Origin of the sequence: Subtercola sp. RTI3, assembly GCF_035018625.1 — a bacterium.
Taxonomy (GTDB): Bacteria; Actinomycetota; Actinomycetes; order Actinomycetales; family Microbacteriaceae; genus Subtercola; species Subtercola vilae.
On sequence record NZ_JASJXO010000009.1, the window covers coordinates 1 to 55,381 of the forward strand.

The 55,381-nt window shown below is 66.4% G+C and carries 57 protein-coding genes and 2 pseudogenes (1 of these 59 cut by a window edge); 33 read left to right on the forward strand and 26 right to left on the reverse strand.

The window, feature by feature from the left end; all coding sequences use genetic code 11:
- The 6 genes from QN358_RS05410 to QN358_RS05435 all read right to left on the reverse strand — a co-directional run.
- Nucleotides 1–1,122, reverse strand: a 1,122-nt coding sequence (locus QN358_RS05410) for a diacylglycerol/lipid kinase family protein (protein ID WP_323511811.1), incomplete at its 3' end; no start/stop codon positions are given.
- Between the two features lie 84 nt (nucleotides 1,123–1,206).
- Entirely contained in the window at nucleotides 1,207–2,001 is a 795-nt protein-coding gene (locus QN358_RS05415; RefSeq protein WP_323511812.1) for a ferritin-like domain-containing protein, read from the reverse strand.
- A 164-nt stretch (nucleotides 2,002–2,165) separates the two neighbouring features.
- Nucleotides 2,166–2,900, reverse strand: coding sequence for a lysophospholipid acyltransferase family protein (locus QN358_RS05420; protein ID WP_136641275.1), 735 nt, complete (start codon nucleotides 2,898–2,900; stop codon nucleotides 2,166–2,168).
- The gene (locus tag QN358_RS05425) at nucleotides 2,900–4,438 is read right to left on the reverse strand and encodes a lactate racemase domain-containing protein (RefSeq protein ID WP_136641274.1); all 1,539 of its coding nucleotides are present in this window, start codon (nucleotides 4,436–4,438) and stop codon (nucleotides 2,900–2,902) included. Before QN358_RS05425 ends, QN358_RS05420 begins: the two co-directional genes overlap by 1 nt.
- Nucleotides 4,435–6,831 (reverse strand): HAD-IB family hydrolase, encoded by a 2,397-nt coding sequence (locus QN358_RS05430; protein ID WP_323511813.1) that lies wholly within the window; start codon nucleotides 6,829–6,831, stop codon nucleotides 4,435–4,437. The genes QN358_RS05425 and QN358_RS05430 overlap by 4 nt, the downstream gene beginning before the upstream one ends.
- On the reverse strand, nucleotides 6,828–7,715 hold the full coding sequence (locus QN358_RS05435; RefSeq protein WP_323511814.1) for a hypothetical protein: 888 nt from the start codon (nucleotides 7,713–7,715) through the stop codon (nucleotides 6,828–6,830). Before QN358_RS05435 ends, QN358_RS05430 begins: the two co-directional genes overlap by 4 nt.
- 84 nt (nucleotides 7,716–7,799) lie before the next feature.
- On the opposite strand from QN358_RS05435, the gene QN358_RS05440 reads away from it, so the two are divergent.
- The 4 genes from QN358_RS05440 to QN358_RS05455 all read left to right on the forward strand — a co-directional run bounded on the left by QN358_RS05440 (nucleotide 7,800) and on the right by QN358_RS05455 (nucleotide 11,679).
- Nucleotides 7,800–8,570 (forward strand): SDR family NAD(P)-dependent oxidoreductase, encoded by a 771-nt coding sequence (locus QN358_RS05440; protein WP_136641272.1) that lies wholly within the window; start codon nucleotides 7,800–7,802, stop codon nucleotides 8,568–8,570.
- A 128-nt stretch (nucleotides 8,571–8,698) separates the two neighbouring features.
- Complete coding sequence (locus QN358_RS05445) at nucleotides 8,699–9,403, forward strand: lysophospholipid acyltransferase family protein (protein ID WP_237280278.1); 705 nt, start codon at nucleotides 8,699–8,701, stop codon at nucleotides 9,401–9,403.
- Nucleotides 9,400–11,070 carry an FAD-binding oxidoreductase gene (locus QN358_RS05450; RefSeq protein WP_136641271.1) on the forward strand — a complete coding sequence of 557 codons (1,671 nt, stop codon included), beginning with the start codon at nucleotides 9,400–9,402 and terminating at the stop codon, nucleotides 11,068–11,070. Before QN358_RS05445 ends, QN358_RS05450 begins: the two co-directional genes overlap by 4 nt.
- A 66-nt stretch (nucleotides 11,071–11,136) precedes the next feature.
- Nucleotides 11,137–11,679 (forward strand): TetR/AcrR family transcriptional regulator, encoded by a 543-nt coding sequence (locus QN358_RS05455; protein ID WP_161580364.1) that lies wholly within the window; start codon nucleotides 11,137–11,139, stop codon nucleotides 11,677–11,679.
- Between the two features lie 85 nt (nucleotides 11,680–11,764).
- Here the strand turns inward: QN358_RS05455 and QN358_RS05460 are convergent, their stop codons facing one another.
- The gene (locus QN358_RS05460; protein ID WP_323511815.1) at nucleotides 11,765–12,505 is read right to left on the reverse strand and encodes an endonuclease/exonuclease/phosphatase family protein; all 741 of its coding nucleotides are present in this window, start codon (nucleotides 12,503–12,505) and stop codon (nucleotides 11,765–11,767) included.
- A gap of 171 nt (nucleotides 12,506–12,676) precedes the next feature.
- On the opposite strand from QN358_RS05460, the gene QN358_RS05465 reads away from it, so the two are divergent.
- The 3 genes from QN358_RS05465 (at nucleotide 12,677) to QN358_RS05475 (ending at nucleotide 15,170) form a co-directional block, all read left to right on the forward strand.
- Complete coding sequence (locus QN358_RS05465; protein ID WP_136641268.1) at nucleotides 12,677–13,204, forward strand: MOSC domain-containing protein; 528 nt, start codon at nucleotides 12,677–12,679, stop codon at nucleotides 13,202–13,204.
- 138 nt (nucleotides 13,205–13,342) lie between these two features.
- Nucleotides 13,343–14,317 carry a TIGR03557 family F420-dependent LLM class oxidoreductase gene (locus QN358_RS05470; protein ID WP_136641267.1) on the forward strand — a complete coding sequence of 325 codons (975 nt, stop codon included), beginning with the start codon at nucleotides 13,343–13,345 and terminating at the stop codon, nucleotides 14,315–14,317.
- A gap of 85 nt (nucleotides 14,318–14,402) precedes the next feature.
- Nucleotides 14,403–15,170: a dienelactone hydrolase family protein gene (locus QN358_RS05475; RefSeq protein WP_136641266.1), complete on the forward strand. Its 768-nt coding sequence runs from the start codon at nucleotides 14,403–14,405 to the stop codon at nucleotides 15,168–15,170.
- A gap of 9 nt (nucleotides 15,171–15,179) precedes the next feature.
- Here the strand turns inward: QN358_RS05475 and QN358_RS05480 are convergent, their stop codons facing one another.
- Nucleotides 15,180–16,013, reverse strand: coding sequence for an oxidoreductase (locus QN358_RS05480; protein ID WP_201799233.1), 834 nt, complete (start codon nucleotides 16,011–16,013; stop codon nucleotides 15,180–15,182).
- Nucleotides 16,014–16,024: 11 nt separating this feature from the next.
- Nucleotides 16,025–16,618, reverse strand: a complete 594-nt coding sequence (locus tag QN358_RS05485) for a molybdopterin-dependent oxidoreductase (RefSeq protein WP_136641265.1) — start codon at nucleotides 16,616–16,618, stop codon at nucleotides 16,025–16,027.
- Nucleotides 16,619–16,648: 30 nt separating this feature from the next.
- Here QN358_RS05485 and QN358_RS05490 point away from each other — a divergent pair, with 30 nt between their 5' ends.
- Complete coding sequence (locus tag QN358_RS05490; protein WP_136641264.1) at nucleotides 16,649–17,743, forward strand: hypothetical protein; 1,095 nt, start codon at nucleotides 16,649–16,651, stop codon at nucleotides 17,741–17,743.
- A gap of 54 nt (nucleotides 17,744–17,797) precedes the next feature.
- Here QN358_RS05490 and QN358_RS05495 read toward each other — a convergent pair whose 3' ends face one another.
- From QN358_RS05495 to QN358_RS05510, 4 genes are all read right to left on the reverse strand, one after another.
- Complete coding sequence (locus QN358_RS05495) at nucleotides 17,798–19,162, reverse strand: cryptochrome/photolyase family protein (protein ID WP_136641263.1); 1,365 nt, start codon at nucleotides 19,160–19,162, stop codon at nucleotides 17,798–17,800.
- Complete coding sequence (locus QN358_RS05500) at nucleotides 19,162–19,662, reverse strand: MarR family winged helix-turn-helix transcriptional regulator (protein WP_136641262.1); 501 nt, start codon at nucleotides 19,660–19,662, stop codon at nucleotides 19,162–19,164. Before QN358_RS05500 ends, QN358_RS05495 begins: the two co-directional genes overlap by 1 nt.
- Nucleotides 19,663–20,132: 470 nt before the next feature.
- On the reverse strand, nucleotides 20,133–20,783 hold the full coding sequence (locus tag QN358_RS05505) for an NAD(P)-binding oxidoreductase (RefSeq protein WP_323511816.1): 651 nt from the start codon (nucleotides 20,781–20,783) through the stop codon (nucleotides 20,133–20,135).
- Nucleotides 20,780–21,598 (reverse strand): inositol monophosphatase family protein, encoded by an 819-nt coding sequence (locus QN358_RS05510; protein ID WP_136641260.1) that lies wholly within the window; start codon nucleotides 21,596–21,598, stop codon nucleotides 20,780–20,782. The genes QN358_RS05505 and QN358_RS05510 overlap by 4 nt, the downstream gene beginning before the upstream one ends.
- 95 nt (nucleotides 21,599–21,693) lie before the next feature.
- On the opposite strand from QN358_RS05510, the gene QN358_RS05515 reads away from it, so the two are divergent.
- Nucleotides 21,694–22,581 carry a LysR family transcriptional regulator gene (locus tag QN358_RS05515; protein WP_136641259.1) on the forward strand — a complete coding sequence of 296 codons (888 nt, stop codon included), beginning with the start codon at nucleotides 21,694–21,696 and terminating at the stop codon, nucleotides 22,579–22,581.
- Between the two features lie 38 nt (nucleotides 22,582–22,619).
- Here the strand turns inward: QN358_RS05515 and arr are convergent.
- Nucleotides 22,620–22,955, reverse strand: a pseudogene (gene arr, locus QN358_RS18845) (NAD(+)--rifampin ADP-ribosyltransferase); the annotation flags it as partial.
- A 100-nt stretch (nucleotides 22,956–23,055) separates the two neighbouring features.
- Here arr and QN358_RS05525 point away from each other — a divergent pair.
- The gene (locus QN358_RS05525; RefSeq protein ID WP_201799240.1) at nucleotides 23,056–23,670 is read left to right on the forward strand and encodes a cation transporter; all 615 of its coding nucleotides are present in this window, start codon (nucleotides 23,056–23,058) and stop codon (nucleotides 23,668–23,670) included.
- Between the two features lie 11 nt (nucleotides 23,671–23,681).
- Here QN358_RS05525 and QN358_RS05530 read toward each other — a convergent pair whose 3' ends face one another.
- Nucleotides 23,682–24,443: a TetR/AcrR family transcriptional regulator gene (locus QN358_RS05530; protein ID WP_161580363.1), complete on the reverse strand. Its 762-nt coding sequence runs from the start codon at nucleotides 24,441–24,443 to the stop codon at nucleotides 23,682–23,684.
- Nucleotides 24,444–24,595: 152 nt separating this feature from the next.
- On the opposite strand from QN358_RS05530, the gene QN358_RS05535 reads away from it, so the two are divergent.
- Nucleotides 24,596–25,645 carry a medium chain dehydrogenase/reductase family protein gene (locus QN358_RS05535; protein ID WP_136641256.1) on the forward strand — a complete coding sequence of 350 codons (1,050 nt, stop codon included), beginning with the start codon at nucleotides 24,596–24,598 and terminating at the stop codon, nucleotides 25,643–25,645.
- A 14-nt stretch (nucleotides 25,646–25,659) separates the two neighbouring features.
- Here QN358_RS05535 and QN358_RS05540 read toward each other — a convergent pair whose 3' ends face one another.
- The 3 genes from QN358_RS05540 to upp form a co-directional block, all read right to left on the reverse strand.
- Entirely contained in the window at nucleotides 25,660–26,133 is a 474-nt protein-coding gene (locus QN358_RS05540) for a VOC family protein (RefSeq protein WP_323511817.1), read from the reverse strand.
- A 103-nt stretch (nucleotides 26,134–26,236) separates the two neighbouring features.
- The gene (locus QN358_RS05545; protein ID WP_136641254.1) at nucleotides 26,237–26,974 is read right to left on the reverse strand and encodes a winged helix-turn-helix domain-containing protein; all 738 of its coding nucleotides are present in this window, start codon (nucleotides 26,972–26,974) and stop codon (nucleotides 26,237–26,239) included.
- 386 nt (nucleotides 26,975–27,360) lie between these two features.
- On the reverse strand, nucleotides 27,361–27,993 hold the full coding sequence (gene upp, locus QN358_RS05550; RefSeq protein ID WP_136641253.1) for a uracil phosphoribosyltransferase: 633 nt from the start codon (nucleotides 27,991–27,993) through the stop codon (nucleotides 27,361–27,363).
- Nucleotides 27,994–28,027: 34 nt separating this feature from the next.
- Between upp and tadA the strand changes: the two genes are divergently transcribed.
- Entirely contained in the window at nucleotides 28,028–28,540 is a 513-nt protein-coding gene (tadA, locus tag QN358_RS05555; protein WP_272898608.1) for a tRNA adenosine(34) deaminase TadA, read from the forward strand.
- A 49-nt stretch (nucleotides 28,541–28,589) separates the two neighbouring features.
- Here tadA and QN358_RS05560 read toward each other — a convergent pair whose 3' ends face one another.
- A complete protein-coding gene (locus QN358_RS05560; protein ID WP_323511818.1) occupies nucleotides 28,590–29,552 on the reverse strand; it encodes a cation diffusion facilitator family transporter in 963 nt (320 codons plus the stop codon).
- Between the two features lie 62 nt (nucleotides 29,553–29,614).
- Here QN358_RS05560 and proC point away from each other — a divergent pair, with 62 nt between their 5' ends.
- Nucleotides 29,615–30,463, forward strand: coding sequence for a pyrroline-5-carboxylate reductase (proC, locus tag QN358_RS05565; RefSeq protein ID WP_136641251.1), 849 nt, complete (start codon nucleotides 29,615–29,617; stop codon nucleotides 30,461–30,463).
- 73 nt (nucleotides 30,464–30,536) lie between these two features.
- Here proC and QN358_RS05570 read toward each other — a convergent pair whose 3' ends face one another.
- Both QN358_RS05570 and QN358_RS05575 read right to left on the reverse strand, forming a co-directional pair.
- The gene (locus tag QN358_RS05570) at nucleotides 30,537–31,208 is read right to left on the reverse strand and encodes a TrkA family potassium uptake protein (RefSeq protein WP_323511819.1); all 672 of its coding nucleotides are present in this window, start codon (nucleotides 31,206–31,208) and stop codon (nucleotides 30,537–30,539) included.
- Nucleotides 31,204–32,649 (reverse strand): annotated as a pseudogene (locus QN358_RS05575) (TrkH family potassium uptake protein); the annotation flags it as partial. The gene QN358_RS05570 and the pseudogene QN358_RS05575, both read right to left, overlap by 5 nt.
- Nucleotides 32,650–32,730: 81 nt before the next feature.
- On the opposite strand from QN358_RS05575, the gene QN358_RS05580 reads away from it, so the two are divergent.
- From QN358_RS05580 to QN358_RS05595, 4 genes are all read left to right on the forward strand, one after another.
- Nucleotides 32,731–33,261 carry an ArsR/SmtB family transcription factor gene (locus QN358_RS05580; protein WP_136641248.1) on the forward strand — a complete coding sequence of 177 codons (531 nt, stop codon included), beginning with the start codon at nucleotides 32,731–32,733 and terminating at the stop codon, nucleotides 33,259–33,261.
- Between the two features lie 223 nt (nucleotides 33,262–33,484).
- A complete protein-coding gene (locus QN358_RS05585) occupies nucleotides 33,485–37,000 on the forward strand; it encodes a S8 family peptidase (protein WP_323511820.1) in 3,516 nt (1,171 codons plus the stop codon).
- A gap of 188 nt (nucleotides 37,001–37,188) precedes the next feature.
- Nucleotides 37,189–37,404, forward strand: a complete 216-nt coding sequence (locus QN358_RS05590; protein ID WP_136641247.1) for a helix-turn-helix domain-containing protein — start codon at nucleotides 37,189–37,191, stop codon at nucleotides 37,402–37,404.
- Nucleotides 37,405–37,531: 127 nt separating this feature from the next.
- On the forward strand, nucleotides 37,532–37,630 hold the full coding sequence (locus QN358_RS05595; RefSeq protein ID WP_003792170.1) for a 30S ribosomal protein bS22: 99 nt from the start codon (nucleotides 37,532–37,534) through the stop codon (nucleotides 37,628–37,630).
- Between the two features lie 85 nt (nucleotides 37,631–37,715).
- On the opposite strand, the gene QN358_RS05600 is transcribed toward QN358_RS05595, so the two are convergent.
- Nucleotides 37,716–38,468, reverse strand: a complete 753-nt coding sequence (locus QN358_RS05600) for an HAD family hydrolase (protein WP_136641246.1) — start codon at nucleotides 38,466–38,468, stop codon at nucleotides 37,716–37,718.
- Between the two features lie 51 nt (nucleotides 38,469–38,519).
- Here QN358_RS05600 and QN358_RS05605 point away from each other — a divergent pair, with 51 nt between their 5' ends.
- From QN358_RS05605 to QN358_RS05615, 3 genes are all read left to right on the forward strand, one after another.
- Nucleotides 38,520–38,789, forward strand: coding sequence for a glutaredoxin family protein (locus QN358_RS05605; protein WP_136641245.1), 270 nt, complete (start codon nucleotides 38,520–38,522; stop codon nucleotides 38,787–38,789).
- Complete coding sequence (locus QN358_RS05610) at nucleotides 38,786–39,085, forward strand: Dabb family protein (RefSeq protein ID WP_323511821.1); 300 nt, start codon at nucleotides 38,786–38,788, stop codon at nucleotides 39,083–39,085. The genes QN358_RS05605 and QN358_RS05610 overlap by 4 nt, the downstream gene beginning before the upstream one ends.
- A gap of 148 nt (nucleotides 39,086–39,233) precedes the next feature.
- On the forward strand, nucleotides 39,234–39,914 hold the full coding sequence (locus QN358_RS05615) for a UPF0758 domain-containing protein (RefSeq protein WP_323511822.1): 681 nt from the start codon (nucleotides 39,234–39,236) through the stop codon (nucleotides 39,912–39,914).
- 17 nt (nucleotides 39,915–39,931) lie between these two features.
- Here QN358_RS05615 and aspS read toward each other — a convergent pair whose 3' ends face one another.
- Nucleotides 39,932–41,260 (reverse strand): aspartate--tRNA(Asn) ligase, encoded by a 1,329-nt coding sequence (gene aspS, locus QN358_RS05620; RefSeq protein ID WP_136641242.1) that lies wholly within the window; start codon nucleotides 41,258–41,260, stop codon nucleotides 39,932–39,934.
- Between the two features lie 33 nt (nucleotides 41,261–41,293).
- On the reverse strand, nucleotides 41,294–41,422 hold the full coding sequence (locus tag QN358_RS05625) for a hypothetical protein (protein WP_272898607.1): 129 nt from the start codon (nucleotides 41,420–41,422) through the stop codon (nucleotides 41,294–41,296).
- 152 nt (nucleotides 41,423–41,574) lie between these two features.
- Between QN358_RS05625 and QN358_RS05630 the strand changes: the two genes are divergently transcribed.
- The 5 genes from QN358_RS05630 to ccsB all read left to right on the forward strand — a co-directional run bounded on the left by QN358_RS05630 (nucleotide 41,575) and on the right by ccsB (nucleotide 46,381).
- Nucleotides 41,575–42,219 (forward strand): histidine phosphatase family protein, encoded by a 645-nt coding sequence (locus tag QN358_RS05630; protein ID WP_161580362.1) that lies wholly within the window; start codon nucleotides 41,575–41,577, stop codon nucleotides 42,217–42,219.
- Nucleotides 42,220–42,223: 4 nt separating this feature from the next.
- Nucleotides 42,224–42,820 carry a TlpA family protein disulfide reductase gene (locus QN358_RS05635; RefSeq protein WP_237280276.1) on the forward strand — a complete coding sequence of 199 codons (597 nt, stop codon included), beginning with the start codon at nucleotides 42,224–42,226 and terminating at the stop codon, nucleotides 42,818–42,820.
- A 77-nt stretch (nucleotides 42,821–42,897) separates the two neighbouring features.
- Nucleotides 42,898–43,578, forward strand: a complete 681-nt coding sequence (locus tag QN358_RS05640) for a cytochrome c biogenesis CcdA family protein (protein ID WP_323511841.1) — start codon at nucleotides 42,898–42,900, stop codon at nucleotides 43,576–43,578.
- Complete coding sequence (gene resB / locus QN358_RS05645) at nucleotides 43,562–45,277, forward strand: cytochrome c biogenesis protein ResB (RefSeq protein ID WP_416351958.1); 1,716 nt, start codon at nucleotides 43,562–43,564, stop codon at nucleotides 45,275–45,277. Before QN358_RS05640 ends, resB begins: the two co-directional genes overlap by 17 nt.
- A gap of 51 nt (nucleotides 45,278–45,328) precedes the next feature.
- Nucleotides 45,329–46,381 carry a c-type cytochrome biogenesis protein CcsB gene (gene ccsB, locus QN358_RS05650; RefSeq protein ID WP_323511842.1) on the forward strand — a complete coding sequence of 351 codons (1,053 nt, stop codon included), beginning with the start codon at nucleotides 45,329–45,331 and terminating at the stop codon, nucleotides 46,379–46,381.
- Nucleotides 46,382–46,405: 24 nt separating this feature from the next.
- On the opposite strand, the gene QN358_RS05655 is transcribed toward ccsB, so the two are convergent.
- Nucleotides 46,406–47,179: a helix-turn-helix transcriptional regulator gene (locus QN358_RS05655; RefSeq protein WP_323511823.1), complete on the reverse strand. Its 774-nt coding sequence runs from the start codon at nucleotides 47,177–47,179 to the stop codon at nucleotides 46,406–46,408.
- Nucleotides 47,180–47,352: 173 nt separating this feature from the next.
- Here QN358_RS05655 and QN358_RS05660 point away from each other — a divergent pair, with 173 nt between their 5' ends.
- From QN358_RS05660 to QN358_RS05680, 5 genes are read left to right on the forward strand one after another with little or no spacing between them, the layout of a single operon-like run.
- Nucleotides 47,353–48,312, forward strand: coding sequence for an ABC transporter substrate-binding protein (locus tag QN358_RS05660; protein WP_323511824.1), 960 nt, complete (start codon nucleotides 47,353–47,355; stop codon nucleotides 48,310–48,312).
- Entirely contained in the window at nucleotides 48,312–49,241 is a 930-nt protein-coding gene (locus QN358_RS05665; RefSeq protein WP_136641237.1) for an amino acid ABC transporter permease, read from the forward strand. Before QN358_RS05660 ends, QN358_RS05665 begins: the two co-directional genes overlap by 1 nt.
- Nucleotides 49,238–50,020, forward strand: a complete 783-nt coding sequence (locus QN358_RS05670; protein WP_136641236.1) for an amino acid ABC transporter ATP-binding protein — start codon at nucleotides 49,238–49,240, stop codon at nucleotides 50,018–50,020. The genes QN358_RS05665 and QN358_RS05670 overlap by 4 nt, the downstream gene beginning before the upstream one ends.
- A complete protein-coding gene (locus QN358_RS05675) occupies nucleotides 50,017–51,135 on the forward strand; it encodes an aminotransferase class V-fold PLP-dependent enzyme (RefSeq protein WP_201799232.1) in 1,119 nt (372 codons plus the stop codon). The genes QN358_RS05670 and QN358_RS05675 overlap by 4 nt, the downstream gene beginning before the upstream one ends.
- Nucleotides 51,132–51,581 (forward strand): Rid family detoxifying hydrolase, encoded by a 450-nt coding sequence (locus QN358_RS05680; protein ID WP_136641235.1) that lies wholly within the window; start codon nucleotides 51,132–51,134, stop codon nucleotides 51,579–51,581. The genes QN358_RS05675 and QN358_RS05680 overlap by 4 nt, the downstream gene beginning before the upstream one ends.
- On the opposite strand, the gene QN358_RS05685 is transcribed toward QN358_RS05680, so the two are convergent.
- A complete protein-coding gene (locus QN358_RS05685; protein WP_323511825.1) occupies nucleotides 51,485–52,558 on the reverse strand; it encodes an o-succinylbenzoate synthase in 1,074 nt (357 codons plus the stop codon). The two genes, QN358_RS05680 and QN358_RS05685, sit on opposite strands and share 97 nt — an antisense overlap.
- Nucleotides 52,559–52,609: 51 nt before the next feature.
- Between QN358_RS05685 and QN358_RS05690 the strand changes: the two genes are divergently transcribed.
- The 3 genes from QN358_RS05690 to QN358_RS05700 form a co-directional block, all read left to right on the forward strand.
- Entirely contained in the window at nucleotides 52,610–53,527 is a 918-nt protein-coding gene (locus QN358_RS05690; protein WP_323511826.1) for a 1,4-dihydroxy-2-naphthoyl-CoA synthase, read from the forward strand.
- Nucleotides 53,528–53,597: 70 nt separating this feature from the next.
- Complete coding sequence (locus QN358_RS05695; protein WP_323511827.1) at nucleotides 53,598–54,803, forward strand: AMP-binding protein; 1,206 nt, start codon at nucleotides 53,598–53,600, stop codon at nucleotides 54,801–54,803.
- Nucleotides 54,804–54,812: 9 nt separating this feature from the next.
- Nucleotides 54,813–55,381, forward strand: partial view of a 1,4-dihydroxy-2-naphthoate polyprenyltransferase gene (locus QN358_RS05700; protein WP_323511828.1) — the 5' portion only. Its footprint extends 388 nt past the window's final position; only the first 569 of its 957 coding nucleotides appear in the window; the start codon lies at nucleotides 54,813–54,815; its stop codon lies beyond the right edge, outside the window.

A 55,381-nucleotide genomic window follows, 5' to 3' on the forward strand; every position in this document is an offset into this window, starting at 1 on the left:
AGATGTGTATAAGAGACAGCAGGCGGGGCCGTGCGGCGGAGGCACGAGCCGCCGCCAGGCGGTGACGAGCATCTCGGTGAGCAGCTGGCTGCGGCTTGCGATCTCGCCGTTGCGGCGAGCGACCGAGCGCAGGTCGGCCACGCTGCCGCGCACGGTGAGGGCCTCAGCTTCGATCCACGCCTCGAGTGACACAGCGCGCCCCACATATTCGCCGTCGATCTCGAAATCCTGCGGGGCGTCGACGCTCACCGAGACGCTTGCTGCGCGACTGTGCTGAACGAACTCGCCCATGACGGGTTCGGCGCCGGTGGCCGCGGCCCGGGCATCCGCGCGCCGAGGCAGCGCCGCTGTGTTGGTGCGTACGAACCAGCCGATGGCCGCGTGCCAGCCGCGTGCACCGCGGGGCCGCAGCAGCACCACGTCGAGCTCGCCGTCGTCGATGAGTGCGCCGGGGATCATCCGGATGCCCGCCGGCAGCACCCCCGCATTGCCGACCACGAGCGTGTGCGCCGTACCCACGGCCGCGCGGCCGCCGTCGAGCGTGTAACTCAAGCCGAACTGGCGGTTGCGCGTGAACGATTGCACGATCGCCGCGATGTACCCCACCCAGCCGAAAGCGCTTTTGCCGCGCGAGCTGGTGTTCGCCACCATCTGCGCGTCGACACCCATGCCCGTCATCACCAGGAACGCGGCGCTCACCGTCTCACCACCCTCGAGCAGGGCATCGACCCGCCCCACATCGACGGTTCGCAGCTCGTCGCTGAACGCGGCCAGCAGCGCGCGCCGAGGGTTGCCGAGCGGAAGGCCGAGGGCGCGCGCGAAGAGGTTCGTCGTTCCCACCGGCAGGATGCCGAGCGGCACCTGCTGGTGCCGCAGAGCCTGAGCGACCGCACTCACTGTGCCGTCACCGCCCGCGGCAATCACCACATCGGGCGACGCCTGCAGCAGCCGGAGCGCCTGGCCCCCACCGGCGTCGTCGACCGTGGTAGCGGCCCAGAAGCTCGGGCCCCACGACAGCTCTGCCTCCACCGATTCGACCAGCGACCGCAGCCGCCGAACATCGACCTTCGTGGGGTTGTAGACGATGGCGGCGCGCGGTCGGGGTAACGCGGGGGGAGTCATGAGTGGGGGCCGGTCAGCGACAGGTCAGCAGGAGGGGGAGCGGGATGCAGTCGGAAGAAAGGCGGTAGCAGGCGCGTCGCCGGGTCAGGCGGTGATGCCGCTGGAGTCGAGCGAGTTCGCCACGATGGTCAGGCCCTTCAGGCCCGGCATCTTGGCGATGTGTGCGTCGATGGCGTTGATGGCCTTACGGCCTTCGGGGCCGCCGAAGATGTGGCCCATCACGTGCTTGACCTCGGTCTGATCCATGATGGTCGACCCCACCGGGCCCCAGAACTTGCCGAGAGCGAAGCGAGCGAACTTCTGCGCGAGCACGCTCTTGCCGAGGCGTTCGCGGGCCTGCGTGGCGTAGAACGCCACGTGGCGTGCTTCCTGCATGGCGATGCGCTTCAGCAGTTCAGCCAGAACGGGGTGGCCTTCGATCTCGGCGAGACGCTTGTAGGCGGCGACGGCCGACCACTCGTTCGCGGCGCCCCAGATCATGTGCACGGCGATGAAGTCTTTGCCCACGAGGTTCGACAGAACCGACTGCTTCACCGGGTCGATGCGGTCTTTCCAGCCGAGCTTCAGTCTCTTCGACTTGAGTTCGTCGAACTCGAGGGTGATGTCGTGCATGCGCAGCACGTCTGCCAGGGCTTCGCCGTGCCAGAACTCTTCGCGGTTCCACATGGTCATGAAGCCGGTCACATCGGTGTCGCGGTGCGACGGGGTGACGAGCATGTCACGCATGTAGCAGACGGTGTGATATTCGACATCCGCCATATAGCGAATGACGCGCAGGGTGTCGTCGGGCAGGGGATTGGTTTTGAAGGTCTCGAAATCGAGGTCTTCCCACGCGACGTTCTTTGACGTTTTGGTGTAGTTGTCGATGTCGAAGGCCATGAGCGTTTGAGGGCGTCGCCAGCGGCGAAACGCGTCTCATCCTCCTGTTTCTCTACGGGCCAGAGTGTTCTGACGAACGGTCTATACGTATTCTGCTGTGATTTGCTGAAAATTTGCACAAGTCAAGACAACCTGCACCATCGTGCAGGTACTTCGACGAGCGACTACTTGTCGACCCAGACCCGCCGCCGGGTCTCGGGCCGGGGTGCTGTGGCCCCCCAGATGCGTCGCCAGTGCGCCGCCGCGGGGGAGTTCTGTTCGTCTGTCGGCAGAGAATTCTCCGCTTCTGAACGAAGTGCGCCGTACCAGCCACTGCTCTCTTCGGCGAGGCCGAGGGTAATGGCCTTGACGATCTTCGCTGTGACAGAAGTTGATTCGTCGCCGGCATCGATCTGGATTGGTCGCCCGAACGTCACCGTCACCACGGGGCGGCCCGCCTCGGGCGTGCGTCGCCACGGTGGCAGCGCGCGAAAGGTGCCCCCGAGCGTCACCGGCACGAGCGTGACCCCGGTCTGGATGCCCAGCTGTGCGGCCCCCCGATCGAACTGCGTCAGCGAGCCGTCGTCTGAGCGGGTCTTCTCGGCGAACAGCACCACGCTGACACCGCGCCCGAGCAGCTCGGTGAGGCGCGCACCCGAGCGCAGCCGCAGCAGCTTCTCGGCCACCCCGGCCGCCCCGATCGCGGGCTGAACGCCCACCACGACGGTGCGGATCGCGCTGTGGCGTTCGCGGCCGACACCGGCCCGGGGCGCGCCCGCCAGTGCCTGCTGGATGAGCGGGGCATCCAGCTCGCTCGGATGGTTCGCCACGAAGATGAACGGCCCCGGCAGCTCGGCGATGTACTCGAGCCCCCGGATGACCGGCTTCACCCCGAGGCGCAGGCTGAGTGCGCTCACCATCAGCTGACCTCGGAGAGGCTCACGGGAGCGCCGTGCACGTACGTGATCGACGGGTCGAGGCCCACCGAGTCTGAGGCCATCTCGAGCGCATCGGCCAGCGTCGAAGCGGCTTTGAACCCCATACGACGGGTGGAGGCGTGGTCGCCGCCCACGAAGATGACGTCGCCCAGGTGCTCGATGGCGGGCGCCGCCGAGTACCAGGCGTGAAACGGGTGCAGCGCGTGGTGCGCGTAGCTTGTCTGGTAGAGGTGCCGATACCACGTGTCTTCGGCGAACTTCTCTTCGTACTCGGCCGCGATGACGCCCGGGTCGGTGCTCTGGCTCAGCACTTCGGCGAAGAAGTCGCTGTAGGCGGGGTGGTAGAGCGGGTGGAACCACGGCGTCAGCGGGTGGTAGATGATCGCTGTTCCGCCGCGGCGCACCACGGGGTCGGCGGTGGGGCCGTGAAAGACCTGCCCGAGGGCGAGGGTCGCTGCGGTCACCGGGTTCAGTGCGGTGCCCACCTGGCCGGGGTTCGGAATACCGAAGATGGCCACGTCGGCCGCCTGGTCGACCTGGCCCAGCTGCTGCTGCGCGAGAAATGACTGGGTGATCGGATGCACAGAACTGGGCTTGCCCGCCACCACGCTGGTCACACCGAAGCCCACGCCCGCCACCTGGGCGAGCCCGAGCCTGGCGCGCGACGGCAGTACGCGCGTAGCGGCCTGCAGCCCGGCTGAGAGCGCACGCTCGGCGAGGGTCCACTCGCGTTCGCGCTTGCTGAGAAATGCGGTGACCGGGCCGGTCGGCTCGGGCGTCAGCGTCACATCGATGGTGAAGACCTGGGCGGTGCCGCCCACAGCGTTGACGAGGTTCTCGAACGGGTCGAGACCGGGGGCAGTGGCCTGGGCCGAAACCAGGGCGCGCGAGGTGCGGGCGCCGGCCAGCTTCGTGGCCACCGAGGCGGCGCCCTCGTTGCCCACGGCGGTGGCGAGGCGCACCGAGATGACCAGATCGCTCGAGACGACACGGCCGTTCACCTCGAGGGGGGTGCCGTCGGGCATGCGGCCCACCTCCACGAGGTTTGCGGCGTCTTCGGCGTCATGGCTCTGCAGGTGATCGGGGTAGAACGAGGCGAACACGCGCTCGCCCACGAGGCGTTGCAGGTCGTTCGCGGTGAGGCGGCGGCGAAGGCCGGTGGCGGCGATCAGTTCGAGGTCGTCGACCCCGGCGGCGGCGGCCCGCTCGAGTACGTGTTCGATGACGCGCTGCCGAACATCCGGGGCCGTACGGCTCGTGACCGGCTGCGAGAGGTCTTCGAACACCACGGTGACCCGCGAGCCGCGTTTCAGCAGGGCGGCGAGTGGTTCGCTGTCGACCGGCGAGTTCAGCGCCTTCTCGATTTCGGCGTCGAGCGACCGGATGCCCGCCAGAGGCTCAGGCGGGTACAGCACATTCGTGCCCGTTGGCATGCGCTCGAGCAGTACTTTCTCGCCCTGGAATACAACGAGAGGAGGTGTCTGGGCGTCGACACTCAGAACGAAGCCGGGTCTGCTCATGAATTGGTCTCTTTCGCGCTGGGCACTGCCGTGCTCGGGTTCTGTGCTGAGGGCTGTGCGGGCTGTGCGGGTACTGGCGGTGCAGACAGCCGTGCGGGCAGCCGGGGAGCCCGCAGCAGTTCGCTCACGGTGTCGATGCGGCTGTGGTTGTGGTCTGTCCACTGGTGAATGCGCCAGTGTTTGGTGCTCGCGTGCGAGAACAGCGCCGCGTCGGGGTTGACGGCCTGAGGGTTACCCACGAGTTCGAGCCAGGCGCGGTCGGCATGGCTGTCGCCGTACGCGTACGACTTCGAGAGGTCGATGCCTTCGCGTTCGGCGTAGAGGCGCAACCAGGCTGCGCGGGCCTCGTCGACGAGCGGGGGCTTCGAGAGATAGCCGGTCCAGATGCCGTTCTGCGAGTGCATCGTGCTGGCGACGACCTCGTCGAAAAGCGAGCTGAACGGTTCGGCGAGCACGTCGATCGCGCCGGTGACCAGAATCGTGCGGTGGCCGGCCTCTTTGTGCTTGCGAATCTGGCGGATGGCCTCGGGCCGCATGCGCTGCAGCAGAACGTCGCCCACGGTGTCGTGGATGAGCTCCCGAAGGGCCGCCTCATCGACGCCCTCGTAGCGGCGCACGAAGGTGCGGATGAACTCGCCACGGTCGCGGCGGTCGGCCGCCAGGTAACGGGGGAGCGAACTCACCAGGTTCGCGATCTCGCCCGGCCATTTCGACTTGTCGAGGCTCGCGAGCCGCACCCAGAGGTACTGCTCGATGACGTTCGACGCGAGCACGGTGCCCTCGAGGTCGAAGATGGCTGCGGCATTCTCGTTGTGCGGCAGCGGCTTCTCGCCGCGGGCCTTGGCCCGGGGGCGCGAGCTGAAGGTGCGCATCAGGGTCGTGACGGCCGGGAAGTGCACCTCCTGCAGATAGTGGTCCCAGTCGATCTCGGTGGCGTCGAAGCCGAATCGTTCGCGCTCACCGGCCGGCAGCGTGTTGTTCAGCGCCGCCGTCTTGCTGTCGTCGTAGATGATCTCGGCCTGCGTGTAGTTCTGGTACAGGTCGCTGTAGGCGCGCAGCAGATCGAGGTCACTCTGCCGGGCAGAGGCGGCCCGCTGCAGGTTGCGGGTGGTCGCGGTCGAGGGCAGGCGCAGCAGCGTGCGCTGCAGCAGCTTGTTCGTGCGCTCGCCGGTGCGCAACGTGCGATTGATGGCGCGGGGGCCAGGGAAGGCCCAGTAGGGCGCACGGATGTGGCCGCCCTGGTCATCCGGAATCGGGTTGGCCCGAAAGTACTTGAGCACGTTCTCGTAGATGTCGCGAAAGGTCAGCGGATTGCGGCCACCCGAGCTGAGGTGGTAGTACTGCGGGTCGCCGACGGCCGGCGGGTTCGCTGAGACGCCGAGCGTGGCGTTCACCACGATGTCGACAGGGATGATGTCGAGGATGCTGTCGGGCAGGCCCGGAAACTCGGGCACCAGGCCACGGCCGTAGGCGATGATCAGCGGGTCGGCGACCTTGAAGCCGTCGATCCAGCCGGGAAACGGATGCCGCAGGGCGCTCTCGATGATGGCTGGTCGAACCACAGACAACCGGTGCCCGTTGCCGGCCCACAGCTGCTCGGCGACGCGCTCGCTCATCGACTTCGTGAACGAGTACACGTCGGCCCAGCCGACACTCTGCGCACGGATTCGCCCGTAGTCGACGAGACGCTTCGTCACCCACTCGCTCCGGCCAACCTCGGCGGCGACGGCCACAGCGTGCGGGCCCACCTTGCCGTTGTCGAGGCGCGCCTGGGCGATCAGTTTGCGGAGCACCTCGGGCCGGCGGGAGGATGCCTCGACCTGGGCGCGGGCGGCCACGGCCGCCTCCATCTCGGTGCGCCAGTCGATGGTGTGGTTGAGACTGGCCTCGACGGCGGTGCCTTTGTTGATGCCGCCGACGTACGCCGTCGACACTTGCACCACGTGCGGGTCACTACCGGTGCGGAGCAGGGCTTCGTAGAGCCCGACGGCTCCGCCCACGTTGGTCTTGAAGGCTTCATCGATGGGCGGGTCGAACGACACGGTCGACGCGCTGTGGATGAGCACGTCGAGGTCGTCGGGCAGCGATGCCACCGACCCCATGCTCGATTCGACGACGGAGATGCGCTCGGTCATCGAGCGGTCGACCTCGTCTTGCCCCACGCGCTCGCGCCACTTCGAGAAGACGGGTTTACGCAGCAGGCTCTTCAGGCGCGCCTGGCCGGTGAGCGACCCCTTCGGCCTGATCAGCAGCGTCATGCGCGTGCTGGGGTAGTCGGCAAGCAGCTTCTCGAGAATGGCCTGGCCCACAAAGCCGGTCGCCCCGGTGAGCATGATGTGCTGCCCTTCGAGGGGTGAGAAGTCGCCGAGCGGCGAGCCCACGAGCTCGCTCACGCGGTGGCCTTCGTGTGGTCGGCCGTGACCAGCCGAACACCGAGGCGCCGCGCCTGGCGCTTCATCAGATCGAGGCCGGCGAGGCCGGGCAACGTGTCGACGACGCGGTCGACGCCCAGGGCGTCAGCGCGCCCGGAGGCATCGCCGAACAGGTAGGTCATCATGAATCGCGTCTCCTGGGTTGGTTGTTCGCTGGTACCCGTCGGCGCCCACGATTTTCGAAGCGACGACCGTGTGAGCTTTCGAGCCGACACCGATTCTTCCAGTCTGCGGAGCGTTTCGCCTTCGAAAAAGCGTAAATGACGCTCGCGCAGCACCTGAAACCGGCCGAGAATCTCGGTGAGGGCGACGTTCGGGTCTTTCTTGATGATCTGGCTGTAGGCCGCCCGGTTCACCAGCTCGTCGATGTACGAGCGCGTCACGGTACCCGCGATGACGTCTTCGCCGATGAGATTCGCCCGAATGGCGGTGATGATGGGCGAGATTCGGTCAGCGAACTCCCGCACGAATCGCACCACGGCCAGGCGCGCCCGGTTCTTCGCCGGAACGAAGTTCTCGTGCGCTTTCAGAATGCGGTCGTAGGCGTCGGCGATCCAGTACTTCTCGAACGCCCACGTTGCAAGAAACGCGGTGAGGCGCGCATCTTTGTGCGAGGGGGTGACGAGCACGTCGCGCATGTGGTGCATGGTGAACTGCTCGAGATCGCGCAGATACGCCAGTGCACGCAGGGTCGCGGGTTTCAACGGATGCTCGGCGAAGGCCCCGAGCGGCAGGGTCGCCTCGTGGCTTCCGGCCGCCGTTCGGGTGTATTCGCGAATGTCGAAGTCTCCTCCGCCGGTCGGCGTCGAGATGCGTGGGGTCACGGGGTGGGTCGAATCAGTCATGCAGCCCTCCAGGGCCGATCGGGGCGGCGGTAGTTCGGCGTGAACTTACACGGTTGTTCGTCGCCGTGTCGTATCGTGATTGCCATGGTTACGGCAATGGTCACAGGCGGCACTTCAGGCATCGGGGCGGCGTTCGCGCGCGCACTGGCGAAACGGGGTGACAGTCTCGTGCTCGTGGCCCGCGACCAGGCTCGGCTCGACGAGACGGCGTCGTCGCTCGCCACCGAGTTCGGCATCGCCGTCGAGACGGTCTCTGCCGACCTGTCGAACCGCGACGACGTGGTGCGCGTTGCCGCGCTGCTCGAGCGCGAGACCAACCCCATCGAGATTCTGGTGAACAACGCCGGCTTCGGCGTGCACACGGCTCTGCTGGCGATCGACACCACTCCGCACGAACGGGCGTTCGACGTGATGTGCCGCACGGTGCTCATGCTGGGCGCTTCGGCGGGCCGCACCATGCGTACCAGGGGCGCGGGCACCATCATCAACGTGTCGAGTACTTCGGGATACATCACCATGGGCAGCTACTCGGCGATCAAGGCCTGGGTGACCTCGTACACCGAGGGCCTGGCGGTGGAGCTTCGGGGCAGCGGGGTGCAGGTCACGGCGCTCTGCCCCGGCTGGGTGCACACCGAGTTCCATTCCCGTGCGGGCATACGAGAGTCGTCGATCCCGGGGTTTCTGTGGATCGACGTCGACAGGCTGGTCGATGACGCTCTCAGGGATGCGGAAAAGGGCAAGGTCATCTCCATTCCGTCTGCGCGGTTCAAATTTCTGATGTTCTTCGCACGTCATCTGCCGCGCACCACGATCCGTGCCATCTCGGGGCGCATCTCGTCGAGTCGCTCCCACTAGTGCCGACTTTTCGCTAGTCGATAGTATCGCTACGGTCTGCGTTTCGGTTCCGCCGGGAGTTTGAGTACGCTGGGCAGGTGGAGTTCGGCAATCGCTATACCTCACGGGCCCAAGCAGGAGCCCGTTTCGTGGCTCAGCGCCTGCTGCTGAAGCCCGTCATCTGGTCGATGGTGCGTGTGCACATCAGTAATCGCAAGCTGGTCAACGAGGTGCACGGGGCCTACATCGTGGTGGCGAACCATTCGAGCCACCTCGACGCCCCTCTCATTCTCGGGGCCATGCCCAGCCGGTTGTCGCGGTATCTCGCGGCTGCCGCAGCGGCCGACTACTTCTTCGACGTGTGGTGGCGAAAGGGCCTCACCGCCCTCTTCTTCAACGCCTTCCCGGTCGACCGCAGCGCCAACTCGCGCTCGAACGGCTTCACCGGCAAGCTGCTGAAGCGCGGTGTTCCGCTGCTGGTGTTCCCCGAGGGAACCCGGTCGAAAGACGGCACCATCGCGCCCTTCAAGGCGGGTGCGGCGGCGCTCTGCATCAAGGCGGGCATTCCGTGCATCCCGATCGCCCTGGTGGGTGCCACCGAGGCGATGCCGCGCGGGCGCAACTGGCCGGTACCCGGCCGCCCCGATGTCTACGTCGAATTCGGCCGCCCCTTGCGGGCCGCCGAGGGCGAGAGCGTCGACAGCTTCAACGATCGCATCGAAACGGTCATCCGTTCGATGCACGCCGAGCAGAAGGCCATCGCCGACGCTGCTCGAGCCGAACGAACCGGTACGAACGTGCACGATCACCCCACACTCGGCGAGGCCGACGAACACCGCGAAGGAGCCGCATGACCGACGTCAAGCACATGAAATGGTGGGGCTGGGGCGTTGAAGGTGTGGGTTTCCACCACGAAGACAAGCCCGGTTTCGCGCCCTTCGTCGTCAACGCCGTGGGTATCGACGTGTGGAAGGAGCCGGTGCCGCCCATCGACTTCGCCGAAGTGAATGTGCCCGAAAGCGTCGCGTCTGACGAGTTCTTCGCGGCACTGACCACCATCGTGGGGCCCGAGTACGCCACCACGGACGGCCTCGAGCGCGTCGTGCACACGTACGGCAAGAGCATCCGCGACCTCATCCGGCTGCGCGACAACGTTCTGCCCCGCGTTCCCGACGTGGTGGTCTACCCGGCCGACGAGAGCGCAGTGCAGCGCATCATGGCGCTCGCCGTGGCCGAAGACGCGGTCATCATTCCGTTCGGCGGCGGCAGTAACATCGTGGGCAGCCTCGAGCCCGTTCCCACCGAGACCCGCACGATCATCTCGCTCGACATGGGCCGCATGTCACGCGTGCTCGACATCGACGAGTACTCGAACCTCGCCACCATTCAGGCCGGCGTGCTCGGGCCCGACATGGAAGAGCAGCTGAACGCGCGCGGCTGGACACTCGGTCACTTCCCCGACAGCTTCACGCACTCCACCCTCGGCGGCTGGATCGCCACCCGCTCGTCGGGTATGCAGAGCGACAAGTACGGCGACATCGCCGACATGACCAAGGGCCTCCGCGTAGTTCAGCCGGGCAAGCTGCTGGTCGTTCGCCCCATCCCCGCTTCGGCCACCGGCCCCAGCGTGCGTGAGGCGATTCTCGGCAGCGAAGGTCGCCTGGGCATCATCACCGAAGCGACCGTTCAGGTGCACCGGCTGCCCGCCAAGCGCGAAGTGCTCGGCTATCTCTTCAAGAACTGGGATTCGGCGCTCGCTGCCATGCACGACATCGCCACGAGCGATGCTGCTCCCTCGATCACCCGGGTATCGGATGCCCGCGAGACCGCTTTCTCGTTCTCGACCTCGAAGGCGAGCCACGGCATCAGCGGCCAAGTGCAGAAGGCGCTCTTCGCCTTTCTGCAGAAGCGCGGCTGGAACCTCGACGAGGTGTGCCTGTCGTTCATCGGGTACGAGGGCACCGCGTCGAACGTGTCGCACCAGAAGTCGGTCGTGGGCGACGTGCTGAAGAAGCACGGCGCCATCACGCTCGGCAAGGGCCCCGGCGCGCTCTACGACCAGAAGAAGTTCGACACCCCGTACCTCCGCGACTTCCTGCTCGATCGCGGTGCCGCGGCCGACGTGTCAGAGACCGCAGCGCCGTGGGCGAAGCTCAAGCCGCTCTACGACAACGTGTTCGCCGCCGCCAACAAGGCGTATGCCGAAATCGGCATGAAGGGGTGGATCATGTGCCACCTCTCGCACTCGATGCACTCGGGAGCCTGCCTCTACTTCACCTTCGCGTTCACGCACGACGGCGTCGACCCGATCGCGCAGTACGACGTAGTGAAGTCGGCCATCCAGCAGGCCTTCATCGACAACGGCGGAACCCTCTCGCACCACCACAGCGTGGGTGTTGAGCACGCTCGCTGGATCGAAGACGACATCTCGACCGCAGGCGCCGACCTCGTGCAGGGAATGTTCACCACGGTCGACCCCGGCAAGAACCTGAACCCGGGCAAGATTCTGACGCGGGAGTGATTTGGGCACGAGCGTGATGCCGGGGCCGTGCGCGGCCCCGGGTTCGAAGCGGCCGGCGGTTTCGGAGTGAATGACACCGAAACCAGCATCCTGTCGGCGACTCTCGACATTCTGCGCACCAAAGGGCCGGCCGCGGTCAACGTCGAAGCTGTGGCGTTGGCGTCGGGGCTGGCGAAGACAACCATCTATCGCCGGTTCGAGAACCGCAAGGCACTGCTCGAGGCGGCGATTCTCTCGGTGGTGCTGAACCCTGTGCCGCCGCCTGACACCTCGGTCGAAGACCAGTTGCGTTGGGTCATCGGGCAGACACACGACGGGGTCGAGAACATTCTCGGCTCCGGCGGGGTCTCGGCCATCGTGGCGAACCAGGATGCCCAGTTCATGATGCTCATCCGTGAGATGCTCGTGCCTTGGGTGGAACTGGTGCGCGCGGTACTCGAGCGCGGTGTGGCGACGGGATCGCTGCGCGCAGACATCGACGTCGAAGTGGCCCTGCACTTCATTCTGGGCTCGTCGCTCGGCGAATTCATTCGCACGGGCACCATGTCAGCCGATTGGACAGAGCGGGTCTTCGGCATGCTCTGGAGTTCGGTGCGCCCGGAAGCGTAGTCGCAGTGAGGTGCCGGTGACATACCGGCGAGGTACGTCAGCAGGGTGCCGCTGCCGCGGCCCCCGCCGAGCGGTGGGCGCCGGTCTACTCGACTTCGTCGAACACTGACGCAGTCGGGCCCGCGGCTTCGGCACTGCCGATCTCGGGCAGATTCAGCCCGGCCCGCTTCAGAATCTCGGTGGTCATCAGAATCGGCCGGTGGTCTGAGAGGCCACGGCCCAGGGTTTCGACCAGTTGAACGTCGAAGCCGCGGGAGAGCAGAAAGTCGAAGTGGTAGGCGATCGACTTCGTGTAGAAGTATGTGGGGCCGTCACTGAGGTTCAGCGAGAAGCCGGCGCGCTCGGCCTGGCGGATGAGTGGCCCGCGTAGCAGCGGGTAGTTGAAGTCACCGGTCATCAGCGTGGGGCTGCCGTTGCTGAGCGCCGCGAGGTGGTCGAGCGCCTGGCCGATCTGGCGGCGGCGCAACAGGTTCGTCGCCGAGAGCGGCGAGGCGTGAAACGATGCCAGCTGAATGTCTTGGCCCGACACGAGGTCGACGAAGCGGGTGGTGAGCAGGCGTTCGATGGCCGGCTGCAGCACGCGGTCGTGAATCGACTTGCGAAGAGTGAACGCGTGCGACTCGAGCGCGGTGAAGCGGTCGGGCCGGTAGTAGATCGCAAGGCCGAGGGAGTTCTTGTACGTGGCGCTGGCGAGCTTCAGCTCACCGATCTGCTGCGGCATACGTACGCCGTCGCCCTCTTGGAGGCAGAGCACATCAACGGGGTTACGCTCAACGAGGGCAAGCAGTTCAGTGGTTGCTGCGTGCTTGCGCAGGTTGTAGCTCATGATCTTCAGTTCAAGCCGCCCAACGGTTGTTCCCCTGCCAATTGTCGGCTCTCAGTCTAACCAGCCTCGCTGGAGGGGAGATGCGAGTACCGAACGTCGCACAACAGTTCATTCGGAGTTTGGGCCCGGGCGGTTTGGTCGGGCTCAGGAGCGCGCCGGTAGTCTCGGTTCATGCGGCAGATCGAGGTGCAGGTGGCTCACCTGTTCGTGTCGCCGCTTCACCGGTATGAGGGGCGCCCGTCTGATGGGCCCGTGCCGCTTCCCGCAGGAGGCGCGGAAGGTGGCGTGGCCGAGATCGCGCTGCGCGCGCACCTCGGGGTGGTGGGAGACCGGTACTTCGGGCGGGAGGCGCACCGCAGTGCATCCGTGACCGTTATGGCGATGGAGTCGCTCGAAGCCGTCGAACGCGAACTGCAGGTGGGGCATGCTCTCGACCCGTTCGCTACCCGGCGCACAGTATTTCTGCGCGGAGCTGACGTCGACGCGTTGGCCCGCACTCGGTTCAGCCTCGACACGGGCGCGGGCGAGGTCGTGTTTCAGGGCAACCGGCCGGCGAACCCGTGCGCCTGGATGAACGTCGCTCTTGCCGAGGGCGCGCACCGGGCACTGCGGGGCCGCGGGGGTGTGCGGTGCGAGCCGCTCGCCGACGGGAACCTCACGCTGGGCCCGGCCGTTCTGCGCGTCTACGACGAGCCCTAGCCTGCCCTGCCCGACCCGCGCAAGCCTCGCTTGGCAGGGTTGACTCGGCCTCCTGCCCGGCGAAAAGTGGAGCTGCACTCAATCGAGTGAAACAGCGCGACGCGGCGCGAGCCAGCGCACCCAGCGGGAGGAACAGCAGTGACACGGTTCGGATACACCCTCATGACCGAGCAGAGCGGCCCCAAAGACCTCGTGAACTATGCCGTCGACGCTGAGAATGCGGGCTTCGACTTCGAGGTGTCGAGCGACCACTACAGCCCGTGGCTCACCAGCCAGGGCCACGCCCCCTATGCCTGGAGCGTGCTCGGTGCGGTGGCGCAGGCCACCAACCGGGTGGAGCTTGTGACGTACGTGACGTGCCCGAGCATCCGGTACCACCCCGCGATCATTGCGCAGAAGGCGGCAACGCTGCAACTGCTGGCCGACGGGCGGTTCATCCTGGGCCTCGGTGCGGGCGAGAACCTGAACGAGCACGTGGTGGGCGAGGGCTGGCCCATGGTGGATGCCCGGCAAGACATGCTCGAAGAAGCGGTGCAGATCATTCGTGAGCTGCACCGCGGCGAACTCGTCACCTGGGAGGGCGAGTACTTCAGGGTCGACTCCGCGCGCATCTGGGATCTGCCCGACGGCGGGGTGCCCATCGGGCTGGCCGTCTCGGGCGAGAAATCGATCGCCCGGTTCGCGCCGCTCGGCGATCACCTCATCTCGACCGAGCCCGAAGCAGAACTGCTGGCGGGCTGGGCGGATGCCCGGGGTGCGGGTGCTTCGCCCTCGCGCTCGATCGGCCAGATTCCCATCTGCTGGGGGCCCGACAAGGCTGAGGCGATCACGCTCGCGCACGACCAGTTCCGCTGGTTCGGCGGCGGTTGGAGCGTCAATGCCGACCTGCCCACCACCGCGGGGTTCGCAGGTGCCAGCCAGTTCGTGCGCGAAGAAGATGTGGCCGCGAGTATCGCGTGCGGGCCCGACCTCGACGAGCTCGCCGAGAGCGTGAAGCCGTTCATCGAAGCCGGCTTCAGCGATATCGCGCTGGTGCAGGTGGGCGACTATCGTCAGCAGGAGTTTCTCGACACGGTCGCGGAGCCCCTGCTAGAGAGGTTGCGCGCGCTGTAGCGCTTGCGCTTGCGCTACTGCACAACAGGCCTGCCCGTACCGCCCGAACTGCCCGAACTGCCCGACCGACTGAGAGAGGCCACCCATGGCCAGCACGCCCGCATCCGCTCCGACCGTCAGCACCGTCGACCTCAGCGGGCAGGCGCTGCCCGGCATGAGCCCGGGGCTGAACGGGGTGCTCGCCGTGCCGGCCGGTGACGGGCCGTGGCCCGCGGTGGTGATGGTGCACGAGGCGTTCGGTCTGACCGACGTGATGAAGCGCCAGGTCGACCGCATGGCGGCAGCCGGATTTCTCGTTCTGATGCCCGACCTCTTCGTCGATGGCGGCCCGAGGCGCTGCCTGCGCGCCACGTTCACCGCGATCTCCGCCGGGCACGGGCGCGTGTTCGTCGATGTCGAGGCGGCGCGGGCGTACCTGGTCGGTCGTGGCGACTGCACGGGCAAGGTGGGGGTACTGGGGTTCTGCATGGGTGGCGGGTTCGCGTTGGTGGCGGCATCCGGTCACGGATTCGACGCGGCGTCGTCGAACTACGGCCGCCTGCCGTCAGAGCTCGACGAAGCGTTCAGTGGCGCCTGCCCCATCGTCGGCAGCTACGGCGGGCGAGACAACTCGCTGCGCGGGGCGGCGGCCAAGCTCGACGCTGCGCTGACGACGCGCGATGTTCCGCATGATGTGAAGGAGTACCCCACCGCCGGGCACTCGTTTCTGAACGATGCTCCCACCGGGCCGAAGATCTTTCGGCCGCTGTTCTCGGCCATTCTGGGCGCCGGCCCCGACCCGGAGGCGGCCGCCGACGCGTGGAAGCGCATCGACGCGTTCTTCAGAGAGCATCTAGCGTCGGGCGCCGCGTGACGCCACGCCTCAGACGCCGCCGAAGCGTTCGGTGCGCACGCGCTCGGCGGGATGCCCGAGCTCAACCAGCCACCCCGCGATCTGCTCGACGAACCCGTTCGGCCCGCAGACATAGGTGAGAGGGTTCCCGGCGACCGGCAACGACAGCGTCTCCAGCTCGGCGCGAGTGAGTCGCCCGACCGAGCGGTCAGCGCCCGATGGCGCCTCGCGCGTGTAAACGAAGTCGATCGTCATGCTGGTGTCTGCCAGTGCGGCCGGCCGTCTCAACTCGTCGCCGTAGAACACGTACTCCGGAGCTCGCACCGAGTACAGCAGCCGCATGGGCGACGGATGCCCGGCCGGGCCCGCCCCGGCGACGGCCGCCCCATGGGTTCGCAGCATCGACATCAGCGGAACAACTCCCGACCCACCCGCGATGAGCTGAACCGGCTCGCTCTGCGACGGCTCCCACACGAAATACCCGCCCACCGGGCCGCGCACCTCGAGATGGTCTCCCAGCTCGAGGCCGCGAACCAGGTACGGCGACACCTCGCCGTCGTCGAGTTCTTCAACTGACAGCTCCACGAGTGTCGACCCGCCTGGTGCACCCGACGTGCTCGTGGCGCCAGCCCCGCCCATCGCATCCGCAGCCCCAGCCGCCGGCGCAGCCCCAGCCGCCGGCGCAGCCCCCGACGCGATCGAGTACTCCCGCGAGGCCTGGTACCCGTCGGGCGCCGTCACCCGCACATCGACGTGCTGACCGGCCAGATGCCCAGGCCACCCTGCGATCTCGAAGGTGAGCGTGCGCGCTGTGGCGGTCTCGTCATGCGCTTCGACCAGCTTCGCGACCTGCCAGTCAACCACCCTGGCTCACCTCACGAATAGCGTTCTTCTTTCCACGGGTCGCCCACGTCGTGGTACCCGTAGTTCTCCCAGAACCCGAGCTGGTGGTGGTTCATCAGCGTGATGTTCTTCACCCACTTGGCGCTCTTCCACAGGTACAGGTGTGGAATCAGCAAGCGCGCCGGGCCGCCGTGTGCAGGAGCCAGGTCTTCGCCGTCGAACTGGAACGCGATCCACGCCTGCCCGTTCACGAGGTCAGCGGTGCGAATGTTCGTGGTGTACCCGCCGTAACACGACGCCATGGCGTATTCGGTCGACGTGTCGACACCGTCGAACAGCCGGTCGAGCGACACGCCGCGCCACCCCATTCCGAACTGCGACCAGCGCGTGACGCAGTGCAGATCGACGGTGATGTCGTCGATGGGCTGTGCCATGAGGGTCTGCCAGTTCCACGCCTTCAGGTCGCCGTTCGCGGCCCTGATCGAAAACGCCCAGTCAGAGAGCTCGATCGTCGGCGTCGGCCCGGCAGACAGCACCGGAAAATCTGTGACCTCGTACTGCCCCGGTGGCAGCATCGGATTCTTGTCGCGCCGACGCCCGACGAACCCGGGAGAGAAGATGCCCATAAACTCAATCTATCGAATAGAGGGGTTGGTGTGACGCTTTTTCTGCCCGGCCCCGGTGAGCCGAACGATGTCGATGGTGTCAATGACCTCTTCGACGGTGATGACCAGCGAGTTGCCCGGCGACGCGGTTCCCGCGTGCTGCGGGCCTCACTCGTTCTGGCGATCGTCATCGCCATCGTCGTGCCCGGCGGCGCGGTGGCCTACGGAATCTTCCACCAGCGCATCACCGACCAGCTCGCCGTCTGGCAGTACACGCCCACCGCCGAGGTCGCGCAGATGGCCGCCGACTCCGGCATGAACGATGAGGGTCGCTTCTACTTCTACGCCAGCGCGCCCACCGTCGAGAGCGCGGCCGACTTCTCCTCGGTGTGCGGTTCGAGTACCGACGATTTCGTTTTGCTCGGCTGCTACACCGGCTCGAGCATCCATGTCTTCAATGTGACGGATGCCCGCCTTGCCGGCGTTCGAAACGTCACAGCTGCCCATGAAATGTTGCACGCGGTCTATGCGCGTCTGTCAGATGACGACAGAACCAGCCTCGACGCGTTGCTCGAGGCCCAGTACCAGCAGGTCAAAGACGACCCCGATCTGGCGGCGCGTATGAAGAGTTACGCCACCAGCGAGCCGGGTGAGCGTGACAACGAACTGCACTCCATCTTCGGCACCGAGCTGGCGAGCCTGTCGCCAAACCTCGAGGCGCACTACACGAAGTACTTCTCCGACCGCGCCAAGGTGGTGGCCGACAATGCGGCGTTCCAGGCCGTGTTCACCCAGGTTCAGAACCAGGAGAAGGCGCTCGCGGCCCAGCTGACGGCCGCCGGTGACGCGGTCGACTCTGAGAGCACGGCGTACTCGGCGGCGATGAGCGCGCTGAACGCCGACATTGCGTCGTTCAATACCAAGGCCGATGACGGCGCGTTCAGCTCGCAATCGACGTTCACAGCCGCGCGCAATGCTCTCACCGCCCGGGGTGACGCGCTCACGGCGCGATACCAGGCCATCCAGGCCGACATCGCGCACTACGACGACCTGCGCAAGCAGCTGGAGGCGGTCGACTCTCAGGCCTCCGAGCTGAACCGCAGTATCGACAGCAGTCTGCAGACGCCGGCGCCCACCGCGGGGTAGCTGCGGCGGCCCCGCTGGTTGCTGACCGTGCCTGGCAGCCGACCCCGCCAGTCGCTACGAGCCGCGAACCTGCTCGTACGCGGCCAGGGCGCGCTTGCGCGACTCGCCGAGGTCGACCATCGGTTCGGGGTAGGCCGGGGTTCCGGCCTCTGGTACAAAATGGTTGATGTACTCGCCTGCAGGGTCGAACTTCTTGGCCTGCAGCTCGGGGTTGAAGACGCGGAAGTAGGGTGCGGCATCCACTCCCGAACCCGCCACCCACTGCCAGTTCATGGTGTTGCTGGCGAGGTCGGCATCGACCAGCGTGTCCCAGAACCAGGCCTCACCCACCCGCCAGTCGATGAGCAGGTTCTTCACCAGGAACGACGCCGCGACCATGCGGATACGGTTGTGCATCACGCCGGTCTGCCAGAGTTCACGCATGCCGGCGTCGACGAGTGGGATGCCCGTGAGTCCCTGCTGCCACGCGTGCAGCACCTCTGGTTCGGGTTTCGCCCACGGGAAGGCGTTGAACGCCGGGCGCATGTTCTCGGTGGTGATCGACGGAAAATGGTAGAGCAGGTGGTACGCGAACTCGCGCCAGCCCACCTCGCGGAGGTACGCGGCCGCGCCGCCCGCACCGGACACACCGCCGCGCATCGTGTGCCACAGCTGAAACGGGCTGATCTCGCCGAATCGCAACCGTGGCGACATGCGCGAGGTGGCGTCGACGGCCGGCTTGTCACGGTCGTCGACGTAGTCGCCGAGGCCGCTGTGCTCGAACGCATCGATCTGGTCGTGCGCCGCCTTCTCGCCCGGAACCCACGCCTCGCGGAGCCCCCCGGCCCAATCGGGCTTCGTCGGCAACAGCTGCCACGATGCGATGTCTTCGCTTGCGAGCGGCCCGCCGAACGGCGTGACGTCGCCGCGCTCGGGCGCCGACAGCGGCTCACGCGGCGGCTTCGCACCGAGACACGCGCGCCAGAACGGCGTGAAGACGCGGTAGGGCGCGCCCTGCCCGGTCTGCAGTGTCCACGGTTCGAAGAGAACGTTCGCCTGAAAACTGCGGGCTTCGACGCCCTGCTCCTTCAGGCTCGACTTGATTCCCGAGTCGATCTCGCGCTCGGCCAGGGCATAACGCCGGTTCCAGAACACGGCGCCCGCGCCGGTCTCTGCGAGCAGCTCTGCGATTACCTCGGTGGCCGGGCCCCGGCGGAACGTGAGGGTGAGGCCCCGGGCATCCAGTTCGCCCGCCAGCGCCAGAAGGCTGTGGTGCAACCACCACTTCGACGCGGCACCCAGCGGCCGAACGCCCGCACTCACCTCGTCGAAGACGTAGACAGCGACGATGGGTTCGCCCCGCCGAACGGCTGCGTCGAGGGCCGGATGATCGGCCACCCGCAGATCGTCGCGAAACCAGACGACGCTTGCCGACCCCATCAGGCGCCCGGAGTCTCTACGACACAGTCGTCGTTGCCGCCGGTGATGCCGATGCGCAGTTTGTCGCAGAGGGCCGTGAGCTCTGCCAATTCGTCGGCGCTCAGCGCTGACGTCATCTGCCCCGTGATGGAGCGGCCGTGGATGCGCGCGGCATCCCGGTACAGAGTGAACCCGTGATCGGTGAGGGTGACGATGGTGCCGCGGCCGTCGGCGGGGTCGACCGCCTTGGACACGATCGACCGGTTCGCCAACCGGTCGACGAGGCGCGAGACGCTCGGTTGCGTGAGCAGCGTGCGGCTGTTGAGGTCACGAATGCGCATGCGCCGCTGCGGCTGAATCGAGAGCGTGTAGAGCACGTCGTACTCGGTCAGCGAGATACCGTGGGCGGGGAAGTCATCAGACAGGGTTCGCATCACCGTCACTTGAGCCCGAAACAGGGCCTCCCACGCCGAGACGGGCGAGACAGAAGGGGCGGTTCGGGGCGCCGATGCGTCAGCCATGCGTATCCTTTCGTACGCCTACAGGTTAGGCCGAGAGGCGTGCGTGCCGCGCGGGTTAACGGACAAGACCCGGTCGTAGAGGCTAACGACCGGGTCTTTCCCTTGCACCAAGAGTGTCCTGCAATCACATTCCGCGCTTCGCTGCCACAGCAAACAACTAACGCTCTAGAACTATATAACGGTTTCGTAACGGGCCGCTAGTTATCAAACTGTTATCTTTCAAAGTTTTTCGTATCAGTCTGCTGTGGAGCCTTCGCGGCAGCTCCCGCAGGCTCGAGTTTCCCCAGAACGTCGCCCATCGTCTGGCTCGGCGACGTTCTGGGGAAAGTCGCCCCCGACTAACGCGCCGCCCTTCCCTCACCTCGACCAGTGCATCGCTTGCGGGGAAAGCGCCTCGAATGGTTCACTCTGGGCTGGAACATCGTCGGGGTGATGGTTCTGGGGGTGCTCGGGTTCGCCGCCTTCGTCGATCAGTGGGTTCGGTCGGTTTTCTGAGGCACGAGAAGTGATGCCGAATGCGGGCCTTTCTCGGCCTCGTCAAGCATCACCTGAGCGACCGCTTGGCGAGGGGTGAATGCAGGGAAGAAGCGCCGGCGTACCGAGCTGAGGGGGAGGGCCTCGTAGTGCGGGGCGGGTCTGTCGTTCAGGGGCCCCGAATGGATCACGGTGTGCTGTGCATCGAGAATCAGGCAGTCGGCGGTGGTCTTGTCATCGTATTCGGCGCCGAATCCCGCTTTGAGAAGCCGGTGGGTGAGGCGACCGACGGCTGTCGCCGAACGACCTGTTCCGATGGCTCCGAGCCAGACCACGTGGTGAGGGCGGGCGGCGAGAACGGCGCGTGCGCCCGCGGTGAGAGTGCCTGCTTGCTTCTTCGATCGCAGCCCGAGGCCGGAGAGCACGATGCTGGCCGGGGTGATTGCCGCGGCGATGGAAGCAGCGTCGTGCACGACTCCCGTGTGTACGGTCAGTCGTGCCGACGTCGAGTGGCTGTAGCGCGCGGCATCCCGAACGATAGCGTGAACCTCGTGCCCACGTGCGAGTGCACCATCGACGAGATGCTGGCCGGTTGCGCCGCTGGCCCCGAGCACGACGATTCGCAGCAGCGGTGTCGTGGCGCTCATGAGACGCTGCCGAGCACGTCGAGTGCGGCTGCGTGAACGCCAGGGGCGGCGATCAGAATGGTGTCGGCGCCGGGGGCCCAGGGGCCACCGTCGATGGTGCTGACGGTTCCGCCGGCCTCCGTCGTGAGAAGTACGCCTGCTGCGACGCCGGGGAGGTTCGGTTCGTACTGCCAGAAGGCGTCGCTGTGACCGGCGGCGACGAGCAGAATCGGGAAGGTCGACGGCACCTGTGCCCGCACGGCGAGCGCAGAGCCGAGCATCGCTGTGATGGATTCCCCGATGCGCCGGTACGTGTCGGCTTGCCCGGCTTCTGCTTGCCCGGTGCTGACGACGGCGATGTCGAGACCGTTCTTGGCGGAGACCCGCAGGGGTACGTCATTCACGAACGCACCGCCGTCGAGCACGGCGGTGAAGGTGAGGTCGCCGACGGGCTGCCGGATGACCGTGAGAACCGGCACGTTGTCACGAACGAGAGCGATCGAGACGCACCATTCCGAGAGGCCGTGCACATGGTTAACGTTTCCTTCGACAGTGTCGACGACCCACCATTCTCCGTCGGGGAGCGAGGAGGTCTCGTTCTGCTCATCGCTGAAGCGGGCATCCGGCCGCGCCTGCTCCAGCGCCGCCCGGAGGCCTGCCGCCGCCGCCTCTTCGTTGGCCCGTGCGGCAGTGAGCATGCTCTGCCGGTCAGTCGGCCTGATGCTCGGCGAGTACAGGGCGAGAAGGCGCTCGCCCGCCTTGTGTGCGATCTCTTCTACCTGGCTGACGAGATCGACATCGGCCGGGGAGGCGTAAGCGGTGAATCGTGACGACATGTGCTTCTCCTTGTATGTGGTGTGATTCGACCGTACAAAGTCACAACACTTCAATCCAGTTCATGTTTGGTAGCTGACAAGTTAGTCTTCTGCATGTGGATTTGAATCTGTTGGTGGCGCTCGATGCCCTGATCGAACATGAGAGTGTGCAGGGGGCCGCGGCTGCGGTGCACCTGACGCCTCCCGCAATGAGTCATGCCCTGCGCCGTCTTCGGCAGGCCACCGGCGACGATGTGTTGGTGCGCAACGGCCGCGCGATGGTGCCGACTCCCCGTGCTCTGCACCTGCGAGACGAGGTGCGAGAACTCGTCACGCGTGCGGAGTCAGTGCTGTCTCCGCCTCGCTCGCTCGACCTCGCGCGGCTCGAGCGCAACTTCACCGTTCGCGGCAACGAAGCCCTGATTGCGGCGCTGGCTCCCCCGTTGCTCGCTGAGGTTGCCGGCGCGGCCCCCGGTGTGACGCTTGTCTTCCTGGGTGAACAGACCGTTGACGGGCACGACATGGCCCGCGGGGTCTCCGACCTTGAGATCAGTGGAGCCGCCCACCCATCCCCAGCCATTCGGTCGACAACGGTGGGAACCGATCAGCTCGCGGTGGTGATGCGTGCCGGGCATCCGCTGACCGCGCTCGACGCGCTGAGTATCGAGCACTTCGCAGCGGCAGTTCACGTCGTCATCTCCAGACGGGGGCGGTTGCGCGGGCCCATCGACGAGGCTCTGGCCGTGCACGATCTGCAGAGAAAGGTGATCGCTGCGCTCCCGTCAACCGCCGTCGCGCTCGAGGTGGTGCGAAACAGCGACGCGATCACGGTGGTCGCGAGTCGGCTCGTGCGGGGGAGCGATTCGTTTGCACGCCGACTGCTGCCCCTTGCGCTCGAACCGTTGCCAGCTGTGGTCAGTTGGCATCGACGGCACGACTCAGACCTCGCTCATCAGTGGCTTCGCGCCCAGGCGAGCAGCATCCTCGCGGGGCTTCTCGACTGAGTCTCGGTCGTTAACGCGGCTCTGTGGCCTCTCGCTTTTCAGTCGTAGATGACATCAAGCCCTCGGCGATTGAGCTCGGCGAGCCCGTCCCGCATCGCCTGCAACTGTTCGGGGGAGTGACCCACCCACTCCTCGAGTTCGCCGACGATCTGCACGGGCTGCCGGGTGCGGTACGACCGGGTCGGGTTGTCGGGAAACTTCTTGTCGGTCACGTTGGGATCGTCTTCGAGGTCACCGGTGGGTTCGACCACGTAGATGCGCTCTGCCCCCTCGCCCTGGGCGAGTTCAGCGCCCCACGCTGCTGCATCCAGGGTCGCCGTCGAGTTGCCCCAGAACGTCGCTCGCCGTCTGGTTCGGCGACGTTCTGGGGAAAGTCGCCCTCTCGGCGCAGGACCTACCGCCGCCGGGGCTTTCGCGGTTCGACCCGGGGTTCGCGTGCGCTCGGTGAGAGCGGCGTCCTGCGAGAATCGGTTCGTGACCGTGCCTGATGAAGTTGTGCCGCATTCGACGGCTGCGGCGGTGCTTCTTCGCCGGGGCAGGCGTCTGGAATGGTTCACCCTGGGCTGGAACATCGTCGGAGTGATTGTTCTGGCGGTGCTCGTCTTTTCTTCCTCGTCGATTGCGCTCGCGGGGTTCGGGCTCGACAGCTTCATCGAGATCGGCGCGTCGACGGTCGTGCTCTGGGAGCTGGCCGGCGTTGGTGAGCGTCGACGGCAGCGGGCGCTGCGACTGATCGGCGGCGCCTTCGTCTTGCTGGCGGTGTATCTGCTGATCCAGTCGGTCGTGGCGCTGGCGACGGCTCATCATGCCTCAGCCAGCGTTGGCGGAATCGTGTGGACCGGGGTGACCGCCGCCGTCATGTTCACTCTTGCGGCTGCGAAAGGTCGTACTGGGCGAGAGCTTCGCAATCCGGTGTTGCAGAGCGAAGGGCGGGTGACGTTCGTCGACGGACTACTGGCCGTCGCGGTTCTCGTGGGAATTCTGCTGAATCTGATGCTCGGGTGGTGGTGGGCAGACCCGGTGGCGGGGCTGGTGATCGTTTACTACGCCGCCCGCGAAGCCATCCAGATCTTCAGTCCGACCCCCTGACTACTTCACCATCACTTCGGCTCGATCGGCTCGATCGGCTCAATCGACTCGGGCCGAGCCGTCTGCAGGGCGGATGCCTGGCGGCAGAGTGTCGCTGCTTCGGTTTCGAACAGCAGGGCCGCGTCGATTCCCGTCGCGGCGAGGTGCCCACCGAGCTCCAGGCTGATGATGCCGTGCAACCGTGTCCACGAGAGAACGGCCAACATCAGCACACTCTCTGAGTACTGTGCGAGGCCCGACCGTTCGGCCCACTCGGTGATTGCTTCGGACATCGGCAGCCTTCGGGCGGGCGATTCGAGCGGCACGACACGATTGTCGCGGGTGGTCACGGCATCCAGCGCCTCGACGATCACGGCCATGCTTCGCGAAGCTGCCGGCACGGTGCGCTCAACGGCGAAGTCTTTGCCTGATCCGACGCTGGTCTGAAAGATCAGTCGGTAGGCGTTCGGATGCTCCACCGCCCACGTTCGGCTGCCATGAAGAACGGCGATCAAATGATCGTGCGCTGACCCCGTGGCCTGCTCGATCGCAACAAGCGCATCTGCCAATTCGTTGTACGCGTCGACAACCAGGTCTGCCAACAGCGCGTCTCGGTTTGCGAAGTACCGGTACACCGCCGCTGGCGACATCGACATTTCGCGCACGATACCGCTGAGCGACACCGCATCGGGGCCGCCGGCGCTGATCTGCTTCATGGCGAGCTCTTTGATCTCACGCACCGTTTGTGCACGGCGCTCGTCTCGTCGTGTCGGTTTGGCGGCTGGGGTGCTCATGGAGGCTCGCTCTCTCGGGTGCATTGACAGAGTAACACCCCATCACTAAAGTGAAGACCACTAACAATGTGACACAATAACGCAATGTACCGCAACGGTGATCATGCCCTCCGCACCGGCGCTCTTCATCCAATCGACCCGAAAGAAGCCTCATGACCTCCTCCGCTGCGCCGCTTCCCACAATGAGCTCCCGCGTCATCCTTCCCGGCATCGTCGAACCGAACGATCTGCAGGTCGTGACCGCTCCACTCCCCGCACCGACGGGCAGTCAGCTTCTCGTTCAGGTCGAGGCGACGGGAATCTCGTTCGCAGAACAGGCCATGCGAAAGGGGCGGTATTTCGGCCAGCCCGCGTTTCCGTTCGTTCCTGGTTACGACCTTGTCGGCCGAGTACGAGCCGTCGGCCCCGACGGCGACCGTCAGATGATCGGTCGGCGAGTTGCGTCGATGACCAAGACCGGTGCGTGGGCCGAGTACGTCGTCGTCTCCGCTCGTGACACGGTGGTGGTGCCCGACGGCATCAGCCCCGAAGATGCCGAGACAGTTGTTGTGAACGGTGTCACCGCGTGGCAGATGTTGCACAGAGCCGCGAAGGTGAAGCCGGGGCAGACGATTCTGGTCTTCGGCGCGAATGGCGGTGTCGGTGGCATTCTCATTCAGCTCGCCCAGCACCATGGCGTCAGAGTCATCGGCGCGGCGTCTCCTCGCCACCACGAGGCTCTGCGAGCGGCCGGGGTTGTTCCCGTCGACTATGCAGACCCCCGTCTCCCGGCGCTCGTGCGAATGCACGCCCCTGCCGGGGTCGACGCGGTCTTCGACAACATCGGCGGGCGTGCAACCCGAACGTCTTTCACCCTTCTGGCTCGTGGAGGCACCCTTGTGTCATACGCCATCATCGATGCCGTCAGTGGCACAGGTGGTCTCATGGCACCGTTTCTGAAAGCGATCGGCCAGGCGGTGCTGTGGAGTGTGTTACCCAACGGGAAGAGGGCGACTTTCTACGACCTCTGGTCGGGTCACACAGTGCGGCCCGTTCGATTTCGGAGGCGACTGGAAGAAGACCTCGGCCGTGTCTTCGAGCTTCTTCGCGCAGGCACCATCAACGCCAACATCGCCGCCAGATTCCCTCTTGTCGACGCCGCAGCCGCACTCGAGCTGGCGGAGTCGCGCACGCTGAACGGAAAGGTGATCCTGCTGCCGTAGTTCCGTCGCGGGCGTCAACGACCGTCGGCTGCAGCCTCGAGCGCAGCGATGTCGAGCTTGATCATGCCTTGCATCGCAATCATGGTTCGGCTGGCTCGGCCCGAGTCGGGGTCGGCAAGCAGTTCTGACAGGCGCACGGGTGTCACCTGCCACACGATTCCCCACCGGTCGGCGCACCACCCGCAGGCGATCTCCCGGCCGCCGTCGCCCGTGAACGCGCTCCAGAGGCGGTCGACCTCTTCTTGCGTGTCGCAGTCGACTTGGAACGATGCTGCGTCGGTGTACGGATGCCCGGGGCCGCCGTTCATCGCACGCCAGGGTTGGCCGAACAGGGTGAACTCGACGACCAACGCACGACCTGCGTCAGGCGTTCCGTCGGGCCAGCGCTGTACGTGGTCGATGTGCGCGTCGGGGAACAGGCTCACGTAGAGTTCAGCGGCCTCTTCAGCCTGATCGTCGAACCATAGAAACGGCACGATTCGCTGCACGAGATGCTCCTCTCACCGACCACCACTTCGTTGAACTTCACCGTAGACCTCTGCCGACCCCCGCGCCACTGAATCGTGGGTGCACGGCGGCGATCAAAACAACTCAGAACAGGTCGGGCGACGGCGTGCTGGTCTGGCGCACCGAGACATCGGCGTGGCGGTCGAAGCGGTAACCGACGCCGCGCACGGTGCGCACGATGTCTTCGTAGTCGCCGAGCTTCGAACGCAGCCGGCGAACGTGAACGTCGATGGTGCGCTCGTTGGGGATCTCTTCGTCGCTCGAGTTCCAGAGCGAGGAGATCAGTTCGGTGCGCTCGATGGTGCGCCCTTCGCGAAGAACGAGGTACTGCAGCAGCTCGAACTCTTTGTAGGTGAGGTTCGCCGGCTCGTTGTCGAGCAGCAGGCGCTTGCGTGAGAGGTCGATGACCACTCCGTCGCGGGCGCGGTCGGCGGGGGCATCCGGAGTCTGGCGGTGCTTGGCAAGAGCGGCGGGGTCTTGCAGGGCGAGGCGCACAACGTCGACGTCGCGGCCACCGGCGCCGCGCGGGGCGAGTGCCACGGCTGCGTAGGTTTCGGAGCTCGGCGCGATCTGTGCCACGAGGGCTTTGATCTGGGCGACGATGGAGCCCAGGTTGGTGTGGTCGCCCTCGGCTTTGCCCTCGTCGATTCCGACGTAGAGGACGAAACCACGGGCTTCAGTGCCCTCGGGCACGGCGCGGATGTGGGCCTGGGGCAGCGCCGGCGCGGTGTCGGCGGCAGGAGCCTGTGCCGAGGGCGTGGAAGGGTCGGATGCAGCGGTGTATGAGGTGGCGAGCGGGGTTGAGAGGTGTGCGATTGACACGGTCGTGGTCCTTTGGAGGTGATGATGCGGCACAGCCCACAGCCGAAGAGCGGCATTTGTGGTGAAACTGTGCGATTTGTCGATGCGGCGTAGAGCCGGGATTCGGCTGACCGGGGTGCGGGCCAGCCGGGAGTTCGACGGTGCTCGCCTCACAAGGGGCGGCGGCAGTCGAAGCTCGGCGAGAGAGTGTTTCTCGTTAGCGACACATTCGACACTGCATGTCGGCGCGACCGGGCATCATCGTGCCGGTTGCTCCCAGAGCCTCGAAGGAGGTAGGGGCGAACGCGTTGACAGACATGTTCACAGTAAAGCCGATAATCGCTGCCATTGTCAATCTTTTTGCGCCCTCAGGCGCGAAACGCAGGAATACAGACGGCTCGAGCGGTCTAGACCGTTCCGTAGAGGCGGTCGCCGGCGTCGCCGAGCCCGGGAATGATGTAGCCCAGCTCATTGAGCTTCTCGTCGAGCGCGCCGAGTACCAGGGTCACATCGCGGCCGGCCGTGCGCTTCTCGAGGGCGGCGACGCCCTCGGGAGCCGCGAGCAGGCAGATGGCCGTCACGTCGATGGCGCCGCGTTTGAAAAGAAAATCGATGGCGGCGCCGAGCGAACCGCCCGTGGCCAGCATCGGGTCGAGAACGAAGCACTGCCGGTCTGACAGGTCGTCGGGCAGTCGCTCAGCGTACGTGCTCGGCTCGAGGGTCTCTTCGTTGCGAACCATACCCAGAAAACCCACCTCCGCGGTGGGAACCAGCTTCACCATGCCTTCGAGCATGCCGAGCCCGGCGCGCAGAATCGGCACGACGAGCGGGCGGGGCTCGCTGAGGGCGACCCCGGTGGTGGTGGCCACGGGCGTCTCGATGGTCACCTCGTTCACACGAACGTTGCGGGTGGCCTCGTAGGCGAGCAGTGTCACAAGCTCTTCGGTGAGGGCACGAAACGTGGCCGACGCCGTGTTCTTGTCGCGCAGCACGGTGAGCTTGTGCGTGATGAGCGGGTGGTCGGCAACGTGAACTCGCATAGGCTAAATCTACTCTGTGACGGGGTGACGATGAATGATCGGGTGGTGGGGTGTGGGTGACGAGCGCAGGTCGGCCGTCTTTCCTGCCTCAGCCGACCACGACCGATGGATGCTCGACGCCCTCGCCGAGGCGCGCGCCGCCCTGACCTCGGGCGATGTGCCGGTCGGGGCCATTCTCGTGTCGGCCTCCGGCGAAGTTCTGGCGGTGGGCCACAACGAGCGGGAGCTCCACAGTGACCCCACGGCGCACGCCGAAGTGGTGGCCCTTCGCGCGGCTGGCGCGGCCACCGGCGACTGGCAGTTGCCGGGCTCGACGCTCATCGTGACGCTCGAGCCGTGCGTCATGTGTGCCGGCGCGATTCTCGCGGCCCGCGTCGAGACGGTGGTGTTCGGTGCGTGGGACGACAAGGCCGGAGCGGCCGGCTCCGTCTACGACGTTCTGCGCGACAGGCGGTTGAACCACCGGGTCGAAGTCTTCGCGGGAGTACGGGCAGACGAGTGCTCCCGGCTGCTCACCGAATTCTTTCGAACGCCAAACGAACATTGAGTCAGTCGAACACTGAGTCAGCCGAGCACTGAGTCAGCCGAGCGCCGCGTCAGTCGGAGGCCTTGATGACAATCGCTTCGGTGGGAGTCGCGAGATCGATCGGCGCGACGTAGACGTCGGGCTCGATGTAGATGACCCGGGCGATCGGCACGGCAGCGCGAATACGCGCCTCGACAGCGTTGATCGTGTGCGCCACATCGTCGAGGCGTGCCGAGGCGGGCAGCGCGATCTTCGCCGCCACCAGAAGTTCGTCGGGCCCGAGGTAGAGCGTCTTCATGTGGATCACACGCTCGACGTCGTGCCCCGCCTCGATGGCACCGAGAATGGCCTGGGCGTCGACGTCGGTCGCCCCTTCGCCCACGAGCAGGCTCTTGGTCTCGATGCCGAGAATGAGGGCCACGACGATGAGCAGGGCTCCGATGGCGATGGTTCCGACGCCGTCCCACACGCCATTGCCGGTGACCACCGCGAGCACCACGCCGATGAATGCCAGGGCGAGGCCAGTCAGTGCGGCGACGTCTTCGAGCAGAACCACGGGCAGCTCGGGGGCTTTCGCGCGGCGCACGAACTGCACCCACGACTGGGTTCCGCGGGTGTGGTTGCTCTCCTTCATGGCGGTGCGCAGCGAGAAGCCTTCGAGCGCCATCGCCGCCACGAGCACCACGATCGGCAGCCATGGGGTCTCGATCGGGTGAGGGTGGCCCACCTTCTCGATTCCTTCGTAGAGCGAGAACACCCCGCCGACGGAGAACAGGATGATCGACACCACGAACGCGTACACATAGCGCTCGCGGCCGTACCCGAACGGATGCTCGGTGTCGGCCTTGCGTCGGGATTTTCGCCCCCCGAGCAGCAACAGCAGCTGATTGCCCGAGTCGGCGAGCGAGTGCACGCTCTCGGCGAGCATCGACGACGAACCAGAGAACACGAAGGCCACGAACTTGATGATGGCGATTCCGAGGTTTGCCCCGAGCGCCGCGATGATGGCCTTGCTACCGCCCGATGCGCTCACGTCTGAACCCTCTGCTTGTGCGTTTCGACTGCCGACTGTGTTTTCCATCTTAAGCTGGTGCCGTGACCGACCAACGAACCGTCAGACTCCCCTCGATCAGCATTCTCGGCACTGGCTCGATGGGCCGGGCCATTCTGAGCGGCCTGCTGGCGCCCTCGGTCGAGGTCGACGGCGGCATTCGGGTCACCAATCGAACGGCGACCAGCGCTGCCCTGCTGCCGGTCTCGCCCGCGCTGGTGAGTTTCGTCACCACTGACACCGCAGACGCGAATGTGCTCGCGGTTCGGGGCGCCGCCATCGTGCTGGTGGCCGTGAAGCCGCACATGGTGCCCGACCTGCTCGACGAGATCGCTCCCGTACTCGAACCCGGCACGATCGTCGTCAGCGTGGCCGCCGGCGTGACCATCGCCACCTTCGAGGCGCACCTGCCACCCTCGGTCGCCGTCATTCGCTCGATGCCGAACACCCCCGCGGCGGTGGGCCGCGGCGTGACCGGTGTGAGCGCGGGAACGCGTTCGACGCCGGCGCAGCTCGAGACGGTGTCGCGGTTGTTCTCGACGGTGGGCGAAGTGGTTGAAGTGGCTGAGTCACAGATCGATGCTCTCAGCACCATCTCGGGTTCGGGCCCCGCCTACGTCTATCTGTTGATAGAAAAGCTGACCGCCGCGGCTGTGGAGAAAGGCTTCACGCCCGCGCAGGCCGCCCAGCTCGTGAACGGCACCTTCGCCGGGGCCACCGAGCTGCTGCGCCAGTCGGGCGCCAGTGCTGAACAGCTGCGCGTGCAGGTGACGAGTCCGAAGGGCACCACCGAACGTGCGCTCGCCGTGCTGCAGGATGCCCGGCTCGACGACCTCTTCATCGAGGCCACCTCTGCTGCGCTCGCTCGCGCCCGGGAGCTCGCCGCCGGCTGACGCCCGCCCGGGCATCCGGGAGCCGCGGCCATCTGCCGACTACCGCCAGCCGAGCCGCACGAACCAGACAGAACTACTGACCCAGCCGCGCAAACGCATCGATGTCGGTCGCTGTACCCGACACCACGATGACGTCGTCGGTGCCCACCACCGTGTCGGCCCCCGCGTAGACGAACGGCTCGCCCGGCGACGTGACCCCCACCACCGTGATGCCGAACCGGCGCCGCAGCCCCAGGCCCGACAGCGCGCCGCCCCGCGCCACCTTCGGCGGCCGCAGCTTGGCCAGCGAGAGCTCGTCGTCGAACTCGACGAAGTCGAGCACCTGCCCCGAGACGAGGTGTGCGATGCGCGAACCCGACTCGGCTTCGGGATAGACCACGTGGTGCGCCCCGATGCGTTCGAGGATCTTGCCGTGCGAGGTCGACATGGCTTTCGCCCAGATCTGCGGCACGCCGAGGTCGACGAGGTTCGCTGTGATGAGCACGCTGCCCTCGACAGATGACCCGACGGCGACGATGGCGATGGCGAAGTCTTGCCCGCCGATCTGGGTCAGAGCATCGAGGTCACGGGCATCCGCCTGCACCACATGGGTGACGCGCCCGGCCCATTTCTGCACGAGCACGGGGTCGGTGTCGACCACGAGAACTTCGCGCCCCAGCTGTTCGAGCTTGTCGGCGGCCGAGGCTCCGAACCGTCCGAGGCCGATGACCAACACGGGTGCGTCTGCAGACTTGTCTATAGCCAACGATGGGCCTCTCTTCTGGGTGTTTGTAGAGCTGGCGGCGTTGCCGGAGGGCGAGGGCGGCGGCGAAGGTGACGGTACCGATGCGGCCCATGAACATGGTGGCCGCCATGACGTACACCCCGGCGTCGGGGAGGCTGGCCGTGAGCCCGGTCGACAGGCCAGAGGTGCCGAAGGCCGAGATCACGTCGAACAGCACGGCGTCGAGCGCTGCGTGCGAGATCTGCAGGATGACGATGGTCGACACGGCCACGGTGGTCGCCCCCCACAGCACCACGCTCACGGCCAGGCGCAGAATGTCGGCCGGGATGCGGCGACCGAACGCCTCCATCGAGTCGTTGCCGCGCGCCTCGGCGAACGCCGCGAGAAACAGAATCGCGATGGTGGTCACCTTGATGCCGCCGGCAGTGGATGCCGAGCCGCCGCCGATGAACATCAGCATGTCGGTCACCAGCATGCTCGACCCGTTGAGCTGGTCGATGGGAATCGTGGCGAAGCCGCCCGAGCGCGTCATGGTTGAGAGAAAGAGCGACTGGAATGCTTTCTCGCCCACGCCCATCGGCCCGAAGGTGGCGGGGTTCGAGAACTCGAGCGCGAAGTAGAGCACCGCGCCCACCCCCAGCAGAGTCGCCGACGTCAGCAGCGTGAGTTTGACGTGCAGCGACCAGCGCTGGCGGCCGGGGGTGCGCAACGCCCTCGAGAGTGCATAGATCACCGGAAAACCGATGCTGCCCAGAAATACTCCCAGCATCAGGATGCCCAGAAAGTAGTAGTCCGACGCGTAGGGTGTGAGCCCCTCGGCGTTGGGCGAGAACCCCGTGTTGGTGAACGCCATCGCCGAGTAGTAGAGGCTCTGGAGTGCCGCGCTGCCGGGCGCAAGGCCATCGATGAGCATCCGGGGAAAAAGCAGCACTGCGAGGCCCAGTTCGATGACCAGCGCGCTCACCGCGACGGTGGCCAGCAGGCCGCCCACCTCGCCGAGCCGCACGGCCTGGCTCGAGCCCGCGACGCCCGCGTGGGTGCGTGACGGGTCTGCCTCGCCCGCGGCCAGAAGGCGCGACCGGAGCCCCAGCCGCCTCGAGACGATCAGCCCGAGAAGCGACGCCAGCGTCAGCACGCCGATGGCGCCGATCTGCACGCCGATATAGATGACCACCTCGCCGAACACCGACCAGTGCGTCGCCATGTCGACCGTTGACAGCCCGGTCACGCAGATGACAGACACGGCGGTGAACAGGGAGTCGGCAAGCCCCGTGCCGCGACCGGATGCACTGGCTGCCGGCAGCGACAGAACCATGGTGAACAGCACCACCAGAATCGCGAAGATGATGATCGCGAAGCGCGAGGGCGAGCGGCCCGAGAAATCGTCGACCGCGTCACGAACACGCAGGGCGAACGAGCGGGTACCGTAGCGCGGTCGTCGCACGATCGAGCTTGCCGGCATGCCCACCCCTCGTGACGAAGCACCAGCTTGTCACTGGTTTCGCAACTGCACAACGCGACGCCCAGCAACTACCCTGTAGCCATGGCCGACATTTTCTCTGTAATCGCTGACCCCACCAGGCGACACGTGCTGTCTCTGCTGCTCGAGCGGTACGTGGGTGCCGACACCTCGGTCGCCGCCGACATTCCAGCCGTCGCCGGCACCGAGGGTGACGAGCGGCCACTGGGGGAGATCAGCGTCTCTGAACTGGTTACCCTCACGGAGCTCAGTCAGCCGACAGTGTCGAAGCATCTGAAAGTGCTGAGGGATGCCGGGCTCGTCTCGGTGCGTGAGGTCGGCCAGCACCGTTACTACGCGCTCGACGCCTCGCCGCTCGAAGAGCTCGAAGACTGGGTCATTCCGTTTCTGAGCGCAGACTTCGACGAGGCCCTCGACGACGACGGAATCGGCTTCTCAGACGATCTGGCCGTGCTCACCGAACAGGCGACGTCGTCTGCGGCCCGGGTCGGCAAGAGCGTCGGGCAGACCGTTGCGACGGCCACCGAGCGCGCACGAACGATCTTCGGCGAAGCCACCAGACGGTTCCCCACCATTTCCCGTAGCAGCGATTAGGCTCCAAAAAAAGTTTTCTGAAAAGACGCAAATAATTCGCGTCGCATTAGCACTCATGGTGGGTTTGTCTCGCCCGACACAACTAATTTGCAGCAAACTCTTACGTTTTACACAACCGAAATAAAGTCCCCCCAAAGAGGGCCACAACGTTGTCTATGGTTGTCGAACAGAGCGGCCCCGACCGCCAAGACACCGTTCGTTTTGACTGAGTGAGGTTTCTTACGTGAGTAGTTCCCGGCGCCCGCCCACCCGCACACTGTTCGCTTCAACCCGCGTGAAGGTCGCCGCAGCGACTGCTGCCGTGGTTCTCGCTGTGACGGGTGCGGCCGGGAGTGCGGCAGCATTCCAGCCGGCAAGCTCGGTGTTGGCCTCAAGCTCGGTGTTGGCCGCAAGCTCGGTGGCAACCTCTGCCTCTCAGGGTACGAGCCCGCTCACGCCGCTGCCGGGCGGCCCCACCCGCCCGCCGACCGATTTCACGGCGGGCAGATACATTGTGACCTTGACCGATCCGGCTGCCGCCACCTACCAGGGCGGCGTGAACGGATTCAGTGCCACGAAGCCTGCGGCGGGCTCACAGATGAATGCGCGCTCGCTTCCGGTGCAGAGCTACAGCGACTTTCTGAACAGCACGCAGAACGACATCGCCTCGTCGGTGGGGGCGAGCATCGACTATTCGTACACGCTGGCTCTGAACGGCTTCGCGGCCGACCTCACGCCCGCCCAGGCGTCAGCACTGACGGCGAACAAGAGCGTCGCCCGGGTGACGCCCGACGAGACAAAGCACATCACCGAAGCGGTGCCGTCGACGACGTACCTCGGCCTCGACGGCTCGAAGGGCGTATGGAACACCGTCGGCGGGGTTGCCGACGCTGGCAAGGGCATTGTCATCGGTGACATCGACACCGGTATCGCGCCCGAGAACCCCTCGTTCGCCGGCGGCGCACTCGGCACGACGCCTGGCGCAGAGCCGTACACCGACCCGAACCCCCCAGCGGCATTCGCTGACTCTCCTATCACCTTCGCCAAGGCTGACAACTCGACCTTCCACGGTGCCTGTGTGACGGGCGACGAGTTCACCGCCGCCGACTGCTCGACGAAGATCATCGGCGCACGGTACTACCTCGCGGGCTTCGGCGCCGGCAACATCGCGAGCGTCGCCGATGGTGAGTACGTCTCGCCGCGTGACGGCGACAGCCACGGCTCGCACACGGCGAGCACGGCGGCCGGCAACAACGCGGTCAAGGCCACCGTCGCCGGTGACAGCTTCGGCAACATCAGCGGTGTCGCCCCTGCTGCGAAGATCGCGGTCTACAAGGTCTGCTGGACGGGTGACAAGAGCAAGGGTGTAGCCGACGGGTGCAACAACTCCGACATGCTGGCCGCCATCGACCAGGCCGTTGCCGACGGTGTCGACGTGCTGAACTTCTCCATCGGCGGTTCGAGCGCCGCAACGACCGTGTCTGACACCGACCTCGCCTTCTACGGGGCTGCCTCGGCCGGCATCTTCGTTGCGGCCTCGGCCGGCAACTCCGGGCCCGGTGCCTCGACCCTCGACAATGGGTCGCCGTGGTACACCACGGTCGCCGCCACGACGATTCCGAGCTACGAAGCCACCGCCACCCTGGGTGACGGCAGCACGTTCGCCGGCGGGTCGATCACCGTCGAAGCACACGGCACTGGCCCGCTCACGGGTGGCCTCGTTCGGGCCGACCTCGTGAAGCTCGCCGATGCAAAGGCCGCCGACGCGTTGATCTGCACTCCCGGCACGCTCGACCCGGCAAAAGTCGCCGGAAAGATCGTGTTCTGCCAGCGCGGCGTCGTCGACCGTACGGCGAAGTCTGCAGAAGTGTTGCGCGCCGGCGGAGTCGGCATGCTGCTGGTGAATGCCACGCCCTCGTCGATCGACCTCGACGAGCATGCGGTTCCCACTGTGCACCTCGACTCGACCGCCTACGCAGCGACGTTCGCCTACGCGGCGACGGTCGGCGCGACGGTCACGTTCAGCAAGGGCAACACGGCCGGCGCATCACCCGCGGCTCCGGTTCTCGCCGGATTCTCGTCGCACGGCCCCGTTCTGGCTGACGGCAGCGACATTCTGAAGCCCGACGTCTCCGCACCCGGCGTAGCGATTCTCGCGGCGGGCGCCAACGCTTTCGGCTCGGCGCCGACGTGGGAGTTCCTCTCGGGAACGTCAATGGCGGCACCGCACATCGCCGGGCTCGCGGCACTGTACCTGGGCGAGCATCCACTGGCCACACCGGCGGAGATCAAATCGGCCATGATGACCACGGCCACCGACACGGTCGATTTCGGCGGCACTCCCGTTGAAGACGTGTTCGGCCAGGGCGCCGGCAACGTGACCCCCACGAAGTACCTCAACCCCGGTCTGCTGTACCTCAACGGCCCCGCCGACTGGGATTCGTACATCGCGGGCATCGGCTACTCGTTCCACGACGCCACGCCCGTCGACCCGAGTGAACTGAACCTGGCGTCGATCGCCATCGGCTCGTTGAACGGAACACAGACCGTCACCCGAACCGTCACGTCGACAGAGGCGGGCACCTTCACGGCGGCTGCCTCGGTCGCCGGCGTCGACACCGTGATCTCGCCCTCGACGCTGTCGTTCGGCGCCGCCGGCGAGTCGAAGAGCTACACGGTGACGTTCACTCGCACCACTGCCGCGCTCAATACCTTCGCCACCGGGTACCTCACGTGGACAAGTGGCGCCACCACGGTGCGGAGCCCCCTCGCGGTGCAGCCTGTTCCGCTCGAGGCGCCGGGCGCTGTCGAAGGTCTCGGTACCACAGGCTCGGTGCCGGTCGAGGTGACTCCGGGGTCAGACGGATCGATTCCACTCGCCGTGCAGGGTCTCGCCAAAGGCTCACTGCTCACCGACCTGGTGCCGGTCGTCGCCAAGAACCCGCCGCGGGCCGACAATGTCGTGCCGGGTCACTCGGGTGGGGGAGTGGTGAGCGACAAGCTCTACTACAACACCACCGTCGCTGCGGGTACGAGTCTGGCGCGGTTCGACCTCACCTCGGTGATCACGGCCGCGCAGGGGGCTGACCTCGACCTGTTCGTCGATCAGCTCGGCGGCGACGGCACTCCGATCAAGGAGTGGTCGTCGGCCACCGGTGCGGCGAACGAGCGTGTCGATCTCATCGCTCCGGATGCCGGCACCTACCAGGTGCGTGTCGAAGTGTTCGCCCTGCCCGCGGCTGCAGCTGGCTCTCCGCCCACCAACGGGGCCTTCGACGTGAACGTCTTCGACGTCAGCCCCGGTGCGGGGGCCGGCGGATTCACCGCCACGCCGTCGACACTGGTCGGGGTGCAGAGCCAGCCGACCAGCTACACCGCGTCGTGGACGGGTCTTGACTACTCGTCGAAGTACCTCGGGCTCGTGGCGTACGGCGACACCGGTCTGAGCACCCTTGTGGGTGTGACGACGGAAGCGGCTCCGGTGGTAACGCCCCCGACAACCGACCCGCCGGCGACGGGAGCGATTCCGCCCGTGTCACCCGGTGACCCCGGTGCGACGCCGGTACCGGGCGCCGGCTCGGGGCCGGGTTCTGGTTCTGGTTCTGGTTCGGGCTCGTCGAGTGTCGGCGGGCTGGCCGCCACCGGGCTGAACCCGATGCTGCCGGTCGGTCTGGCCGCCGTTCTGCTGCTCGTCGGCATCGGCGCCCTGGTGGTGCAGAAGCGCCGCAAATTGGGCTCGAATGACCCCTCGGGCGAGTAGCCCAGACGAGTAGCCCGAACCGAACTCACGCCCCGCGGGCGGTGCAGGTCACCCTGTGCGACCCGTACCGCCCGCTTCGGCGTCGACGGGCTTTACACCGCCCACACCAGCCCCTAGAGTTACCAGTTACCACACAGGCAACACAAAGCTGGCCCGATTCCGCTCGGAGCCCGAAAGGAACACGCACGATGCCGAACGATCTGTCGGACGTACGTTTTCTCACCGTCGCCGAGGTCGCCGACATGATGCGGGTGTCGAAGATGACCGTGTACCGTCTTGTTCACTCCGGCGAACTGCCGGCCATCCGGTTCGGGCGCTCGTTCAGGGTTCCCGAGACCGCTGTTGCCGCCGTGATCGGAACCCCCGCAGCAGAGGCCGCTGAGGCTGCCGAAGCAGGGGCGTGAGCCGCCTCACTTCGCCTGAGCGGTGCAGAAACGGCGTAGGGCCGCTTGTGCGCTAGACTACTCCGAGGCAATTTTTTCCTTCCCGGCCGCGTGATACGCGGTCAAACCCAAATCTTGTGAGGTATCAGTGGGTTCCGTAATTAAGAAGCGTCGTAAGCGCATGGCCAAGAAGAAGCACCGCAAGCTGCTTCGTAAGACTCGCCACCAGCGTCGCAACAAGAAGTAGACACTCCTTCTCTGCACCGATTCAGCTGCACCGATTCAGCTGCAGTGAGTGAGTTGCACCGAGTGAGTTGCACCGAGCGTCAGGCCTAGGCCTGGCGCTTTTTGCTTGCCCAGAGCACGGGCCAGCCACGTTCGGCAGCGAGCTTCTCCAGCCCGGCGTCAGGGTTGACGGCCACCGGATGCCCCACTGCACTCAGCAGTGGCACGTCGTTGCTCGAGTCTGAGTACGCCCAGCAGTCGGCGAGGTCGACAGCTGCAGGGCGCGGTGCATCCGTCGACTCGGCGCGACCGGTGCTCGTTCCGCTACGGGTGTCGCCGGCGGCGAGACGGCTGACCGCCGCGGCCTTCTCGGCCCCGTGCAGCATCGGCCCGTCGAGCCGGCCGGTGAACACCCCGTTCTCGCTCTCGAAGCGTGTGCCGAGTGCGCCAGAGAACCCGAGGCGGGAGGCGATGACCTGCGCCATGATCTCCGCGGTCGCCGACACCAGCCAGACCTGATCGCCCTGCGCGAGGTGCGCGTTCGCCCGCTCGAGCACGTGCGGCCACAGCCGCGACACGATCTGCCGGTCGTAGACCTCTTCGCCGAGGGTTCGAAGTTCATCCTCGGTGTGCCCACGGAGCAGTTCGAGAGTGCGATCTTTCGCGCTGTTCATGTGGCGCATGTTCTCGCCCACCGCGATGAACCGGGCTTGCTGCCAGGCGAAGGTGGCAACATCCCGAAGCCGTAGCAGCTTGAGTCGCCAGGCACCGAGGCCCACCAGATAGATTGTTGCGCCGCGCACGAGGGTGTTGTCGATGTCGAAGAACGCGATGACCGGGGTGGGCGCGGGTTCGCTCATGCCGACATGCTACCCGGGCCGTGTTTCGGGCGTGCGCACTAGGGTTGAACAGTGGCGCGCGTCGAACTCACCCTCATCTCGAAGCCGGGCTGTCACCTCTGCGACGATGCCCGTGAGGTACTCGCCGGTGTGGTCGGCGAGTTCGCGGTCTCGGCCCCTGAGACCGAGATCACGGTGTCTGAGCTGTCGATCTTCGACGACCCGGCGCTCTACGACGAGTACGTCGAAGACATTCCCGTGGTGCTGGTGAACGGCCGCGTGCACACCTTCTGGCGGGTCGACCCGGCCCGCCTTCGCAGCGCACTCCTGGGAGCCTCATGATTCGCCACATCGTCACCTTCACCCTTCTGGCTGACACGGATGCCCTGCGGCACACGCAGGCCGCCTGGATCGCCGCGCAGCTCGAGTCGCTCGTGCCGCTCATCCCCGAGATCGTCGCGCTCTCGGTGTATCCCGATGTGCAGCAGACCCCGGCCAACGCCGACGTCGTACTCGTCTCGGATTTCGCCGACCACGCGGCGCTCGACCGCTACCAGTCGCACCCCGACCACGTGCGGGTGTCGGCGGGCATCCGCGAGCTCGTGGCGTCGCGCGCCGCCATCGACTTCGCGCTCTAACCGCGCGCGACCCCGCCGCGCCGTCGGCTTGCCGCAGCACGCGCCGCCCGGGAGGGTGAGAGTTTGCACAGGGGCGATGAGGTGCAGAGTTGTCCACAGATGAGGGTGCGCGGGCGCGTGGAGGCGGTGGGGTTCGTAGTGTTGGGCCATGAAAACGACCCGCACGTCGCTCTGGAGCGTAGCGCCCGGCGACCGTCCCCGCGAGAAGCTCGAGAGGCTCGGCCCCGCGGGGCTCAGTGACTCCGAGCTCGTGGCACTCGTGCTCGGTTCGGGGCTGCCCGGCGTCAATGTGCTCGACAGTGCTACGTCGTTGCTCAGCCAGGCGGGCGGTGTAGCCGAACTCATGGGCATGACCGTGCACGAGCTGAAGGCGCTGATGGGGGTCGGGGTCGCGACGGCCGGCCGCGTTGTCGCCGTCGCTGAATTGTGGCGGCGCGCCAACGACCCCGGGGCGGGTGCTGTGCTCGAGCATCCGCACGACATCGTCGACGCTGTGCGGGCATTCCTCATGGCGCGAGCCAGTGCCGCGGGTGGGCGGGTGACGACGGTCGTGGTGGTGGCCGACAGTGAGCTGCGGGTGCGGGTGGTGGTTCCGATGGCGAGCGGGGAGGGTGAGGGCATCCGGCCGCTGGTGGCGCGGGTGCTGCATGAGGTGCTCTATCGCGGAGGGGCAGCGTTCGCGCTTGCGGAGGTGCGACCCGAGCTTCCCACCGATGACGCACGGCTGTATGCGGTGCGCGACGTGCTCAAGCTCGCGTCGGCAACGGTGGGGCTTCGTTTTCTCTCGACCGTCGTCGTGACGCCCGACGATTGGTGCGCCGTCGAGTAGCCTCTGTCGAGTAGCCGCTATGGAGCGAGGCGGGTGGGGCCGCGAAAGAGGTAGGTGACCTCGCGCAGGTTGCCCTGGTGCAGCAGCAGCATGAGCACGCGTGCGAGGCCCATGCCGAAGCCGCCGTGCGGGGGCACGCCGTAACGGAAGAAGTCGAGGTACACCGAGAGCTCGTTCGGGTCGAGGCCCTTGGCCACGGCCTGCGCCTCGAGAACGTCGACGCGGTGCTCGCGCTGGGCACCGGTGGTGATCTCGGTGCCGCGAAAGATGAGGTCGTAGCTCTTGGTCAGTGCATCGTTCTCATCACTGTGCATGTGATAGAACGGCCGGATGCTCGTGGGGTAGTCGGTGAGGAACACGAACTGGTGCCCGAAGGTCTCCTCGACGTACGCAGCGATCTGGCGTTCGCCTTCCGGATCCATGTCGTCGTCGTTGCGGTCGACGACGTGCCCGCGCGAGGCGACGATCTCTTTCGCCTCGAGCAGCGGAATGCGCGGGAACGGGATGCTCGGCACCACCACATCGACATCGAAGAGCTCTTTGATCTCGGCGCCGTGCTTCGCGGCGACCGCGGTGAACCCGGCGACCAGCAGCTCTTCTTGCATGGTCATGACGTCTTCGTGGCTGTCGATCCAGCTGATCTCTGCGTCGACACCGGTGTATTCGGTGGCGTGGCGCGAGGTGAACGACGGGTCGGCGCGAAACACCGGGCCGATGTCGAAGATCTTGCCGAAGCCGGCCGACTGGGCCATCTGCTTGAAGTGCTGCGGGCTCTGCGCAAGGTACGCGGTGGTGTCGAAGTAGTCGAGTTTGAACAGCTCGGCGTTCGACTCCGACGGGCTCGACATGAGCTTGGGGGTGTGGAGCTCGACGTAGTCGCGCTCGACCCAATAGGTGCGGAACGCGTGCTCGAGGGTGGTCTGAATGCGGAAGATGAGGGCGTTGCGAGGTACCCGCAGGTCGAGGAAGCGCCAGTCCATGCGCTTGTCGATGCCGCTGTCGGCCGCAATGGGTGTCTCGGCGAGGGCGAACGTCGACACGGTGAGCGAGTCGAGCTTGATCTCGATGCCACCGAGCTTGACGCGCTCGTCGTGCTTCAGCTGGCCGGTGACGGTGACGAACGAACCCTGGGTGAGAGCCGAGATGGTGGTGGCGGGCTCGTCGGCGATCACGACGCCGTCAGCGTCGGAGTTGCGCGGGTTCACGAGCTGAACCGCACCGCTCTCGTCGCGCAGAACGACGAACTGCACCTTCTTCTGGTCACGAACCGTTTCGACCCACCCCGAAACACTGACGGGGCCGTCGGCCAGGGCGGAGAGGTCTTTGATGAGTACGCGTTCAGTCACGGTCACCAATTCTACTGCCCGCGGGCGCGGGGGTCAGATGCGTGAAGCGTACGAACGCGTGGGTACCGGGCGGTAACCGTCGCGAACGATCAGTGCCGTGGTGGCGACGATGGCTGCGAGAGCCAGAAGACCGAGAACGCTGAGAACAATGATGAGTGCCATGAAAAACCTTTCCTGACACCAATTGAACAACCGACAACTGTTCAGCACAATCTACTTCTTCTTGCGAGATGGTGAAGTCGAGCTTCACTGTTGCGCTGAGCGCTCAGGTGCTGAGCAGCTTGGGTTGTTCTACGCTACGTAAACTAAGTGCCGTGGTAGCCAGCCGAATTCATATCGTCCGTCACGGCGAGGTCTATAACCCTGATCACGTGTTGTACGGGCGCCTGCCCAATTTCGGGTTGTCAGACCTCGGAAAGCGCATGGCCCAGGCGGCCGCCGACGAGCTCGCGTCTCGGGGCCGGCCCGTGACCGCACTCTTCGCATCGCCCCTGCAGCGCGCCCAGGAGTCAGCGGCACCCCAGGCGGCAGCGTTCAACCTGCCCATCCAGACCGAACCCCGCATCATCGAACCGACGAACAAGTTCGAGGGCATGAGCCCCCGGGTTCGAAACGCGGCGCTCCGCCAGCCCAAGAACTGGTCGTGGGTCATGAACCCCTTCAAGCCCAGCTGGGGCGAGGCCTACAAGAGCGTCACCACGCGGATGCTCGCCGCGATCGACGACGCATACAACTCCGTCGACGACGGCGATGTGGTCATGGTCAGCCACCAGCTGCCCATCTGGGCCACGCACCTCGAGATCACCGGCCAACACCTCTGGCACGACCCACGTAAACGACGCTGCAATCTTTCGAGCATCACCACCGTCGAGCGACAGGGCGATCGTTTCGTCGAGATCGGCTACGCCGACCCCGCCGGTTCGCTGCTGGTCGGTGCCGTCGACGACGGGGCGGTGTGATTCGGTGACGATTCGACGACCACTGCTGGCTTTCGCCGCGGCCGCGCTCGCGGTGGGCATTCTCGCGGGCTGCAGCAGTGACCCGCTCGCCGCCCAGTACCGCAGCGGTGACAGCAAGCAGTACATCGCCGGCGACGGCACGGTCACCGAGATCGCTGCCGAGAACCGAGGTGCCGTGGTGAGCTTCACTGGCACCGATGACACCGGTGCGGCCGTCGATTCGTCGACGTACCTCGGCCAGGTTCTGGTGCTCAACTTCTGGTATGCCGGGTGCGCGCCGTGCCGCGCCGAAGCTCCCGCCCTGCAGACGCTCAGCGTGAAGTACGACGGCAAAGGCGCGAGCTTCCTCGGCGTGAACGTGCGTGACCAAGCAGCCACCGCGGTGGCGTTCGGCCAGTCGTTCGGTATCACGTACCCCTCTGTCATCGACACGAATGGTGCTGTTCAGCTCGCGCTGAGCGGGCAAGTGGCTCCGAACGCCGTTCCCACCACGTTGGTGATCGACAAGAAGGGCCGGGTCGCCGCACGTATTCTCGGCCAGGCCACCGAACCGAGCATCCTCGATACCCTCATCGGCGACGCCGTCGCCGAAACGAGCTGATCGGTGGCCGTTTCGTGGTGAACCCGTTCGCCGAGGCTGTGCTGAACGGCCAGTTGATCGTCGCCATTCCCATCGCCATGCTGGCGGGCCTGGTGTCGTTCGCGTCACCCTGCGTGCTGCCGCTCGTGCCGGGCTACCTCGCCTACGTGGGCGGCCTGAGCGAGCCGGGGGAGAAGCGCAACCGCCGCCGGGTTCTGCTCGGCATCAGCCTGTTCGTGCTCGGCTTCTCGCTGGTGTTCATCGCGGCCTCGACTCTGTTCGGCGCGCTGGGTGTGTGGCTGCTGGTGTGGGGCGACGTGATCACCCGGGTGCTCGGCGTGATCGTGATTCTGCTGGGGTTGGTGTTCTTCGGCCAGTTCAGCTTCATGCAGCGCACGTTCAAGCCCACCTGGCGACCCGCCACCGGCCTCGCTGGCGCACCGATTCTCGGCATCGTCTTCGGCCTGGGCTGGACCCCGTGCATCGGCCCGACGCTCGGTGCCATCCAGGCGCTCAGCCTCACGGGCGGCTCCGCTGCCAGCGGCGCCCTGCTCGGTCTGTTCTACTGCTTCGGCCTCGGTATTCCGTTTCTGCTGGTTGCTCTCGGGCTCAACTGGGTCACGCATTCCATCGCATTCCTCAAACGGCATATTCGTTTCATCAACATTCTCGGCGGCGCGGGCCTCGTCATCATCGGCGTTCTGATGGTGAGCGGGTTCTGGACCATCTGGACCTATCAACTGCAGGCGGTGATCACCGGTTTTGTCCCGGCCATCTGACCACTTCGATTCCCCCGACCCCGCGGCAGAGCGCCGACCGAAGGCTGGCGGCACGGGCCCCGGCGACGGCTCCGGCGGCCCAGACGGCCCGGGCGGCTCCGACGACATCGTGCAGCCCAAGCTCGGCTTCGTCGGCTGGCTGCGCTGGACCTGGCGCCAGCTCACCAGCATGCGCACCGCGCTCTTTCTGCTGCTGCTGCTCGCCCTCGCCGCCGTGCCCGGTTCGCTCGTGCCCCAGCGCGCCGCAGACCCGAACGGCGTCACGCAGTACTTCGCCGACAACCCCAGCCTCGCCCCGTTTCTCGACAAGCTGCAGGCGTTCGACGTCTACACCTCGGCATGGTTCTCGAGCATCTACCTGCTGCTGTTCATCTCGTTGATCGGTTGCGTCGTTCCGCGCGCAAAGCACCACTTCGACGCCCTGCGCGCCAAACCACCGCGCACCCCGGCACGCCTCTCGCGGCTCGCCGGCTTCGAGCGGCGCGAGGCCCCCGACGGCATCGGCGCTGTCGCGGCCATCGAATCGGCCCGCAAACTGCTGCGCAAGTCGGGATACCGCGTCGTCGTCTTCACCGCCCCCGGTAAGAACGGCGCGGGCGAAACGGCGTCGGTCTCGGCCGAGCGCGGCTACGCGCGGGAGACGGGCAACCTCGTGTTCCATGCCGCGCTGGTGGGCATCCTGCTGACCGTCGGTGTCGGCGGCGGCTACGGGTTCAGTGGCCAACGCGTGCTCGTGGCGGGCGGCGGCGTGTTCGTGAATACCCTGAGCGCGTTCGACTCGTTCAACCCGGGCCGGTTCTTCAGCGAAGACTCGCTGGCGCCGTACTCGATGAAACTCGACCAGTTCACGGCGACCTACGAGACGAAAGCCGACGGCGCCTTCGGCCAGCCGATCGACTACAACGCCATGGTGACGACGCAGGAGCGCGGCCAGGCTCCGCAGACGGCCGACATCAAGGTCAACTCACCTCTGCGCATCGGCGGCACCGACGTATACCTGCTCGGCAACGGCTATGCGCCCACCATCACGGTGAAAGACCCGAACGGCAAAGTGGTCTTCACCGACTCCGTGCCGTTCTTGCCGCAAGACGCCAACCTCACCTCGGTGGGTGTTGTGAAGGTTCCGGATGGCCTGTCAGAGCAGCTCGGAATGATCGGCTTCTTCTACCCCACACAGGCCACCTCGACGACCGGAGCCTTCTACTCCACCTACCCCGACGCCGACTACCCCGTGCTGACGCTCAACGTCTACGACGGAGACCTCGGCCTGAACGGGGGAGTGCCCACCTCGGTGTACTCGCTGAACACCGACAAGATGAAGCAGCTGACGGGCGGGTCGACCGGCGTGGCGTCGATTCAGCTGAAGCCCGGCGACAGCCAGGCGCTGCCGAACGGCCTCGGCACCATCAGCTTCGACACCGTTCACCGCTACGCCTCGCTCGACATTCACCACGACCCCACCCAGGGCTGGGTGCTGCTGTTCGCAGCCTCGGCACTGCTCGGGCTGCTGATCTCGCTGTTCATCCCGCGCCGACGCGTCTGGGTGAAGGCCACCGAGCGTGCCGACGGCACGCTGAGCCTCGAATACGCCGGTCTCGCTCGTGGCGAAGACCCGCGGCTGCTGCCCGCAGTGGCCGACATCGCCGAAAGGCACTCGAAACTTCTCACGGGCGCTACACCGCCCGAAACAAACGCTTAGGCTACTATCGTGACCCTCGACGAGTATTCGATCTTCTTCTTGTATGCAGCCATGGCTGTGTATGCGTTCGCCTTCATCGCGTTCGCCCTCGATCTTGCTCGCCGGTCTGCCCAGGTCTCGGCCGGCAACACCGTGGCGGTCGACGGCTCGGTCACAACGGCGCCCACGGTGCGCGAGAGCGTGGCGGCGGGTTCCGGTGCATCGTCGGCCGTGCTGAACGCGAGTTCGGCCACGCTGGTCGCAGAGCGCCCCGCCGGCGGTTCTGTCGATGGCAGCGCGAAGAGCGGCAAGAATGGCGCAAACGTCGCGAACGGTGCGGTCGCGGCCGACGGCAGCGTCACCCGCCGCTCGCTCAGCCTCCGCTTGGGCGTCTCGTTCACGGTCATCGGTTTTCTGCTCGAGCTGACTGCCGATGTTCTTCGCGGCATCGCGGCGAACCGCGTGCCGTGGGCCAACATGTACGAGTTCTCGATGACCGGAACCGTGCTCATCGTCGCCGTGTTCCTCGTGGTCATCACCCGCGTCGACCTGCGCTTTCTCGGCACGTTCATCACCGGGCTCGTTCTGATTCTGCTCGGCATCTCCACGGTGAACTACTACGTGGTCATTGCTCCTCTGCCGCCGGCGCTGCAGTCGGCCTGGCTCGTCATCCACGTGTTCGTGGCGAGCCTCGGCACGGCATTCTTCGCGCTCGGTTTCGCGCTGTCGGGCATCCAGTTGCTGCAGTATCGACGTGAGACACTCACGCTCGGTGCCAAGTTCTTGAAGCTCAAATTTCTGGCATCGCTGCCCGATTCGACCCGGCTCGAGAACCTCGCCTACCGCGTGAACATCGTGGGGTTCGTATTCTGGACCTTCACGCTCATCGCCGGTGCCGTGTGGGCCGAGCGTGCGTGGGGCCGCTACTGGGGTTGGGACACCAAAGAGGTGTGGACCTTCATCATCTGGGTCATCTACGCGGGCTACATTCACGCCCGTGCCACCCGCGGCTGGCGCGGATCGCGCTCGGCGTGGCTCGCCATCATCGGTTTCGGCGCGGTGCTGTTCAACTTCGGCGTCGTGAACGTGTTCTTCCACGGCCTGCACTCGTACTCGGGCCTGTAAGCCCAGACCGCTGGATGCCCCGCCTCAGCGCTGGCCGCGCGCCAGCTTGAGGTAGCGGTACACCGTCGGCTCCGAGACATGCAGGGCAAGGGCCGCGTGCGCGACAGCGCCCTTCATCAGAAAGATGCCGGCGCTGTCGAGTTCGCGAACGGCCTGGATCTTCTCCTCGGGTGTCATGCGTGAGCCATCGACGCCGAGGCGTGCGACGGTGCGAGCCACGTTGTCGCGCGTGAGTTCGTCGACGCTGAGGCTCAGGCGCTCGGCGACTTCGGCCATCTCGGTGCTGCCGTGCGGCGCCCGGCGCCCGGAGTTCTCCCACCCTGAGGTCTCCCGGCCACGGTCGTCGTCGGTGGGCCGCTGCTCCGACGACTTCAACAGGCCCGTCGTCTGCGTGATCGACTCGAGCAGCTGCCTCGCCTCGTGCAGGGGGCCGTCGTCGACGTTGAGGCAGAGCATCCCGATGACCGCGCCGGCCTCGTCGCGCACGAAGAAAGTCGACGATCGAAAGTAGCCGCCGCTCTGCGACTGGGCGAGGTAGTTGGTGAGAAAGTCGCGCTCGAGGTAATCGTGGTTCTGAAGAATCTTCAGCACCAGGTCGGTGGCCGGGCCACCCACGCTTCGACCGCTCATGGCACCGTTCTCGACCGCGATGATCGAGCGGGTTAGGTCGCTGATGTCATGCAGCACGATCTCGGTGCGCGGCCCCATGAGCGAGCCGAGAAAGGGGAGCAGGGCGAGATAGGGCTCGAACTCGGGCCGAATGCGTCGCTCCGGTTCGGTGGGCGCGATATCGGTCATGGGCACATCCTTCCCGAGAACAGTGCAGAGAACAATGTTTCGTTTCGGTAAAAACTTATCGTCAGCATGATAAATAACTATTATCGTGCGAAAAGTCAGGCTAGTGTGTTTCGGAGAGACCCCGGAGCATGCACCAGCAGCCTCTGTGACAATGACGACCAAAGGAAATCTCCATGCGCACCACACGAAAAACAGCGCTGGCGGCGACACTCACCGCCGCAACACTCGCCGTACTGCTGTCGGCCTGCGGCGGCCCCTCGGCACCGCAGCCCGGGGCATCCGGTGCCGCAACAGGCGCAGCGAGCCTGATTCCCGACACGTCGGCCCTGCTCTCGGCCGTGAGCGCTGACGCCACGCTCGAGGCGCAGGTTCCGGCAGCCATCTCGGGCACGAAAGAGTTGAAGGTCGGCTCGTACGTGCAGTCGGCTCCGAACAACTTCTTCGCCGCCGACGGGTCGACCGTGATCGGCTCAGACCACGACATCATCACGGCCATCGCTGCCAAGCTCGGCCTGAAGACCACGTACTCGAACATGGACTTCGGCGCGCTCATCACGAGCCTGCAGTCGGGCCGCGTCGACGCGACCATCGCCGCCATGAACGACACGGCAGCCCGCCAGCAGACCATCGACTTCGTCGACTACCTCACCAGCGGCATCACCCTCATGGTGCAGAAGGGCAACCCGGCGAAGATCAGCAGCCCGGCCGACCTCTGCGGCAAGAACATCGCCGTGGTCACCGGAACAAGCCAGCAGACCTTTGCCGAAGACACCAGCGCGAAGTGCGTCACCGACGGCAAGACCGCCCTGAACATCACGGTGACCGACAGCGACAGCCAGAACCAGACGCAGCTGCGCACCGGCCGCATCGACGCGATCGTGAACGACCTGCCGAGCGCGGTGTACATCTCGAAGACGACGCAAGACGGTAACGCCTTCGAGGTCGTTCCCGGCGATGTGATCGACGGCGCGCCCTACGGCATCGGCGTCAACAAAGACAACGCGGCTCTCCGCGACGCCATGGCCAAAGCGCTCGACCAGCTGATCGACGACGGCACCTACGGCAAGATTCTGGATGCCTGGGGCATCTCCTCTGGCAAGGTCACCACTGCGGTTGTCAACGGCGGCAAGTGATGACAACCCCGTCGGTGCGCGAACTTATGCCCCAGGTGCGCCTGCGCCACTGGGGGCGGTGGGTCATCGCAGTCGTCATCCTGGTGATTCTCGGGGCGCTCGCCTACGGGGCCTCACAGGGTGACATCTCGTGGCGCGACATTCCGTACTACATCATCTCGCCGATCATTCTCACGGGGCTGGTCAACACGATCATCCTCGCGGTCGCGGCGCAGGTGGTTGCGGTTGTTCTCGGTGTGATCATCGCGCTCATGCGCATCTCTGAGAACCCGGTGGCGAAGTGGTTCGCGGCGGCCTACACCTGGCTGTTCCGCGGGCTACCCGTGCTGCTGCAGATTCTGCTCTGGTACAACCTCGCACTCATCTTTCCGCGGCTGCAGCTGGGCATCCCGTTCACCGACGTCGTATTCATCGACCTCTCGACGAACGCGGTCATGACCACGTTCGTGGCGGCCTTTCTCGGGTTGATGCTGAACGAGAGCGCCTACATGGCCGAGATCGTGCGGGCGGGCCTGAACAGCGTCGACCGCGGCCAGATCGAGGCGGCCCAGTCGATCGGCGAGACGCCGCTGCAACGCATGTGGCGCATCGTTCTGCCGCAGGCCATGCGGGTGATCATCCCGCCGACCGGAAACGACTTCATCAACATGCTGAAGGGCACCGCGATGGCCTCGGTCATCGGCTACGTGGAGCTGATCAGGGCGGCCAACAACATCGCCTCGTTCAACCTGCAGGTGATGGAGACGCTGATCGCCGCGGCCTTCTGGTACATGGTGATCGTGAGCGTTGCGAGTGTGGGCCAGTCGTACCTCGAGCGTTCGTTCGACCGCAGTGACCGCGCCAGGGGCGGCAGCGGCGGTTCGCGCCGGGCCCGGCGTCGCCTCGCCAGAGACCTGATGACCCCACCGCTCGTGAGGAGCCAGTCATGACCGATTCCCGAACCACCCGGCCCGTGCTCGACGCGGTGCGGGTGAGCAAGCACTACGGTTCGAACGAGGTGCTGAAAGATGTCTCGTTGCAGGTGGCTGCGGGCGAGGTGGTCTGCATCATCGGGCCTTCCGGCGCCGGCAAGTCGACGTTCCTCCGCTGCATCAACCGGCTCGAGGTGCCCGATGCGGGCGAAGTCTGGGTCGATGGTGAGGCGATGGGCTTCGAAGAGCGCGATGGAAAGCTCTACGAGCTGAGCGAGCGCCGCCTGTCGAAGCAGCGCGCCTCCACCGGCATGGTGTTTCAGCACTTCAACCTGTTTCCGCACCTCACCGTGCTCGGCAACGTCATGGAGGGGCCTGTGCGGGTGCAGAAGCGCCCGGCCGCGACCGTGAGGGCCGAAGCGCGTGCGGTTCTCGAACGGGTGGGTCTCGGCGACAAGATCGACAGCTACCCCAGCCAGCTCTCCGGCGGCCAGCGCCAGCGCGTGGCCATTGCCCGGGCGGTGGCGATGAAGCCGCTCTTTCTGCTGTTCGACGAACCGACGAGCGCGCTCGACCCCGAGCTGGTGGGCGAAGTGCTCACCGTCATGGCCGGGCTCGCCGCCGACGGTATGACCATGCTGGTGGTGACCCATGAGATGGGCTTCGCCCGCGAGGTGGCCGACCGCGTGGTGTTCATGGCCGACGGCGGCATCGTGGAACAGGGCACGGTCGACGAGGTGCTGCTGCACCCCCGTGAGGCGCGCACGCAGCGCTTTCTCGAGCGGGTGCTGGCGTGAGCGGGTTCGACACCTACCTGCGGAGCTTCGGCGAAGACGTCGGCTACCTGAACTTCGCGAGCTACGGGCCGCCCTCGCACGAGGTGGCGGCGACCGCCGAGACCCTCATGGCCACGGCCGTGCGCGGTGCGGTGGGGGCCAGCGACCGGATGCACGCCGAAGACCTACGCGCCCGTGCCGCCTTCGCCCGCCTCAGTGGGTTCGCGTTCGACGCTGTCTCTCTCATTCCGCACACCTCGCTCGGCCTCTTTCAGGTCGCGTTCGGAATCGACCGGGGCACCGTTCTCATTGGCCGCTCCGAATTTCCCGCGAACCTGTACCCGTGGCTCCGCGCCGCAGAGATCGGCCTGTCGCGGGCCCGACTCATCGGCGCGGTGGGGCAGAACATCACGCCGTCAGCGATCGCAGAGGCGCTGGCAGAGACACCCGACGTCACGGCCGTCACGGTGAGTGCCGTCGACTTCCGCTCGGGCTTTCGGGCCGATCTCGCCGGTATCCGTGAGGCCATCGGGCCCGACCGGCTGCTGATCGTCGACGCCATCCAGGGCTTCGGTATCGTCGAGATGCCCTGGTCGCTGGCCGACGCCCTCGTGGTGGGCGGCCAGAAGTGGCTGCGCGCTGGCTGGGGTGCCGGGGCGCTCGCGTTCTCCGGCGCCGGGCTCGAGCGTATCCGCCCGGTGCTCGGTGGGTGGACAGGAGTACTCGAACCTTCGCGCTACGACGGCGCCGAGCATCCGGTGCGCCCCGACGCCCTGCGCTTCGGCATCTCGAACCTCTCGCCGTTCGCGACCGGTTCGTTCGCCACGGCACTCGAACTCGTCGAGGCGGCGACGGTCAGCGCCATCGAGGCCCGCATTGCCGACGGGGTGGATGCCCTGCTCGACGCCCTCGACGACGCCGGCCTGCCCGCGGTATCGCCACGCGAACGCTCGCGCCGGGCCGGCATCGTGGCGCTTGCGCTGCCCGGCCGCGCCCCAGCGGCACACCGTGCGCTGGCGGAGCGCGGCATCACCACCACCCTGCACGGCGACGACCGCATCAGGCTCGCCGTTCACGCTACGACAGAGGCGACCGTCTTCGAGACGGTGGCCGAAACGCTAGGAGAATACGTATGACCGCACAGCCCGCCAGCACCTTCAGTGCCCCGCTCACCGCCATCAGCACGACGAACGCGCCCGGGGCAGTGGGCCCCTATTCACAGGCGGTTCGCACCGGCGACCTGCTGTTCGTCTCGGGCCAACTGCCCATCGACCCGGCCACCGGCGTCTTCGCCCTGGGCGGCATCGGTGCCGAGACCACGCAGTCGCTCCGGAACGCCGAGGCGATTCTGCTCGAGGCCGGTACGTCGCTCGATAACGTGGTGAAGACCACGGTGCTCGTCACAGACCTGGCCGACTTCGCCGAGATCAACGCGGCCTACGGCGCTGTCTTCACCGGCCCCGTGCAGCCCGCGCGCGCGGCCTATCAGGTGGCCGCGTTGCCGATGGGCGCGAGGGTCGAGGTCGAACTGGTCGCCGCGTGCCGGCCGGTCGACTCGGTCGAGGAGACCAGCAGGGCGTAGACCCGCTCGAGGCGCTCACGCCACCACACGTCTCGCTCGTCGCTTGCGAGTTGCTGCTGTACGAGCGACTCGTCGAGCAGCGGGCGTACGACGGCGATCGACCCGTTCACGGGGATCAACGGTTCGGCGGTGACATCGGCGGCCAGCAGGGCGGCCGTGGCCAGCCCGCAGTCGTATTCCAGATTCGGAATACATGCGGCGAGGTGGGCGCCCATGGCGATTCCGATCGAGGTGTCGAGAGCTGACGAGACCACCACGGGCAACCCGGCACGGCGAACGATGTCGAGGGCCGAATGGATGCCCCCGAGCGGCTGCGCCTTGATGACCAGCAGATCGGCGGCGCCCCGGCGGGCAACGTCGAGCGGATCATCCACCTTTCGCACACTCTCGTCTGCCGCCACCGGAATACCCATGTACTTCACGCGCTGGCGGATCTCCCACAGGTCGTCGACGCTGGCACACGGCTGTTCGACGTATTCGAGGTCGAACTCGGCCAGGGCGTGGATGGCGTGTTCTGCCTCGTCGACATTCCAGCCGCCGTTCGCGTCGAGCCTGATGCGGCCCTCGCTGCCGAGGTACTCGCGCGCCGCCCGCACGCGGGCGATGTCGTCGTCGAGGCTCTGGCCACGTTCGGCGACCTTCACCTTGATGGTGCGGCAGCCCGGGTAGCGATCGAGAACGGCACTCACGTCGGACTCGCCCACAGCGGGCAGGGTGGCGTTCACGGCAATGCGGTCGCGGAGGAGGTCGGGGGTGGGCTGCCATCCGAAGTCGATGGCACCGGCCAGCCACGCCACGGCCTCGGCATCGGAGTACTCGATGAACGGCGAGAACTCGGTTGCGCCTTCGGGGCCCCGCAGAATGACCGCTTCACGAACATCCACCCCCCGGAAGCGCGTGTTCAGCGGCAGAGAGACCACGCTCGCGAGTTCGAGCAGTTCTGTCAGCGTCGGCAGGGGGCGGTGCGTTTGGGCCATGACCCATTGTTGCGCGCCGAGCGCTGTTCTGTGCGCGCGTAGGCTTGGGGGATGGTCACACCAACGCCTTCTGTCTCTGAGATCTTCGACGCGGCCGAGTGGGTGGTCGCGCCCGGTGCCGAGGCGATGACCGACATCACGTACCACCACGACCTCGCCGGCCAGGTTGCCCGCATTGCGTTCAACAGGCCAGAGGTGCGTAACGCCTTTCGCCCGCATACCGTCGACGAGCTGTACCGTGCACTCGACGACGCCCGGCAGAATCCGCGCATCGGCGTCGTGCTGCTCACCGGCAACGGCCCAAGCCCGAAAGACGGCGGCTGGGCGTTCTGCAGCGGCGGTGACCAGCGCATCCGCGGGCGCGACGGTTACCAGTACGCACAAGTTGACGGCGCGGGGCTGAACGCGGCCAGCACCGGGAGGCTGCACATTCTCGAGGTGCAGCGGCTCATCAGGTTCATGCCGAAAGTCGTCATCGCAGTCGTTCCCGGTTGGGCCGCCGGCGGTGGGCACTCGTTGCACGTGGTCTGCGACCTCACCATTGCGAGCGAAGAGCACGGCAAGTTCAAGCAGACCGACGCCGACGTCGGCTCGTTCGACGCGGGGTACGGCAGCGCGTACTTCGCCCGGCAGATCGGGCAGAAGAACGCCCGCGAGGTGTTCTTTCTCGCCCGGGAGTACAGTGCGCAGCGGGCGTACGAGATGGGCGCTGTGAACGCGGTGGTGCCGCACGCGTCACTCGAGAAAGAAGCGCTCGAGTGGGCGCGCACCATTCTCACGAAGTCGCCCACGGCCATCCGGATGCTCAAATTCGCCTTCAACGCGGTCGACGACGGCCTCGTGGGGCAGCAGGTCTTCGCCGGCGAGGCCACCCGTCTCGCATACGGCACCGACGAGGCCGTCGAGGGCCGCGACTCCTTCCTCGAGAAGCGGGCCCCCGACTGGTCGCCGTACCCGTACCACTACTGACCCGCCGCGCTTCTGGCGGGTGTGGGTGCGGGATACGCAGGCGGGCGGGCGAGGAGCTTAGGGTTGGGAGATGACGAGGCGACTTGAGGTGCTCAGCGCGGGTGACGCAGGCGCGGTGGGGGTGGCCCTGAGGGCCGCGCTCAGCGGAGCAGGGCCGGCCGTGCTGCCGCGCGAACCCGTGGCTCCGGCCGGGTCGAGGCACAGTTCTCTGGCCACATCGGTGCCAGCCGTGGTGCGCGGGGCAGAGGTGCCGGCCACCGTGCCGCAGAACGTGGCGCTCGTCATCGAGACTTCTGGTACATCGGGTGTGCCCAAACGCGTGGCGCTCAGCCCCGACGCGCTGCTGGCCAGCGCGGCCGCCGTCGAAGGCGAGCTGGGCGGAGCCGGGCAGTGGCTGCTGGCGCTGCCGACGCACTACATCGCGGGCGCGCAGGTGCTCATCCGCTCCATCGTGGCGGGCACCGATCCCGTCGTCATGCCCGGCGGCCACTTCGGCGCCCGCGCCTTCGCCGCGCTCGTCGATGAACTCGACGCCCCCCTGAAGTTCTCCTCCATCGTGCCGGCTCAGCTTGCCCGGCTGGTCGACGCGGCCGAAGACGACGACACGGTTCGCGATTCGCTGCGGCGACTGGATGCCCTGCTGATCGGCGGGCAAGCCGTACCTGCAGCGCTCTTCACCCGCGCAACCGATCTGGGCCTCAGCGTGAAGCGCACGTACGGGTCGAGCGAGACCAGTGGCGGGTGTGTCTACGACGGGCACCCGATCGGCCGCACCCTGGCCCGGGTCACCGGCGGCGAACTCGAACTGGCGGGCCCGATGCTCGCAGAGGGCTACCTCGGCGATGATGAGTTGACCGAGCGCAAGTTCTACACCGATGCCGGCCACCGCTGGTATCGCACCGCCGACAGCGGCGAGGTGAGCGACGCGGGTGTCGCCGTGACCGGGCGCATCGACAACGTCATCATCTCGGGCGGTATCAAGGTCGCGATCGACCGGGTCGAACGGGTCGTGCAGTCGCACGCCGGCTTCCACACGGCGATCGTTGTTGCGCAGCCGAGCGAGCAGTGGGGGCAGACCTCGGTGGTGGTCACCAGTGAACCGTTCGATGACGGGGCACTCCGGATGCTCCAGGGCGCCGTCACCGACGCGGCCGGCCGGGCCGCGGCTCCCTCGGGCATCGTGCTGCTCGACCGCATCCCCACCCTGAGCTCAGGAAAGCCCGATCGGCTGGCGGTGGCGCGAACGCTCGCGGCCCGTTCGGCTGGCGCTCGGTAGAATCTTCTGGTGGCGCAAACCAAACGCAAGAAGTCGGGTCACCCGGCCGGTAAGAAACAGCACACCAACCCGAACCGGCTCACCAAGCCGACGCCGGCGATGTGGGTCGCGGGCGCACGCATCCGCACCCTGCCGCTGGCCATCGCGCCCGTCGCGCTCGGTACCGGTGCTGCTGCTGCGCCGCCGTTCCTCGGCAGCGACATCAACTGGGGCCTCGTTCTGCTGAGCCTCGCCGTGGCGTTGTTTCTGCAGATCGGCGTCAACTACTCGAACGACTACTCCGACGGCGTGCGCGGTACCGACGAGTTCCGCGTGGGGCCGCCGCGCCTCACCGGGTCTGGTGTCGCCAACCCCAAGCGGGTGTTGGCCGTGGCGCTGGTGTTCTTCGCCCTCGGTGCGGCCGCAGGCGTCGCGATCGTGGTCATCACCGGGCAGTACTGGCTGCTGATACCGGGCGGCATCGCCATTGCCGCCGCCTACTTCTACACCGGTGGCAAGCATCCATACGGCTACTACGGGCTCGGCGAAGTGTTCGTCTTCATCTTCTTCGGGCTGGTGGCCACGGTCGGCACCACGTA

What these genes read in the sequence shown, in the direction of transcription:
- QN358_RS05415 (WP_323511812.1), bottom strand. Translation starts at nt 2,001, where the DNA reads ATGGCCTTCGACATCGACAACTACACCAAAACGTCAAAGAACGTCGCG.
- QN358_RS05420 (WP_136641275.1), bottom strand. Translation starts at nt 2,900, where the DNA reads ATGGTGAGCGCACTCAGCCTGCGCCTCGGGGTGAAGCCGGTCATCCGG.
- QN358_RS05425 (WP_136641274.1), bottom strand. Translation starts at nt 4,438, where the DNA reads ATGAGCAGACCCGGCTTCGTTCTGAGTGTCGACGCCCAGACACCTCCT.
- QN358_RS05435 (WP_323511814.1), bottom strand. Translation starts at nt 7,715, where the DNA reads ATGACTGATTCGACCCACCCCGTGACCCCACGCATCTCGACGCCGACC.
- QN358_RS05440 (WP_136641272.1), top strand. Translation starts at nt 7,800, where the DNA reads ATGGTTACGGCAATGGTCACAGGCGGCACTTCAGGCATCGGGGCGGCG.
- QN358_RS05450 (WP_136641271.1), top strand. Translation starts at nt 9,400, where the DNA reads ATGACCGACGTCAAGCACATGAAATGGTGGGGCTGGGGCGTTGAAGGT.
- QN358_RS05460 (WP_323511815.1), bottom strand. Translation starts at nt 12,505, where the DNA reads ATGAGCTACAACCTGCGCAAGCACGCAGCAACCACTGAACTGCTTGCC.
- QN358_RS05465 (WP_136641268.1), top strand. Translation starts at nt 12,677, where the DNA reads ATGCGGCAGATCGAGGTGCAGGTGGCTCACCTGTTCGTGTCGCCGCTT.
- QN358_RS05475 (WP_136641266.1), top strand. Translation starts at nt 14,403, where the DNA reads ATGGCCAGCACGCCCGCATCCGCTCCGACCGTCAGCACCGTCGACCTC.
- QN358_RS05485 (WP_136641265.1), bottom strand. Translation starts at nt 16,618, where the DNA reads ATGGGCATCTTCTCTCCCGGGTTCGTCGGGCGTCGGCGCGACAAGAAT.
- QN358_RS05495 (WP_136641263.1), bottom strand. Translation starts at nt 19,162, where the DNA reads ATGGGGTCGGCAAGCGTCGTCTGGTTTCGCGACGATCTGCGGGTGGCC.
- QN358_RS05500 (WP_136641262.1), bottom strand. Translation starts at nt 19,662, where the DNA reads ATGGCTGACGCATCGGCGCCCCGAACCGCCCCTTCTGTCTCGCCCGTC.
- QN358_RS05505 (WP_323511816.1), bottom strand. Translation starts at nt 20,783, where the DNA reads ATGAGCGCCACGACACCGCTGCTGCGAATCGTCGTGCTCGGGGCCAGC.
- QN358_RS05510 (WP_136641260.1), bottom strand. Translation starts at nt 21,598, where the DNA reads ATGTCGTCACGATTCACCGCTTACGCCTCCCCGGCCGATGTCGATCTC.
- QN358_RS05530 (WP_161580363.1), bottom strand. Translation starts at nt 24,443, where the DNA reads ATGAGCACCCCAGCCGCCAAACCGACACGACGAGACGAGCGCCGTGCA.
- QN358_RS05535 (WP_136641256.1), top strand. Translation starts at nt 24,596, where the DNA reads ATGACCTCCTCCGCTGCGCCGCTTCCCACAATGAGCTCCCGCGTCATC.
- upp (WP_136641253.1), bottom strand. Translation starts at nt 27,993, where the DNA reads ATGCGAGTTCACGTTGCCGACCACCCGCTCATCACGCACAAGCTCACC.
- tadA (WP_272898608.1), top strand. Translation starts at nt 28,028, where the DNA reads ATGATCGGGTGGTGGGGTGTGGGTGACGAGCGCAGGTCGGCCGTCTTT.
- QN358_RS05580 (WP_136641248.1), top strand. Translation starts at nt 32,731, where the DNA reads ATGGCCGACATTTTCTCTGTAATCGCTGACCCCACCAGGCGACACGTG.
- QN358_RS05590 (WP_136641247.1), top strand. Translation starts at nt 37,189, where the DNA reads ATGCCGAACGATCTGTCGGACGTACGTTTTCTCACCGTCGCCGAGGTC.
- QN358_RS05600 (WP_136641246.1), bottom strand. Translation starts at nt 38,468, where the DNA reads ATGAGCGAACCCGCGCCCACCCCGGTCATCGCGTTCTTCGACATCGAC.
- QN358_RS05610 (WP_323511821.1), top strand. Translation starts at nt 38,786, where the DNA reads ATGATTCGCCACATCGTCACCTTCACCCTTCTGGCTGACACGGATGCC.
- QN358_RS05615 (WP_323511822.1), top strand. Translation starts at nt 39,234, where the DNA reads ATGAAAACGACCCGCACGTCGCTCTGGAGCGTAGCGCCCGGCGACCGT.
- QN358_RS05625 (WP_272898607.1), bottom strand. Translation starts at nt 41,422, where the DNA reads ATGGCACTCATCATTGTTCTCAGCGTTCTCGGTCTTCTGGCTCTCGCA.
- QN358_RS05640 (WP_323511841.1), top strand. Translation starts at nt 42,898, where the DNA reads ATGCTGGCGGGCCTGGTGTCGTTCGCGTCACCCTGCGTGCTGCCGCTC.
- ccsB (WP_323511842.1), top strand. Translation starts at nt 45,329, where the DNA reads ATGGCTGTGTATGCGTTCGCCTTCATCGCGTTCGCCCTCGATCTTGCT.
- QN358_RS05655 (WP_323511823.1), bottom strand. Translation starts at nt 47,179, where the DNA reads ATGACCGATATCGCGCCCACCGAACCGGAGCGACGCATTCGGCCCGAG.
- QN358_RS05660 (WP_323511824.1), top strand. Translation starts at nt 47,353, where the DNA reads ATGCGCACCACACGAAAAACAGCGCTGGCGGCGACACTCACCGCCGCA.
- QN358_RS05665 (WP_136641237.1), top strand. Translation starts at nt 48,312, where the DNA reads ATGACAACCCCGTCGGTGCGCGAACTTATGCCCCAGGTGCGCCTGCGC.
- QN358_RS05670 (WP_136641236.1), top strand. Translation starts at nt 49,238, where the DNA reads ATGACCGATTCCCGAACCACCCGGCCCGTGCTCGACGCGGTGCGGGTG.
- QN358_RS05680 (WP_136641235.1), top strand. Translation starts at nt 51,132, where the DNA reads ATGACCGCACAGCCCGCCAGCACCTTCAGTGCCCCGCTCACCGCCATC.
- QN358_RS05685 (WP_323511825.1), bottom strand. Translation starts at nt 52,558, where the DNA reads ATGGCCCAAACGCACCGCCCCCTGCCGACGCTGACAGAACTGCTCGAA.
- QN358_RS05690 (WP_323511826.1), top strand. Translation starts at nt 52,610, where the DNA reads ATGGTCACACCAACGCCTTCTGTCTCTGAGATCTTCGACGCGGCCGAG.
- QN358_RS05695 (WP_323511827.1), top strand. Translation starts at nt 53,598, where the DNA reads ATGACGAGGCGACTTGAGGTGCTCAGCGCGGGTGACGCAGGCGCGGTG.